53 protein-coding genes and 3 pseudogenes (1 of these 56 running past the window's edge) are annotated in these 57,671 nt (G+C 63.0%); 31 read left to right on the top strand and 25 right to left on the bottom strand.

Features of this window, described 5'->3' with window-relative positions; translation table 11 throughout:
* The 10 genes from gspF to ASE85_RS14170 form a co-directional block, all read left to right on the top strand.
* Positions 1–49, top strand: partial view of a type II secretion system inner membrane protein GspF gene (gspF, locus tag ASE85_RS14215; RefSeq protein WP_056689562.1) — the final stretch only. Its footprint begins 1,169 nt before the window's first position; the window shows 49 of its 1,218 coding nt (coding positions 1,170–1,218); its start codon lies off the left edge, out of view; its stop codon occupies positions 47–49.
* 92 nt (positions 50–141) lie between these two features.
* Positions 142–606: a type II secretion system major pseudopilin GspG gene (gene gspG / locus ASE85_RS14210; RefSeq protein ID WP_056689560.1), complete on the top strand. Its 465-nt coding sequence runs from the start codon at positions 142–144 to the stop codon at positions 604–606.
* 40 nt (positions 607–646) lie between these two features.
* Positions 647–1,138: a type II secretion system minor pseudopilin GspH gene (gene gspH, locus ASE85_RS14205; RefSeq protein WP_082462831.1), complete on the top strand. Its 492-nt coding sequence runs from the start codon at positions 647–649 to the stop codon at positions 1,136–1,138.
* 124 nt (positions 1,139–1,262) lie between these two features.
* Complete coding sequence (gene gspI, locus ASE85_RS14200) at positions 1,263–1,664, top strand: type II secretion system minor pseudopilin GspI (protein ID WP_056689558.1); 402 nt, start codon at positions 1,263–1,265, stop codon at positions 1,662–1,664.
* A gap of 119 nt (positions 1,665–1,783) precedes the next feature.
* A complete protein-coding gene (gspJ, locus tag ASE85_RS14195; RefSeq protein WP_268795135.1) occupies positions 1,784–2,410 on the top strand; it encodes a type II secretion system minor pseudopilin GspJ in 627 nt (208 codons plus the stop codon).
* On the top strand, positions 2,403–3,392 hold the full coding sequence (gene gspK, locus ASE85_RS14190; protein ID WP_056690181.1) for a type II secretion system minor pseudopilin GspK: 990 nt from the start codon (positions 2,403–2,405) through the stop codon (positions 3,390–3,392). Before gspJ ends, gspK begins: the two co-directional genes overlap by 8 nt.
* A complete protein-coding gene (gspL, locus tag ASE85_RS14185; protein ID WP_056689557.1) occupies positions 3,389–4,507 on the top strand; it encodes a type II secretion system protein GspL in 1,119 nt (372 codons plus the stop codon). The genes gspK and gspL overlap by 4 nt, the downstream gene beginning before the upstream one ends.
* Positions 4,504–4,992, top strand: coding sequence for a type II secretion system protein GspM (gene gspM / locus ASE85_RS14180; protein WP_056689555.1), 489 nt, complete (start codon positions 4,504–4,506; stop codon positions 4,990–4,992). The genes gspL and gspM overlap by 4 nt, the downstream gene beginning before the upstream one ends.
* Positions 4,989–5,711, top strand: coding sequence for a type II secretion system protein N (locus tag ASE85_RS14175; protein ID WP_056689551.1), 723 nt, complete (start codon positions 4,989–4,991; stop codon positions 5,709–5,711). The genes gspM and ASE85_RS14175 overlap by 4 nt, the downstream gene beginning before the upstream one ends.
* Positions 5,708–6,448, top strand: coding sequence for a prepilin peptidase (locus ASE85_RS14170; RefSeq protein ID WP_056689548.1), 741 nt, complete (start codon positions 5,708–5,710; stop codon positions 6,446–6,448). The genes ASE85_RS14175 and ASE85_RS14170 overlap by 4 nt, the downstream gene beginning before the upstream one ends.
* Here the strand turns inward: ASE85_RS14170 and ASE85_RS24460 are convergent.
* Positions 6,426–6,833: an aldo/keto reductase gene (locus ASE85_RS24460; RefSeq protein WP_082462830.1), complete on the bottom strand. Its 408-nt coding sequence runs from the start codon at positions 6,831–6,833 to the stop codon at positions 6,426–6,428. The genes ASE85_RS14170 and ASE85_RS24460 overlap by 23 nt on opposite strands.
* A gap of 86 nt (positions 6,834–6,919) precedes the next feature.
* On the opposite strand from ASE85_RS24460, the gene ASE85_RS14165 reads away from it, so the two are divergent.
* The 4 genes from ASE85_RS14165 to ASE85_RS14150 all read left to right on the top strand — a co-directional run bounded on the left by ASE85_RS14165 (position 6,920) and on the right by ASE85_RS14150 (position 10,592).
* On the top strand, positions 6,920–8,056 hold the full coding sequence (locus ASE85_RS14165; protein ID WP_056689543.1) for a class I SAM-dependent methyltransferase: 1,137 nt from the start codon (positions 6,920–6,922) through the stop codon (positions 8,054–8,056).
* Positions 8,053–8,388: a hypothetical protein gene (locus ASE85_RS14160; protein ID WP_156358356.1), complete on the top strand. Its 336-nt coding sequence runs from the start codon at positions 8,053–8,055 to the stop codon at positions 8,386–8,388. Before ASE85_RS14165 ends, ASE85_RS14160 begins: the two co-directional genes overlap by 4 nt.
* Before the next feature lie 234 nt (positions 8,389–8,622).
* Positions 8,623–9,336, top strand: a complete 714-nt coding sequence (locus tag ASE85_RS14155) for a hypothetical protein (RefSeq protein WP_056689536.1) — start codon at positions 8,623–8,625, stop codon at positions 9,334–9,336.
* A gap of 11 nt (positions 9,337–9,347) precedes the next feature.
* Complete coding sequence (locus tag ASE85_RS14150; RefSeq protein WP_156358355.1) at positions 9,348–10,592, top strand: MFS transporter; 1,245 nt, start codon at positions 9,348–9,350, stop codon at positions 10,590–10,592.
* Positions 10,593–10,669: 77 nt separating this feature from the next.
* On the opposite strand, the gene ASE85_RS14145 is transcribed toward ASE85_RS14150, so the two are convergent.
* From ASE85_RS14145 to ASE85_RS14130, 4 genes are read right to left on the bottom strand one after another with little or no spacing between them, the layout of a single operon-like run.
* Positions 10,670–12,541 carry a hydantoinase B/oxoprolinase family protein gene (locus ASE85_RS14145; protein ID WP_056689532.1) on the bottom strand — a complete coding sequence of 624 codons (1,872 nt, stop codon included), beginning with the start codon at positions 12,539–12,541 and terminating at the stop codon, positions 10,670–10,672.
* A 16-nt stretch (positions 12,542–12,557) separates the two neighbouring features.
* A complete protein-coding gene (locus tag ASE85_RS14140) occupies positions 12,558–14,600 on the bottom strand; it encodes a hydantoinase/oxoprolinase family protein (protein ID WP_056689530.1) in 2,043 nt (680 codons plus the stop codon).
* A gap of 33 nt (positions 14,601–14,633) precedes the next feature.
* The gene (locus ASE85_RS14135; protein WP_056689528.1) at positions 14,634–15,263 is read right to left on the bottom strand and encodes an isochorismatase family protein; all 630 of its coding nucleotides are present in this window, start codon (positions 15,261–15,263) and stop codon (positions 14,634–14,636) included.
* Positions 15,264–15,288: 25 nt separating this feature from the next.
* On the bottom strand, positions 15,289–16,482 hold the full coding sequence (locus ASE85_RS14130; RefSeq protein ID WP_327196625.1) for an FAD-dependent oxidoreductase: 1,194 nt from the start codon (positions 16,480–16,482) through the stop codon (positions 15,289–15,291).
* Positions 16,483–16,687: 205 nt separating this feature from the next.
* Here ASE85_RS14130 and ASE85_RS14125 point away from each other — a divergent pair, with 205 nt between their 5' ends.
* Positions 16,688–17,470 (top strand): helix-turn-helix domain-containing protein, encoded by a 783-nt coding sequence (locus ASE85_RS14125; RefSeq protein ID WP_162237463.1) that lies wholly within the window; start codon positions 16,688–16,690, stop codon positions 17,468–17,470.
* 6 nt (positions 17,471–17,476) lie between these two features.
* Here the strand turns inward: ASE85_RS14125 and ASE85_RS14120 are convergent, their stop codons facing one another.
* Positions 17,477–18,598, bottom strand: a complete 1,122-nt coding sequence (locus tag ASE85_RS14120) for an alcohol dehydrogenase catalytic domain-containing protein (RefSeq protein ID WP_056690178.1) — start codon at positions 18,596–18,598, stop codon at positions 17,477–17,479.
* 192 nt (positions 18,599–18,790) lie between these two features.
* Here ASE85_RS14120 and ASE85_RS14115 point away from each other — a divergent pair, with 192 nt between their 5' ends.
* The 3 genes from ASE85_RS14115 (at position 18,791) to ASE85_RS14105 (ending at position 23,123) form a co-directional block, all read left to right on the top strand.
* Positions 18,791–20,188, top strand: coding sequence for an FAD-dependent oxidoreductase (locus ASE85_RS14115; protein WP_162237462.1), 1,398 nt, complete (start codon positions 18,791–18,793; stop codon positions 20,186–20,188).
* Positions 20,185–20,988 carry an alpha/beta fold hydrolase gene (locus ASE85_RS14110; RefSeq protein WP_056689521.1) on the top strand — a complete coding sequence of 268 codons (804 nt, stop codon included), beginning with the start codon at positions 20,185–20,187 and terminating at the stop codon, positions 20,986–20,988. The genes ASE85_RS14115 and ASE85_RS14110 overlap by 4 nt, the downstream gene beginning before the upstream one ends.
* A 74-nt stretch (positions 20,989–21,062) precedes the next feature.
* Positions 21,063–23,123, top strand: a complete 2,061-nt coding sequence (locus ASE85_RS14105) for a xanthine dehydrogenase family protein molybdopterin-binding subunit (RefSeq protein WP_162237461.1) — start codon at positions 21,063–21,065, stop codon at positions 23,121–23,123.
* Positions 23,124–23,229: 106 nt separating this feature from the next.
* On the opposite strand, the gene ASE85_RS14100 is transcribed toward ASE85_RS14105, so the two are convergent.
* The 4 genes from ASE85_RS14100 to ASE85_RS14085 all read right to left on the bottom strand — a co-directional run bounded on the left by ASE85_RS14100 (position 23,230) and on the right by ASE85_RS14085 (position 28,002).
* The gene (locus ASE85_RS14100; protein ID WP_056689518.1) at positions 23,230–25,611 is read right to left on the bottom strand and encodes a TonB-dependent receptor; all 2,382 of its coding nucleotides are present in this window, start codon (positions 25,609–25,611) and stop codon (positions 23,230–23,232) included.
* 412 nt (positions 25,612–26,023) lie between these two features.
* Positions 26,024–26,638 carry a hypothetical protein gene (locus ASE85_RS14095; RefSeq protein ID WP_056689516.1) on the bottom strand — a complete coding sequence of 205 codons (615 nt, stop codon included), beginning with the start codon at positions 26,636–26,638 and terminating at the stop codon, positions 26,024–26,026.
* Positions 26,635–27,102, bottom strand: a complete 468-nt coding sequence (locus ASE85_RS14090) for a (2Fe-2S)-binding protein (protein ID WP_056689514.1) — start codon at positions 27,100–27,102, stop codon at positions 26,635–26,637. The genes ASE85_RS14095 and ASE85_RS14090 overlap by 4 nt, the downstream gene beginning before the upstream one ends.
* Before the next feature lie 87 nt (positions 27,103–27,189).
* Positions 27,190–28,002 carry an alpha/beta fold hydrolase gene (locus tag ASE85_RS14085; RefSeq protein ID WP_056689511.1) on the bottom strand — a complete coding sequence of 271 codons (813 nt, stop codon included), beginning with the start codon at positions 28,000–28,002 and terminating at the stop codon, positions 27,190–27,192.
* 164 nt (positions 28,003–28,166) lie between these two features.
* On the opposite strand from ASE85_RS14085, the gene ASE85_RS14080 reads away from it, so the two are divergent.
* On the top strand, positions 28,167–29,003 hold the full coding sequence (locus tag ASE85_RS14080; protein WP_162237460.1) for an alpha/beta hydrolase: 837 nt from the start codon (positions 28,167–28,169) through the stop codon (positions 29,001–29,003).
* On the opposite strand, the gene ASE85_RS14075 is transcribed toward ASE85_RS14080, so the two are convergent.
* From ASE85_RS14075 to ASE85_RS14065, 3 genes are all read right to left on the bottom strand, one after another.
* Positions 28,992–30,245, bottom strand: a complete 1,254-nt coding sequence (locus ASE85_RS14075; RefSeq protein ID WP_162237459.1) for an MFS transporter — start codon at positions 30,243–30,245, stop codon at positions 28,992–28,994. The two genes, ASE85_RS14080 and ASE85_RS14075, sit on opposite strands and share 12 nt — an antisense overlap.
* A 67-nt stretch (positions 30,246–30,312) precedes the next feature.
* Positions 30,313–32,457: a TonB-dependent receptor gene (locus ASE85_RS14070; protein ID WP_056689506.1), complete on the bottom strand. Its 2,145-nt coding sequence runs from the start codon at positions 32,455–32,457 to the stop codon at positions 30,313–30,315.
* A 109-nt stretch (positions 32,458–32,566) separates the two neighbouring features.
* Positions 32,567–34,033 carry an aldehyde dehydrogenase gene (locus ASE85_RS14065; RefSeq protein ID WP_056689503.1) on the bottom strand — a complete coding sequence of 489 codons (1,467 nt, stop codon included), beginning with the start codon at positions 34,031–34,033 and terminating at the stop codon, positions 32,567–32,569.
* Between the two features lie 359 nt (positions 34,034–34,392).
* Here ASE85_RS14065 and ASE85_RS14060 point away from each other — a divergent pair, with 359 nt between their 5' ends.
* Positions 34,393–35,628, top strand: a complete 1,236-nt coding sequence (locus ASE85_RS14060; protein WP_156358354.1) for a M24 family metallopeptidase — start codon at positions 34,393–34,395, stop codon at positions 35,626–35,628.
* Positions 35,629–35,630: 2 nt separating this feature from the next.
* Positions 35,631–36,518, top strand: a complete 888-nt coding sequence (locus ASE85_RS14055) for an SDR family NAD(P)-dependent oxidoreductase (protein ID WP_056689499.1) — start codon at positions 35,631–35,633, stop codon at positions 36,516–36,518.
* Between the two features lie 169 nt (positions 36,519–36,687).
* Here ASE85_RS14055 and ASE85_RS14050 read toward each other — a convergent pair whose 3' ends face one another.
* From ASE85_RS14050 to ASE85_RS14035, 4 genes are all read right to left on the bottom strand, one after another.
* Positions 36,688–37,458 (bottom strand): SDR family NAD(P)-dependent oxidoreductase, encoded by a 771-nt coding sequence (locus tag ASE85_RS14050; protein ID WP_056689497.1) that lies wholly within the window; start codon positions 37,456–37,458, stop codon positions 36,688–36,690.
* On the bottom strand, positions 37,451–38,788 hold the full coding sequence (gene hisD / locus ASE85_RS14045) for a histidinol dehydrogenase (protein WP_056689496.1): 1,338 nt from the start codon (positions 38,786–38,788) through the stop codon (positions 37,451–37,453). Before hisD ends, ASE85_RS14050 begins: the two co-directional genes overlap by 8 nt.
* 25 nt (positions 38,789–38,813) lie before the next feature.
* On the bottom strand, positions 38,814–39,683 hold the full coding sequence (locus ASE85_RS14040) for an isocitrate lyase/PEP mutase family protein (RefSeq protein ID WP_056690175.1): 870 nt from the start codon (positions 39,681–39,683) through the stop codon (positions 38,814–38,816).
* A 119-nt stretch (positions 39,684–39,802) separates the two neighbouring features.
* Positions 39,803–40,621, bottom strand: a complete 819-nt coding sequence (locus ASE85_RS14035; RefSeq protein ID WP_056689495.1) for a helix-turn-helix domain-containing protein — start codon at positions 40,619–40,621, stop codon at positions 39,803–39,805.
* A 150-nt stretch (positions 40,622–40,771) separates the two neighbouring features.
* On the opposite strand from ASE85_RS14035, the gene ASE85_RS14030 reads away from it, so the two are divergent.
* The 9 genes from ASE85_RS14030 to ASE85_RS13990 are packed head-to-tail and all read left to right on the top strand — an operon-like array spanning position 40,772 to position 50,024.
* Positions 40,772–41,965, top strand: a complete 1,194-nt coding sequence (locus ASE85_RS14030) for an FAD-dependent oxidoreductase (RefSeq protein ID WP_056689489.1) — start codon at positions 40,772–40,774, stop codon at positions 41,963–41,965.
* A complete protein-coding gene (locus ASE85_RS14025; protein WP_056689487.1) occupies positions 41,962–42,735 on the top strand; it encodes a maleate cis-trans isomerase family protein in 774 nt (257 codons plus the stop codon). The genes ASE85_RS14030 and ASE85_RS14025 overlap by 4 nt, the downstream gene beginning before the upstream one ends.
* Positions 42,736–42,751: 16 nt before the next feature.
* A complete protein-coding gene (locus ASE85_RS14020) occupies positions 42,752–43,663 on the top strand; it encodes a hydroxymethylglutaryl-CoA lyase (protein WP_056689485.1) in 912 nt (303 codons plus the stop codon).
* Between the two features lies 1 nt (position 43,664).
* A complete protein-coding gene (locus tag ASE85_RS14015; RefSeq protein ID WP_056689483.1) occupies positions 43,665–44,861 on the top strand; it encodes a CaiB/BaiF CoA transferase family protein in 1,197 nt (398 codons plus the stop codon).
* A gap of 17 nt (positions 44,862–44,878) precedes the next feature.
* Positions 44,879–46,285 carry a 3-isopropylmalate dehydratase large subunit gene (gene leuC / locus ASE85_RS14010; RefSeq protein WP_056689481.1) on the top strand — a complete coding sequence of 469 codons (1,407 nt, stop codon included), beginning with the start codon at positions 44,879–44,881 and terminating at the stop codon, positions 46,283–46,285.
* Positions 46,285–46,872 (top strand): 3-isopropylmalate dehydratase small subunit, encoded by a 588-nt coding sequence (gene leuD, locus ASE85_RS14005; RefSeq protein ID WP_056689479.1) that lies wholly within the window; start codon positions 46,285–46,287, stop codon positions 46,870–46,872. Before leuC ends, leuD begins: the two co-directional genes overlap by 1 nt.
* Before the next feature lie 12 nt (positions 46,873–46,884).
* Entirely contained in the window at positions 46,885–48,576 is a 1,692-nt protein-coding gene (locus ASE85_RS14000) for a thiamine pyrophosphate-binding protein (protein ID WP_056689477.1), read from the top strand.
* Between the two features lie 12 nt (positions 48,577–48,588).
* Positions 48,589–49,146: a cysteine hydrolase family protein gene (locus tag ASE85_RS13995; RefSeq protein ID WP_056689475.1), complete on the top strand. Its 558-nt coding sequence runs from the start codon at positions 48,589–48,591 to the stop codon at positions 49,144–49,146.
* A gap of 8 nt (positions 49,147–49,154) precedes the next feature.
* Positions 49,155–50,024, top strand: coding sequence for an alpha/beta fold hydrolase (locus ASE85_RS13990; RefSeq protein WP_056689473.1), 870 nt, complete (start codon positions 49,155–49,157; stop codon positions 50,022–50,024).
* 17 nt (positions 50,025–50,041) lie between these two features.
* Here ASE85_RS13990 and ASE85_RS23975 read toward each other — a convergent pair.
* Positions 50,042–50,436: pseudogene (locus tag ASE85_RS23975) on the bottom strand (conjugal transfer protein TraG N-terminal domain-containing protein); the annotation flags it as partial.
* A 201-nt stretch (positions 50,437–50,637) separates the two neighbouring features.
* On the opposite strand from ASE85_RS23975, the gene ASE85_RS23970 reads away from it, so the two are divergent.
* Positions 50,638–50,835 (top strand): hypothetical protein, encoded by a 198-nt coding sequence (locus ASE85_RS23970; protein ID WP_235523565.1) that lies wholly within the window; start codon positions 50,638–50,640, stop codon positions 50,833–50,835.
* Positions 50,836–50,881: 46 nt separating this feature from the next.
* On the opposite strand, the pseudogene ASE85_RS13985 reads toward ASE85_RS23970, so the two are convergent.
* The 7 genes and pseudogenes from ASE85_RS13985 to ASE85_RS24440 all read right to left on the bottom strand — a co-directional run.
* Positions 50,882–51,802: pseudogene (locus ASE85_RS13985) on the bottom strand (formylglycine-generating enzyme family protein); the annotation flags it as partial.
* A 72-nt stretch (positions 51,803–51,874) separates the two neighbouring features.
* A complete protein-coding gene (locus ASE85_RS13980) occupies positions 51,875–52,435 on the bottom strand; it encodes a hypothetical protein (RefSeq protein WP_156358352.1) in 561 nt (186 codons plus the stop codon).
* Between the two features lie 194 nt (positions 52,436–52,629).
* Positions 52,630–53,637, bottom strand: a complete 1,008-nt coding sequence (locus ASE85_RS24455) for a calcium-binding protein (protein ID WP_443018532.1) — start codon at positions 53,635–53,637, stop codon at positions 52,630–52,632.
* 157 nt (positions 53,638–53,794) lie between these two features.
* On the bottom strand, positions 53,795–54,042 hold a 248-nt coding region (locus ASE85_RS24450; protein ID WP_443018531.1), incomplete at its 3' end, for a hypothetical protein.
* A 133-nt stretch (positions 54,043–54,175) separates the two neighbouring features.
* Positions 54,176–54,763: pseudogene (locus ASE85_RS13970) on the bottom strand (calcium-binding protein); the annotation flags it as partial.
* Positions 54,729–56,375 (bottom strand): beta strand repeat-containing protein, encoded by a 1,647-nt coding sequence (locus tag ASE85_RS24445; protein ID WP_443018530.1) that lies wholly within the window; start codon positions 56,373–56,375, stop codon positions 54,729–54,731. The gene ASE85_RS24445 and the pseudogene ASE85_RS13970, both read right to left, overlap by 35 nt.
* Positions 56,376–57,267: 892 nt before the next feature.
* The coding region (locus ASE85_RS24440; RefSeq protein ID WP_443018529.1) for a calcium-binding protein at positions 57,268–57,527 on the bottom strand (260 nt) is incomplete at its 3' end.
* Between the last annotated feature and the right edge of the window lie 144 nt (positions 57,528–57,671).

The raw sequence follows: 57,671 nt of genomic DNA, 5'->3' as shown, positions 1-57,671 counted from the left end.
GTCCATCCTGCTGCCGATCTTGCAGCTGCAAAGCCTGACCGGGGCTTGAAGGAGTTGAATATGTTTAAGACCCTTACCCTTTGTCTTTCCCGCGCATGCGCGAATCCATCTCCGAGCCTCTCCCCCGTCCCAACGTCGGAGATGGATTCCCGCTTTCGCGACGATGACAAATGTAGGGAGAGGCGCTCCGCCGAACACGGCTTCACGCTGGTCGAGCTGATGGTCGTGATCGTCATCATCGGCCTGCTGGCTACGATCGTAGCGATCAACGTCATCCCCGCGACTGATACCGCGCGGATCGAGAAGGCGAAGGCGGATATCGCCACGATCGAGCAGGCGCTGGAGCAATATCGGCTCGACAACCTGACCTATCCCGCAGGATCGGACGGGTTGCAGGCGCTGCTCAATCCGCCCGCTTCGCTGGCGCAGCCGCAGCGCTATCGCCGGGGCGGCTATATCAAGAAGCTGCCCGACGATCCGTGGGGCCGCGCCTATCTCTACACCGTGCCGGGTCGCAAGGGCGCGTTCGACATCAGTTCGCTGGGTGCGGACGGCCAGCCGGGCGGCGAGAGCGAAAATGCGGATATCTATTCCAGCGAGATGTGAGGGACTGTGCCCTGGCGCAGGCCGGGGTCCTGAGAGGCATATGCAGTGCCAGATCGGCTCGGCCCCGGCCGTCTCCGGGGCGCGTTCGCCGGCGGGCGAACGCGGTTTTACCCTTTTGGAACTGATGGTCGTGTTGACGATCATCGGCTTCATTTCGGCTGCCGTCGTGCTCGCCATTCCCGATCCGCGCGGGCGCGTGATCGAGGATGCCGACCGCTTCGCCGCGCGTGTGGCCGCCGCGCGCGACGAAGCGGTCGTGACCGCGCGCCCGATGGGCCTGTGGGTGTCGGCTTCCGGCTATGGTTTCCAGCGCCGCGAGGACGGCCAGTGGACACCAGTGGAGGACAAGCCCTTCGTCACCGCCAACTGGAAGGGCGGCACGCGCGCGCTGGTGGGCAAGGATGGTCGCCAGCAGATCGCCTTCGACGGCACCGGCCTGCCGACCGATCCCCTGACCGTGACCCTGGCCCGCGAGGGCGAGCGCGTGTCCGTAACCGTCGACATGGCGGGGAAGGTCATGGTCGGTGGGTAAGATGCACGCATCCTGCTCTCACTCCGCTGGCCCTGAGCCTGTGGAAGCCTGTCCTGATCGGCACCGCAAGCGGGGTCTGAAGGCGGGCGCTCAATGCCCTTCGACAGGCCCAGGGCGAACGGATATGATAGTGGAACGAGCCGAACACGGCTTCACGCCTTTGCAGCGTTCCGCCGAACACGGCTTCACGCTGCTCGAAATGCTGGTCGCGCTGGCGGTGTTCAGCCTTGCCGCGCTGGCGCTGGTGCGCTTGCAGGGCGTGACCTTGCGCACCGCCGCCGATCTGGACAGCAAGGCGCTGGGCCAGATCGTCGCGCGCAACCTGATGGTCGAGGTGCAGAGCGATCCGGCGGCGCCTTCGATCGGCGAGGAGGACGGTGACGTCGAGAATGGCGGCCGCCGCTGGCATTGGAGCCGCAGCGTCAAGCCGACGGATGACCAGCGGCTGTTGCAGGTCGATCTGACCGTCGATGGCCAGCCCGGCGCATCCCCGGTCGCGCTCAGCTTCGTGCGGGTGGTCGAATGATGACGCCATACCAATCGCCGCAGCGTTCCGCCCAACAGGGCTTCAGGTCTTCGTTGCGTTCCGCCCAACAGGGCTTCACGTCTTCGTTGCGATCTGCCGAGCACGGCTTCACGTCTCCGTTGCGTTCCGCCCAACAGGGCTTCACGCTGATCGAATTGCTCGTCGCCCTTATGATCTTCGCCATGTTGGCCAGCGCGGGTGTGCTGTTGCTTGGCAACAGCGTGGCGGCGCAGGCGCAGGTGAAGGCGCGGCTGGACGATATGGCGGCGGTGCAGCGGGCCGGCGGCGCGCTGGCGGCCGACCTGGGGCAGGCGGTGCCACGAATCACCCGGACCGAGGCGGGCACCAATGCGCCGGCTTTTTGGGCGCATGATGATGGCGAAGCGCAGCCGGTGATGCAGTTCGTGCGAGGCGGATGGGACAATCTGGGCGATCTGCCTCGTCCCTCGCTACAAAAGGTCGAATATTGGGTCCGGCAGGGGCGGCTGGAGCGGCGCACCTATGCGCAACTGGATGGTGCGACGGGGGATGAGCCGGCGGCGTTGCTCGACAATGTCGAGACGGTCGTGCTGCGCTTTCGCGACGCGCAGGGCACATGGCAGGAGGCATGGACGCCGAGCCAGCCCGACCTGATGCCCCGCGCCGTAGAGATGATGGTGAAGCGAACCGGCGAGCCGCCGATCGTGCTGCGCTTTCTGGTTGCGCCCGGCCCGGCGGAAAAGCTGGAAGGGGCGACTGGTGCCTGACCCCCGAAAAGAGAGTGAAAGAGGCGCGGCGCTGCTGACGGTGTTGCTGCTGGTGGCGGTGATGGCCGTGGTGGCCGCGACCGCGCTGGAGCGGTTGGCGCTGGCGACCCGGATGACCGGCAATGGCGGCGCGGTCGATCAGGGGCGGGCCTATGCCGACGCCGGCATGGCGATGGCGCGGCTGCGCATCGCGGACCTGACCGCCTCCAACCCTGCCCGGATCACGCTGGCGGGCGGATGGATGGGTACGCCGCAAAGCCTGCCAGTGCCGGGCGGTGTGGCGACGGCGCGGGTCACGGATGGCGGCAATTGCTTCAACCTCAACAGCGTGGTGAGTGGCGAAACAGAGGCCAGCCTGAAGGTCCGGCCGATCGGCGTGCAGCAGTTTCAGGGCCTGCTGGAGGCATTGGGCGTGGACGCGCGGCAGGCGCAGGTCGCCGCCGCGAGCCTCGCCGACTGGATCGACACCGACAGCGTGCCGCAGCCTGGCGGCGCGGAGGATGAGATCTATGCAGCGATGGAGCGGCCCTATCGCGCGCCCAACCGCATGATGGTGGACGCCAGCGAATTGCGGGCGGTCAGCGGCATCAGTCCGGCCATTTACGATCTGGCGAAACCATGGATTTGCGCGCTGCCGGTCACGACTTTGTCGCCGATCAACATCAATACGCTGCTGCCGCAGCAGGCGCCGCTGTTCGCAATGCTGCTGCCGGGGCAATTGAGTGTCGCGCAAGCGCGGCAATTGCTGGCGCAGCGGCCTGCGGATGGTTACGGCAGCACGGTGCAATTCTGGGCGATGCCTTCGCTTGCCGGCCTTTCGCCGATGACCGAGGTGCAGGAACAGGTAAAATTGACGACTGGATTTTTCGGAGTGGACGTTTCGGTGGATGTCGGGGGAACGCAGGTGGTGGAGCGGGCGCTGATCGACGCGCGGCAAAGCCCGGCGCTGCTGGTGCGGCGCAGTTGGGGCGCGGGGTCATGAGCAGTCGCGATGCGTTGATCGTCTGTCTGCCCGAAGCGGCAGAGGCGCCCGCGCGCTGGATGCGGGTCGTGGATGGCGCGCTGACCCAGTCGGGTGAGGGCGCCAACTGGCTGGCGGCCTGTGGCCTTGCCGCGCTGCCGGATCAGGCGCGCGTGCTGCTGGTGCCGCCCGCCGCGCTGGTGACGCTGCACTGGATGGTGCACCCCGACCTGCCGGTGCGGCAGGGGCGGGCGGCGGCGCGGCTGGCGGCGCTGGCAGGCGGGCTGTTGCCGGCCGATCAGTTATTCGCGGTCGCCGATTCCAATGAAGATCCCGCCCGGCCGCACATCATCGCCGTGGCGAGCCGCGCGGATATGCAGCATTGGCTGCTTTGGGCGCAGCATCATGGGCTGGACCCCGACATCATCGTGCCGGCGCCGCTGCTGCTGCCCGAACCGGAGCAGGGCTTCACCCGTGGCCTGATCGGCGGCGTGGCAGTGCTGCGCGGCACCGACATGGCGTTGACGGACGACATGGCGCTGCCGGCGCTGGTCGCGGACGCGCCGATTGCCGACGTCGCGGCGGGCCTGATCGAGGGACGAGCGATCGCGGCGCTGGACAGCCCGCCGCTCGACCTGCGCCAGGGGGATTTTGCCAAGCGGGTGCGGCGAGCCGTGGACAGCCGGGCGCTGGGCCGGATCGCGCTGTGGAGCGGGCTTATATTGCTCCTCAGCCTGATCCTGTCGCTGGTCGGCGTCGCGAAGCAGCATATGGAAGCCGACCGGCTAGACGATGACAGTCTGGCTCGCGCGCAGCAGGTGCTGCCGGGCGCGACCGATGCCGCGCAGGCGCTGGTGGAAATGGAAGGCAGGCTGGCGGCACGGGGTGGGGGCGGCCGCGCTTTCACCGCGCCGGTCGCAAGCCTGCTGAGCGCGATGCAGGATGCGCCGGGCGTGGCGCTGACTACCCTGTCGCGCGATCCTGACGGCATGGTGCGCGCCACGCTGGCGGCGGCAAAGGCGGACGACATCAATGTCGTGCTGCTGGCGTTGCAGGCAGCCGGCTTCACGATCACGGCTACGCCCTCTCAGGAACCGGGCGGGCGGACGCTGGCAGATATCACGGTGCGGTCATGATGGAACGGATGGCGACATATTGGTCGGAACGATCGACCCGCGAACAATGGATGCTGGGCGTGATGTTCGCGCTGCTTGGCGGGGTGATATTGTGGTTCGGCGTGGCGATGCCGCTCGACCGGACCCAGCGTTCCGCGCGTGAAGCCTTGCTGGCCGCAACGGACCGCAACGCCGCCGTCCGCGCGGCGGTGAAGCAGTTGAAGGCATTGCCGCGCGATGCGGCCATCACCGGCCCGACCGCGCCGATCGACCAGTTTGTCGGCCAGAGCGCGGGCGAGGCGGGGCTGACGCTGGAACGAGCGCAGGCGCAGGGCAACGACCGGATCGACATCGCGATAGCCTCGGTTCGGCCGGTCGCGCTCTTCTCCTGGCTGGCCATGCTGGAGGCGCAGGGGGTGCGGGTCGACACGATGAGCGCGCGTCCATCCGCCACGGCGGGGAGCGTGTCGGTACAGGCTGTTCTGGTCCGGGGGAGCGCGCAATGATGGGCCTCACTCTGTCGCGGCGGATGCGGATCGTGCTGATTTTGGCGTTGCTGCTGGGTCTGTTGCTGTTCCTGCCGATGCGCGTGACCCTTGGCCTGGCCGGGCTGGAGCGGCTGGGCGTTGCCGCCCGCGACGTGCGCGGCAGTGTGTGGAACGGGCGGATCGACCAGTTGATGCTGGGTGACATGCCGCTTGGCAGCGTGCGGGCGGGCCTGTCCCCGGTGTCGCTGCTCATGGGGCGCGCCCGTTTCGATATCGCCCGCAGGAAGGGGCTAGCCGATGATGTCAGCGGCGCGCTGACGGTCGGCTTCGGCCGGATCGGCGTGGACGATGTGACCGGGTCGGTACCGCTTGGCCGGACCTTTGCGCCGTTACCGGTCGGCAGCCTGATGCTGGACGATGTCAGCGCTTATTATAGCGGCGATCGCTGCGGCCATGCCGAAGGACGGGTGCGGGCGCGAATGGCGGGCCAGATACCAGGCCTCAACCTCAGCCAGGGCCTGTCGGGCGTGGTCGCCTGCGACGGCGATGCGCTGTTGCTGCCGCTGGTCAGCCAGTCCGGCATGGAAAAGATCAGCCTTCGCATCTGGCGGTCGGGTCGCTATACGGCGGAGATGCGGGTCGAAACCGCAGACCCCGCGCTCGCGACCACGCTGGGACAGGCGGGCTTTGCCAATGTCGGCGGCGCGCAGATGCTCAAGGTCGAAGGCCGCCTGTGATCCAGCCCGTTGCGGCGCTGATTGGTGCGCTGGCCGGCGCGATCGCGGGCAGCTTCCTTGGCACCCTGATCCTGCGCTGGCCCGATGGGCGCAGCGTGATCCGGGGGCGTTCGGCCTGCGACGGATGCGGTCGCACGCTGGGCGCGCGTGATCTTGTCCCCCTGTTGAGCGCCATGATCCAGCGCGGCCATTGTCGCCGTTGCGGCGCACGAATTGCGCCGCTGCATGGCAGGATGGAGGCCGGCTGTGCCATCATCGGCGCGCTGGCGATCGGCGGGGTACCCGATGTCGGCGGTATGGCCTGGGCCTTGCTCGGCTGGCTGCTGCTGACGCTCGCGCTCCTGGACTGGCGCCATTTCTGGTTGCCTGATGCGCTGACCCTGCCGCTCGCCTTTCTGGGGTTCACGGCGGGCATGTGGGCGACGGATGTCGGCATGCCCGACCGGATCATCGGTGCTGCGGCTGGCTATGGCGCGTTGCTGGCGATCGCGCTGGGCTATAAGGTGCTGCGTGCACGCGAGGGGCTGGGGATGGGCGATGCGAAGTTGCTCGGCGCGCTCGGCGCATGGTTCGGCTGGCAGACCTTGCCTTTCCTGCTGCTGATCGCGTCGCTGCTGGGCCTTGTGGTGATGCTTGTCACCGGCGGCGCAAGGCAGCGCACCGCCCGCGTGCCACTAGGCACCTTCCTGGCGCTCGCCGTTCTCCCCGCATGGATCATCGTCCTGCGCCTGTTTTAAGGGGTGGGTTCAACGGGTGTCGGCGACACAAGCTTGAGCGGAAGTAGCGCGTCGAGCGGCGTTCGTTCGAGGAGCGTGTAGCGATTGGCGAGGAGCAGCACGTCCAGCTGGACGGCGTGGATCGCGTCGATGCACAGCTCCACTTCGTCGACACCAAGACCGAATGCTCCCCGATCACGCCCTGCTCGCGCAGCGAGACCAGCGCATCGAAGCCGCCATTGACCAGCCGATCCCAATGCCCAGCATGAGCCTCACAGTGAATGCGGCGGCCGATGTCGTGGACCAGCGCTAGGTCGATACGGTCAAGGCCGAGTCGATGGAGGCTTGCCTCGATCGAGCGGAGGATGCCGTCGCGGCTGTAGTCGTAGGCGACGCGAAATGGCATAGGCGAAAGAAATCTCGGTTGTTCGCCACGCGGAAAAAATCACATTCGCTATTGCGCAGTCCATGCCCGCTCGTGACGTTCGATATATGACAGATAGCCCATCGACCACCGACCGGTTCGCCTTTACGCCCACGCATGACGAGGCCGCGCGGCTCGGCTTCGTTGGCGCTCTGAAGAAATATGTCAATTTCGATGTCGAGACGGCATTGCAGGAGCGTTTCGACGACCGCATCGCACCGGCCTATACGCAGAGCCATGGACAGGCGCCGACCAACCGAAAGGAAGCGGTCGCGGCTGCTGCCGATGACCGGCTGTTCCAACTGTGGGCCTCGCTTACATGGCACAGCCAGAATATGATGTGGGATACGGTCCAACTGACGACGGACCGCATTATCGACGATCGCATCGCTACCTTCCGCGCGTTGCGCGACAGGGCGGAGGCAGGCGGCAGCATCAAGTTGAACGACGAAGTCGTCGTACGCGCGCCAGTCAAGACAACGGAGATCCACCGCCAACCGGGGGGTTACTGGCGTGAAACGCGAACTGACGACATCGAAGCGGGGCTGAACTATACCGGCACGGTCGAAATGTATCGGCAGGCCAAGGGCATGTCGACCGGCAAGTCGGCCACGAACGATACCTTCGGCCGCTTCGTCGCCGGCGTGGCGCAGCGCCGTGCACCGGACCTGACGCCAACGTCCGTGCTGGACATGGGCTGTGGCACCGGCGAGCAGACCCATGCCTACAAGCATCTCTATCCCGAAGCGGAAGTCCATGGCCTGGACAGCGCCCGGCCGTTCGTGCGCTATGCCCATGGCGCGGCTGAGAGCGCCGGGGTGGGCATCCATTTCCATGAACTGGACGCAGCCGAAACCGGTTTTGCCGATGAGAGTTTCGATTTCATCACGTCGATCATCATGTTCCATGAAACATCGGCGGCGCAGGTGCCGCGCATCCTCAAGGAATGCTGGCGGCTGCTGAAGCCCGGCGGGCTGGTGCTGCATCTGGATGTGCCCTATCACGCGCATCGCATTCCGTTGGTGAAGCAGGTCACTAACGACTGGCAGGTGCGTCATAATGGCGAGCCGTTCTGGACCGGCTTCGTCGATCTCGACATGAAGGCGGAGTTGGAGAAGGCAGGCTTCGATCCGGCCAGCGCCTTCGACGATTATGAAGCAGTGGGACCGGCCGCGTATTTCGTTTTTGGAGGGCGCAAAGCGTGAGCATTATGCAACGGGAAAAGCCCATCCAGTCGGACACCGCAACCTTGCCGGAGGGGCCACCCGCGGCCGACCGTCATGTGACCTTCCTGGCCGACCCGATCATGGACAATCTGTTGCGGGCGGTCGTGACATTGAGCATGGAATTGTCGGTCACGCGCGAAAGGCTCAAGTCGCTGGAACAGGTTCTGGGCGACCTGGGCCAGCCGGTGACGGAGAAGATCGAGGTGATCGCCGTGACGGCCGAGGACGACGCATCCCGGCGCGCGGAACGGGAACGATTGATCGAATCGATTCTGGCGCCGATCGTCAAGGGTCTTGGCGACAGGGGATGACAGGCGAACGCCCGCATATCACGGATGAAAAATGACGCCGGCGTTCACGCGCCGGCGTTTTCATGTCGGCCATAGGCATGTCGCTTAGGCGAACATTGTTCGCATAACGGACAAAGATCAGCGCATAATTGCGCGCGTACGTCGCCTCATGAAGCCATGGTGTCACCGGGACGCAGCGGCTGATCCGGCCGGGCAATCCATCTTCCATCTCTTTGCAATAGGGATTTTGCACCCATGCCTCTGACCCGCATTATCGGCTCCTATGTCACCTATCCCCTTGGCCAGCCCGAACAGGCCATCAGTTGGGAGGATTTCATCGTCACCCGCAATCCCGACGGCTCGCGCACCGCGATGACGATGTCGCGCTTTCCCGGCTGCGCGATCGTGCGCCATGTGACGCAAACGGTGGATGAGAATTTCGTGCCGCGGGACGGCTTTGCCCGTCTGTTTGCGGACAATCGCTATCTCGGCGCGATCGTGCGCCATGTCAGCGGGGACGAGGTGACCTCTATCATCCTGCCGGCCGATGGTGGTCCGGTCGATCAATCCTCCTTCCCGATCGACCTTGCCGCCGAGGTGTTGGGCTATCATCCTACCGCCGCCGAGGGGTGGAAGCTGATGAAGCTGGATCGTAATCAGACGGGGGTCCAGACGATTAAACTGCTCACGACGTCGTTGACCTGGAACGGCGGCACGATCAGCCATGGTCGCAAGGTGGAGATGCCAGTCGAATATCTGGGCCAGGACGAGATCGTGGTGGCCGGGCAGGCGCTGGCCTGTCATCGCTATATGTGGCGGACGGGCGACATTGACGGCGATCTGGAAATCTGGACCACCGGCGAGGATCAGATCGTGGCGCGCATGAACGGCTATCGTAAGGGTCATGCCTATGAATTGTCGCGTTACGAAGTCACCGACTTTTCCGATGAGCGCGAGTTCGGCTATTGACCGGCACCGCCATGCTTGCTGACGACAATATAGGCCGGATGCAGGAATTGCGCCGTGGCTGGCGGCCCTTGGTCGCCAGTTGCGTCGGGCTGGCGCTGGGCCTGTCGCCCCATTCGGCCTACACCATCGGCATGATCGCCGGGCCGCTGGGCCAGGATCTGGGGTGGAGCCGGTCCAGCGTATTGGGGGCGACCATGGCCGCCACGGTCGCGGTAATCCTGCTGGGTTCCAGCATCGGGCGGCTGGTCGATCGTGTCGGGGCGCGGCGCGTCGCATTGTGGGCGACGGTCGGCGTTACGATCGGCCTGCTATTGCTGGCGACGACGGCACGCGCGAACATTGCGCTATTCTACGGCCTGTGGGGCTTGCTGACGGCATTGGGCCTGGGCACCCTGCCGATGACCTACGCCAAGATCGCGACCCAGTGGTTCAATCGCAGCCGCGGGTTGGCGCTGGGCCTGATGCTGGCCAGCACCGGGATCGCGGGTGCCATATATCCCTTCTATATCGACTGGTGGATCGGCATCGCCGGGTGGCGTGGCGCATTTGTCGGGCTGGCGATTTTGCCCTTGGCGCTATCCCTGCCGATCCAATATCGCTGGCTGTTCGAAGCGAAGGCAAGCAAGTTGCCCGGCGATGGCGGCGACGCCATCGGCCTGACACTGGGGCAGGCGGTACGGCATTATCGCTTCTGGGCCGCGGCGCTGGCTGCGATGCTGCTCAATGCGGCGAGCGGTGGCCTGCTCACCAATTTCCTGCCGCTGTTGACCGAAGCGGGGCTTGCTCACGGGCAGGCGTTGCAGGCGCTGTCTGTATTGGCGCTCAGCATTACGGGCGGTCGGCTGCTCTGCGGTTTCATGCTGGATCGAATGTGGGCGCCGATCGCAGCGATCGCGCTGATCGTGCCGGCGATCGCTGGCACGATGCTTCTGACGACAGACGCCATCCAGCCCGTAACGGCAGTGGGGTGCGTCATATTGGTGGGCCTCATCACCGGCGCTGAGTTCGACCTGATGGCGTTCATTACCGGCCGCTATTTCGGACGCCGCCATTATAGCGAGATTTTCGGCCTGATCTTCGCGATCTTCGCAATCGGATCGGGCGCGGCGCCGATCCTGTTCGGCTTCGTGCGGGAAAGGACCGGCAATTATGACGCGCTGCTCATTTTGTCGTCGGTGATGCTGGCAGGGGCGGCGCTATTGTTCTTCACGCTCGGCCGCTATCCTGCCGCTTATGCGCAGAACAGTCAAAGCTGACCGCGGGTAACCGTCTATGAAAAAGGCCTCCTCCGGCGTCATGCGGGAGGAGGCCTTTTTCGTGCCCGAAGGATGCGTCAGGCGGCCTGAGCAGCGCGCACCCATTGCGGCGCGGTCGGCGCAGGCAGGCCGGTTTCGGCCAGACAGTTGGCGCGCAGCGTGTCGATGTCCGGTCCGAAGTCGAACACATCTACGTCGCCCCGCGTTGCGCGCATCTCCGCCCGCAGCGCGTCGGTGGCAGCCGCATCGACCACCCCGTCGATCAGCACCACGCCATAGCGGCGCGCGCCTTCGGCCGTGACCAGCCCCTGCGTCACTTCCTTGACCAGCAACGCCGGATCGCGGTCCAGCGGGTCGCCCCAGCCGCCACCGCCCCAGGTGATGAAGTGCAGCCTGTCGCCCGCCTCGACCGGATGGTTTTCCAGCTTGTTGCCGACGACGATTTCCGTGCCATCCGCTTTCACGAGCAGCTTGCGCGCCCGTGCGCCGGGCAGGCCGCCATTGACGCCCCAGGGCGGCACGAACCAGCGATCGTCATGGATGGCGATCACGCCCGGTTCCAGGAAGCGATAGACCATGTCGATGCCGTTGCCGCCGCGATGCAGGCCGGGGCCGCCGCTGTCCGCCACGGTCGAATAATTTTCGATCACCAGCGGGAAATAGCGCTCCAGAAACTCGTTTGGTACATTGGTGAAGCCGGGAAAGAGTGAATGTCCATCCGGCCCGTCGCCCAGCGGACGGCCGGGGATACCGCCAAAGCCGATCTGGAACAACTGGAACCACTTGCCGGCCTTGTCCGTCCCGGCGTAGAAGAGATGTGGCGAGGAAGAGAAGCCGGCGGCGTTCAGGAATTGCGGCGTCTTCTGGCCCAGCAGGCCGCCAAGGATATCGAACAGGCGACCCAGAACATGGGTGCGGCCCGACAGCGCAGCGGGGAATTTGGGCTTGAGCAATGATCCTTCGGGAATACGCACGTCGATCAGCGGATAATAGCCGTCGTTGAACAGGATCTGCGGATCGAAGATCATGATCATGTAGATGCCAAAGAACATGCGCATCATATTTTCGTTGAGCAGCATGTTGATCGACGCCTTCGACTGCGGATCGGTGCCGTCGAAGTCCAGGATGACGCGGCCATTTTCCCGCCACATCGTGCATTTGATCCGGTAGGGGCCATAGCCCATGCCGTCGTCGCAGATATAATCCTCGAAGCTGACCTTCTCTTCGCTGATCGAGCTTTCGATCAACTGCACCATCGCGCGATAATTGCGGTCCAGCAACTGGTCGGTGGCGGAAACGAACACATCGTCGCCGAACCGTTCCGCCATCTCGATCACCCGGCGGGCAGCCACGCGACAGGACGCGATAAGGGCGTTCAAATCCGCCTTGCACCAGTCGGGCGTGCGCGACTGATGCATGACCAGCTTGATCAGGTCTTCGTTATACGTCCCCTTCTTCCATATCTTGACGGGCGGAATCCGCACGCCTTCCTGAAAGATTTCCGTCGCGTCGATCGGCATGGAACCGGGCACCTTGCCGCCGATGTCGGACTGATGCCCGAACATGGAGGTATAGGCGATCAGGCGGCCGTCGCGGAACACCGGCAGCAGCACCAGCCAGTCGTTGCAATGGCTGATCGCGCCGCCGACCGAATAGGGGTCGGACAGGAAGATCATGTCGCCATCCTCGACCGTGCCGTCATAGCCGTCGAGGAAGGGACCGATATAGCTGCCGAACTGGCCCACCACCATGCGGCCCTTGTGATCGGCGATCAGCGGAAAGGCATCGCCCTGTTCGCGGATGCCGGGCGACATGGCGGTGCGCACCAGCGTGGCGTCCATTTCGACGCGGGCGTTGCGCAGGGCGTTTTCGATGACCTCCAGCGTGACAGGGTCGATCTCGACCGTGTTGAAAGGGGTCTGGTTGTCCTGGATGATCCGTGCAGGCATCTTTGCGTTCCTTCGTTCAGGCCAGGTTGATGAGGATGTTGCCGAAGGCGTCGACCGCGCCGACACAGTCCGCTTCGATCAGGGTGGTCGAGTCCATCTCGGTCACGATCGCCGGGCCGGGGATAATGTCGCCCGCGCGCAGCTTCGCCCGGTCGTAGAGGACGGCAGGCACCATCGCGCCGTTCGCCCAGAGTTGATGATCGCGCAGCTTGGCGGCGATCGGATCGCCATTGCCTTGCGGCAGGCGCTGGGCCTCCAGTTCCAGCAGCGGTCCCATCGCGACGGCGCGCAGGTTCACCAGTTCATGCGGGCTATCCATGTTGAATGTGAAGAGGCGCTCATGCTCTGCATCGAAGCGGGCGGTGACGCCGGGCAGGCCGTCTGCTTCGAGTGTGGCGGCGTCGATCGAGAGAGGCACCTCGAACGCCTGCCCCTCATAGCGCACGTCCAGTTCGAATTGAACCGTGACGTCTTCGGGCGCGATGCCTTCGGCAGTCAGTTCGGCGGTCACCTGCGCCGCCATTTCGGCCAGTTGGGTATTCACCTGCGCCTCGTACGTTTCATCGAAACGGCGGGAAAAGCTGCGCGCGGTTTCTGTGCGCATCCGCGTGGTGGCATCTCCCAGCGCGCACAGCACGCCGGGACTGACCGGGGATACGGCAGGCCAGGCACCCATCAGGCGAGAGATTGCATTGACGTGCAGCGGACCCGCGCCGCCAAATCCCATCACCGCAAAATGGCGCGGATCATAGCCCTGCTGGACGGAGATCATGCGCAGCGCGCCGAACATATTCTCGTTCACGATGTCGATGATGCCGCGCGCGGCTTCCATCAGGCCGATGCCAAGACGATCGGCGATGGTCTGTACAGCACGGGCCGCGCCCTCACGATCCAGCTTGAACGCGCCGCCCAGCAGATTTTCTGGGAGATAGCCCAGCACCACATTGGCGTCGGTCACGGTGGGCAGTTCCCCGCCCTTGCCATAAGCCACCGGCCCCGGCACCGCCCCTGCCGATTGCGGGCCGACGCGCAAAGCGCCCGTCAGTTCGGGCACATAGGCGATCGATCCGCCGCCCGCGCCCACGGTCTTGACGTCCAGCGCCGACGCGCGGACCGCCAAATGGCCCACTTCGGTCGTGCGGACCCGGCGCGCCTCCAGATTTTCGATCAGCGCGACGTCGGTGGAGGTGCCGCCGACGTCCAGCGTCAGGATGTTGCGGATGCCCGCATTCTTGCCGACCCACAGCGCGGCCGTCACGCCACCGGCGGGACCGGACATCAGCAGCGCGACGGGATGATCCTCCGCTTTTTCGGAGGACATCAGGCCGCCGTCGGACCGCAGCAGCGAAAGCGACCCGGCCATGCCGTTGCTGCGCAGGCTGCTGCGAAGATTGCGGACATATTTGCCGACCACCGGCCGCACGGCGGCATTGGCGACGGTCGTGAGCGTCCGCTCATATTCCTGCATCTCCGGCAACACGACATGGCTCAGCGAGACAGGCACGCCGGGCAGCATCTCCGCTGCGATTTCGCCCACGCGCTTTTCATGCCCGCCGTTCAGATAGCTGTTCATCAGGCTGACGGTCAGCGCCTCGAACCCTTCGAACCGGCCGAGCGCCGCGCGGATGCCATCCTCGTCGATCGGTCGCAATTCGTTGCCCTGCGCGTCCATGCGCCCCGCAATCTCGACCGTATCCTCCAGCGCGGCGAGCGGCTCCGGCTTGGGCCAGACGATCCAGCCGGCCAGACCTCCTGGCACGAAGGAGCGGGCGATCTGCATCACCTGGCCATAGCCCTGCGTCACGATCAGGCCGACGCGCGCGCCCTTGCCTTCCAGGATCGCGTTGGTCGCGACCGTGGTGCCGTGCAGGAAATAGTCGATATCGGCGGGTGTGATCCCGGCGCCGGCGCAGATCGCGGTCAGGCCGGTGAGGATGCCCTGCGAACTGTCATGCGGGGTCGAAGGCGTCTTGTGCCGCCAGAACGCGCCTGATGACTGGTTGAAAAGCAGCAGGTCGGTGAAGGTGCCGCCGACATCGACGCCGAGACGATAGGTCATGGTGTGAACCGTCTTTCGATTAAGGGCTGGGAATTACGGGCGCAGCGTCGCGAGATAGGCGATCGTATCCGCCTCGCTCACGACGTCGGCATATTTGGCGTTCATGTCGAACAGGTTGGCGCGGTGCGGATCAGGATGGCGATCGCCGCATGCTTCCTCGATCACCATCGTGCGGAAGCCGTGCTGCATCGCGTCGACGCAGGTGGCGCGCACGCAGCCGCTGGTGGTCAGGCCCGTCAGCAGCACGCTGTCACAGCCCATCGCCGTCAGCGTGGCGGCGAGCGAGGTGCCGAAAAAGGCGCTGGCATATTGTTTCGACACGACCAGTTCGTCGTCGGTCGGCACCAGCCCCGTCGCCCAGTCGCCCATCGGGTTGCCCCGGATGAAATAGCGCATGGGCTTGGATTTTTCGAAGAAACGGCCGCCGTCGATGCCGCTGGGATGCAGCACCACATTGGTCAGAATCACCGGGACGCCGGCCGCGTGGGCCGCCTCGCGCACCCGCAGAGCTGATGCAAGCGCGTCGTCCACCCCGGCATAGAGGTCGCATGTCGGATCGAAATAGCCTTGGGCGAAATCGATCAGGATAAGGGCGGGGCGCTGGCCGAAACCGACCGAACGGCCGTAGGCGCGCTTGTAATTGTCGTCCAGGTCGTCGCTCATTTCCGGTCCTTGCAGGGGTTACGGGTCATGCGATCTTTGCCGCGTCGGTAAGACTGGTGATCATCGCCTGCTTGAGCAGATACTCGCGGCGCAGCGCCGGATCAGCGGCGATCGTAGCCATGCGATCCATGCGGCCGGCATGGCTTTCGACCGGTGCATGTTCCATGAATTCCTTGTTCTGGATCGATTGCGCCTGGATGAAGGCGTTGGTGATGCCGCGCCGCTGCCGATCGAACAGGGCCAATTGTTCGATGTCGCCATCCTTCCGCAGGATGCTCCACAATTTATCGGCCAGATTCCAGACATCGTGGATGCCGCTGTTCATCCCGAAACCACCCAGAGGATTGTTGAGATGCGCGGCGTCGCCGACCAGCAGCATCCGCCCCTTGTGGAATGATCCTGCGACCCGCTGATGCACCTTGTAGATCTTGCGGAAATTGGTTTCCACTGCGACGCCCGGTACGATCCGGTCGAAGATCGCGGCGACCGATACGTCCGACAGCAGTTCGTCATTGTCGGTATCGGGACCGGCCGGGATCAGGATTCGCCATAGGCCAGGCACGCGCAGCAGCACCAGCCATTCATCTGGATCGGCGATATAGTTCACATATTCAATGTCGGTCAGGATCGTTTCGATCGGATAGGGCGTGGAGACGCTGACGAACTTCTCCTCATAAGTGATGCCATCGAACGGGACATCCATCACCTTGCGCACGGTGGAGCGCGATCCATCCGCGCCGATCAGGAATTTCGCCCGGATATCCTCCTGCTTGCCGTCCCGTTCGACCGTGGCGATGACGCCATCGCCATCCTCGCGCGCGCCGACCAGCTTCGTGCCGAAGCGCATTTCCGCGTTAGCGAGCGTAGGCAAATGGCTGGTCAGCATTTCCGCCATATGATGTTGCGGGCATTGCAGACGGAACGGAAAGCGGGTCGCGTCGGCGACCTCGCCCAGGTCGAAGTTCAGATGCTCGCCAGAACGCCTGTCGCGCCACTGATAGACGGGGGCCTTCAATCCCTTGTCGATCAGTGGCTGGGCCACGCCGACATCGTCCAGCATCTCGACCGTGACAGGGTGGAAAGTAGAGGCGCGCAGGTCGCTGGCGAAACTGTCCGTCTGTTCGCAGCATATGACGTCGATACCCATCGACGCCAGCCGCACGGCGCCGATCGCGCCCACTGGTCCCGCGCCGGCAATCAGAACTTCGGTTTCGATCACTATGCCCCGCCTTTGCGCATGACGCCCCTGTGCGTCGATGCTGCGCGTCGATGGAAAGGCTTGCGGAACGGGTCAGGCAGAGGCCAGCCATAGGGGCCAGTATGTTCGCCTAATGAACAATTGTCTTTGCGCCGTGAACGAAGTCGCGCTCTACTGGCATCGCTCCGGGCATTGCCGGAATATGTGTAGCAAGGTGGAATGCAAGGTGGCCGACGACGCATCAATCCGGGTGATCGGGCGCGCGCTCGACATATTGCGGGTCATCAATCTTCAGGGCGCGCCCAGCATGACGCACATCGCGCAGGCCGTGAACCTGCCCTATCCGACCGCTCTGCGCATCGTGCGCGCGCTGATCGAGGAGGGGGTTATCGAGCGGGAACCGAACCGCAAACGCTATCGCGCCACCGCGCTGGTGCAGGCGCTGGCCTATGGCTTTCAGAGCCATGACGCACTCGTCACGAAGGCGCGCCCGCATATCGAGGCGCTGACCCAGGCGGTGCATTGGCCGATCAGCGTGGTGACGCGCGTCGCCAACGTGATGGTGGTGCGCGATTCCACCAGCACCCAGACGCCGATGACATTCAATCATTATTATCCCGGGTGGCAGGTGCCGCTGATCCAGTCGGCGTCGGGACGCGCATTTCTGGCCCATACGAGCCGCGATATCCGCGAAAATCTGATCGCGCATATCGAGGAATCGGGGACGGAAGGCGAAATCCGCATGTTGCGCGCGTTCGAATCGACCGGGGAATCGAAAAAGATCCGGCAGCAGGGCTATGCGGCGATGGCGCGGACGGCCTATTCGGCCAATCCGGGCCGCACATCCTCCTTTGCCGTGCCGATCTTTTGCGAGGACGAGGTGCTGGGCACGTTGACGCTGGTCTTCTTTGCCGCGGCCATGACGCTGGATGCCGCTGTGACCCGCTATTTGCCGCAGGTTATGGAAACGGCTGCGCGGATCGGCACCGACATGATCGGGAATTTGTAGAGGTCGTCAGGGTATCATGATCTGACGGATCGCGCGGCCGGACTGCATGTCGTCCAGAGCCATGTTGATCGTGTCGAGCGGTCCGACCGATGTCAGCAGCCGTTCGACCGGCAGCACGCCTGCCTTCCACATCGCGATGAAACGGGGAATGTCGCGCGCCGGCACGCAGGAGCCGAGATAGCAGCCGATCAGCGTCTTGGCCTCCGCCACGAGCGTCAGCGCGGGCAGGTCGAGCATCTGGTCCGGGCGGGGCAGGCCCACGCTGACGATCCGGCTACCACGCCTTCCCGAAGCGATCGCCGCGCGCAGCACCGCTGCATGGCCGACGGTCTCCACGACCAGGTCCGCGCCGCCTTCTGCAAATAATGTCGCGCGCATCGCTTCCGCCTCGTCCGGCGCGCAGGCATGGGCGCCCAGTTCCTGTGCGATCGCGCGTTTTTCGGCGGACGGATCGATGGCCAGGATGGTCGCCGCGCCGGTTGCACGCGCGCCCAGCAATGCGGACAGGCCAACGCCGCCCAGGCCGTGGATGATGACGCTTTCGCCCGGACGCAGCGCGCCGGCATTGACCACCGCACCGACACCGGTCAGCACCGCGCAGCCGAATAGCGCGGCGATCTCCGCCGGGATGTCGCCGTCGATCTTGACCGCCGATCGGGCATCGACGACCGCGTGGCTGGCGAAGGCGGAAATGCCGAGATGATGGTGGACTGGCCCGACATTATCATGCAGGCGGCAGTCGCCCGCCAATAATGTCCCCTGTCCGTTCGCGGCGGTGCCGGGTCCGCAAAGCCATGTCTCCCCGGCGAGGCAGCGGGGACAATGGCCGCAACTCGGCAGAAATGCCAGCACGACCCGGTCACCGATCGCAAAGCCCTCGCACCCCGCACCCACGGCATCAATGATGCCCGTCGCCTCATGTCCGATCACCATCGGCATGGGTCTTTGCCGGTCGCCATTGACCACGGACAGGTCCGAATGACACAGGCCGGCCGCATCGATGCGGATCAGCAGTTCGCCGTTGCCCGGTGGATCGAGGCTGACCTGCCGCAGGTCCAGTGGCCGGGATGTGGCATAGGGCGTGGCATGGCCGCCGCTCCGGTCGAGTACGGCTGCGATGATCTTCATGGCGATATCCCCTGCGGCGGTTGTCGTGCGACGTGGCTGTCGCATGAAGGCATGCACGCCATGGCCGCCAGGCGGCAATTTGTTCATAAGGCGAACATTGATGTCTCGCCCCTCGCGACCATAAGGTGCCGCAGTCAGGATAGGCAACAGCTCATGGGTTGAGGTGAGCGACATACAAGCGGGGTGTTGCAGGTGAGTCAGCCGTTCGATGTGATCGTAGTCGGAGCAGGAACGGCGGGAGTCCCGGCCGCGGTGGCCGCCGCTGAACGCGGTTTGCACGTTGCACTGGTCGAGGCCGCCGGCGATATCGGCGGTACGCTGGTCCTGTCGGGTGGGTCGATCAGCGCAGCCGGCACGCCGATGCAAAATGCGGCGGGGGTCGAAGACAGCACTGACAAGCATTTCGCCGACGCGCTACGGATCAATCATGGCACCGGCGACCATGTGCTGCTGCGCGCCTGGATCGACCGGGCGGCGGGTATGATCGACTGGCTTCTGGACCATGGCTGGACCTGCACCCCGTTCGAGCCGGTCTTCGCCCCCGAACATGACCTCTACACCACGCCGCGCACCTATCGCAGCACCGAACAGGGCTTTTCCCTGATCGGTGCTTATCGCAACGCCTTGGCGCCGCTGGTCGATAGCGGCAAGATCGAAATCTTCCTGAATACCCGCGTGCGCGATCTGATTGTCGAGGATGGCGTGGCGAAAGGCGTGATAGCGACCTGCGGCGACGCCACGGTGGAGCTTCATGGCCGCGCCGTGATCCTGACGACCGGCGGGTTCAGCGGCAGCGCGGATCATTGGCAGAAAATCCACGGCATCAACCCGCTGCGCTATCATATCGATACGGTCGTGGGGGACGGGATGGACATGGCGACGGCGGCGGGCGGCGCGACCTGGTATGAAGATACCCTGCTGCCCTCATTCGGGGGCACGCGCAATCTGAATGCGCCAGCGTCCGCCTGGATGCATTCGGTGATCAATCCGCTCGTCCGCCCGCCATGGGAAATCTATGTGAACAGCGATGGCGATCGTTTCATGCCAGAGGACGAAGGGATCATAGATCAACGCGAACGCGCGATCATGCGCCAGCCGGGCTGGACCTTCTGGGTCATATATGACGAAAAGGCCCGTCGGGAATCTCCTGCACTGTTCAAATGGGAGCCGGAGCAACTGGAAGAGTTGTTCGCGGGACAGGACACCGATTATGTCCGTGCCGACAGCATCGCTGATATGGCGCTGCGTTGCGGCCTGCCGGTGGACAGGCTCAACGCGACCATCGACCTCTATAATCGTGGGCAGGCCGTCGGCAGCGACATGTTGCGCCGTCAGCACATGCCCAGCCCGGTGGCGGAGGGTCCATTTTACGCTGTGCGGCACTATGGCTTTTCGATCTGTTGCTACCCCGGCATTCGGGTCGATCACGACCTGCGCGTTGTCGACCGCGAAGGGCGGCCGATCGCAGGGCTTTATGCGGCAGGCGAGGCCATCGGCATCGGCTTCCTTGGTCATGGTTTCCTGAGCGGCGGTATCGTCTCCTCTGCCGTGACTTTGGGATTGCGGCTCGGCCGGGAAGTGCTGGCATGAGCCAGGTCAAGCCCCGGCGCGGTTATGTCGACGGCCCCTATGGCCAGATCCATTATCGCCGCCTGGGCAAAGGCCTGCCGCTGATCCTTCTGCATCAGGCGGGCATGGATGGGAGACAGTTCGATGCGGTCCACCCGCTGCTGGCGACCCAGGGCTTCGACGTCGTCGCCATCGATATGCCTGGCTTTGGCGGTTCGGATTGCCCGGCCTTCGCTCCGCGCGTGGAGGATTTGGCGACAGGCGTGGTCGCAGCCATGCAGGCGCTGGGGATTACGCGCGCCCGCATCCTTGGCCATCACACCGGATCGATGGTCGGTACGGAAGTGGCTCTGTCCGGTGCGGTTTCGGTCGAAAAGCTGGTGTTGAATGGCCCGATGCCGCTGACCGAAACGGAACGCACGACTTTCTTCACCGAAAAGCTGCCACGTGAAAAGGCGCTGACACCGCAACCGGGAGGACGGCATTTCACCGACTTCATGGCGATCCGCGAACGGCTGGTCGCCGGCAGCCTCCCGATCGAGCGCGTGAGCCAGTTCGTGTTGCAGGCGCTGGGCGCGCAGGCGCCCTTCTGGTATGGGCATAATGCCGGTTTCCTCTATCGGCACGAAGACAGCTTGCCCCGCATCGAGTGCCCCACCTTGATCCTGACCAACAGCGGCGACCAGATATATGAGCATGCATGCCGCGCCCACGCGCTGCGGCCCGATATGGCGTTCGTTACGCTGGAAGGTGGTGGCGTCGATATCGTCGATCAACAACCGCACCAATGGGTCGAGGCCGTGGTCGCCTTTTTGCGCTGATGACGGGGAGGCCGAACCGAGAAGAAGCGAGCATCGACCGCCGTGGTTTTGTCTCGTTGGCAGCGGCCGGCCTGATGCTGGGCGTTACGCAAAGGGCAGCGCAGGCGCAGGACGACGGCGGCCTGACGCGGCCGTTCCTGAAGATCGACGGCGACGGGATCGTCACTGTCTACGCCAAGCATCTTGACATGGGACAGGGCATATGGAGCGGCCTGGCCTCAATCATAGCGGAAGAACTGGATGCGGACTGGGCGACAGTGCGCGTCGAGGGCGCGCCTGCGCGGATGCCGGATTATGGCCATCTCTTCTTCGGGGCGCAGACCACAGGCGGATCGACATCGATCGCCAATAGCTGGGACCAGTTGCGGGAGGCGGGAGCGGTCGCGCGGGCCATGCTGCTCCAGGCAGCCGCTGCGGCATGGAAGGTGCCGTTCGATACGATCAGCATCGATAGGGGCGTTTTGACGTGCGGCATCCGCAGCGCCGGTTTCGGCGTGTTCGCCGCCGCCGCCGGTCGCCTGCCGGTACCCTCGGCCACGCCCAAGCTACGTGCCGCCTACCGCCTGCTGGGCAAGCCTCTGCTCGACCAACTGGATCGCATCGCCAAATCCACCGGCGCACAGCGCTATGGCATCGATGGGGGATGGCCGGACCTGAAGGTTGCGCTGGTCGCCCGGCCGCCGCGTCTGGGCGCGCGACTCAAAAGCGCGGACATGGCGGCGGCGCGCGCCATGGCGGGGGTGTGCGAAGTCGCGGAAATTCCCACGGGCGTCGTGGTGGTTGCCAACACCACTTGGCAGGCGATGAAAGCGCGGGCCGCGTTACATCCCGTCTGGGACGAGAGCGCGGCAAGCCAGACCGGGTCGGACAGCTTCATGCGCGAACTCTCTGCAATGATGGAGGCACGCGCGCCTGATTTCCGCGATCGGCGTGGCGATCCGGATGCTGCCTTCGCCAACGCTGCGCACGTCGTCGAGGCGACGTTCGACTTTCCCTATCTCGCCCATGCGCCGATGGAACCGCTATCGCTGATGGGGCGGATGGAGGGGCAACGCTGCCGCTTGCGCGGCGGCTTCCAGTCGCAGACCGCCAACCAGCAGGCCGTCGCCAAGGTACTGGCATTACCGACCGAAGACGTCATTCTCGAAACCATCGCTGCGGGCGGCAGCTTCGGCCGCCGCGCGGCGGCGGATTCGGATTGGGTAGTGGAGATCGCCCATCTGTTGCGCGCAACCGCCGGTCGCTGGTCGATCAAGCTGATGCGCACACGCGAGGAAGATATGGCGGCCTTCCGATACCGGCCGCAGGTCCGGCATCGTCTGCGCGGCGCGATCGATGCTGGTGGGCGACCACTGGCGGTCGCCCACCATGCGGCAGGCGAGGGCGTGTTTGCTCATTTGATCGACGTCCTGCCGGACCTCCATCGCAGCAGCGTCCTGTTGGGGAACGGGTTCGAACTCTACGGTTTCCCGGCCGGCGAGGTCGCCTGGTGGCGGCCGAAGCTGGACATACCGGTCGAGACGTTCCGCGGTATCAGCAACAATCACATGGCGCCCGCGAAGGAGATTTTCATTGATCGTCTGGCCCGCGCCGCCCATGCCGATCCGGTGGCCTTCCGCTCGTCCCTGCTGAAGGACGATCCGCGCCAGCGTGCGGTTTTGGAACGAGCGGCGGCGATGATCGGCTGGGATCACCCGCCTGCGCCCGGACGGATGAGAGGCGTCGCGGTCCACAAGGCGGATTCCAGCTATGTCGCGCAGATCGCGGAAATTTCGGGCACGCCTGCCGATTTCAGGATCGAACGGATCGTGTGCGCGGTCGATGTCGGTTTCGCCGTCAACCCCGACATCGTGCGCGCGCAGGTCGAGGGGGGGATTGGCTTTGCCCTGTCCAACGCCTTCCACAGTCAATTGACGGTAAGGCAAGGCGCGGCGGTCGAAACCAATTTCGACGCTTATCCGGTGCTGCGGATGGACGGTATGCCGCGCCTGATCGAGATTGCGATCATCGACAGCGATGCGCCGCCCACCGGCATAGGCGAACCCGGATCGGTGCTGGCCGGGGCTGCCGTCATCAACGCGCTGGAACGGATGGGTGCACCGCTCGCCACGCGCTTTCCGTACCGACCTGCCTGATTTCCCAGCAGTACGGAAAAAGGCCGCACCGGACGGACCGGCGCGGCCTTTTTCTTATTTATGATACAGTCCGCGCAACGCTATGCGCGGACTGTATCACCCCCGTTCAGAAATTATAGCCTACCCGCAAACCCCAGGTGCGCAATTGGGGCAGGCCTACATACATGGTCTTGTAAGCGCCGAAATTCTCGGCCGGGTTGCTCAGATCCCAATTGGGCTGAACGCTGGTATAGGTCTTGTTATTGAAGGCGTTGGTCACGAAACCCTCGATATTGATCGTCTCCGACCGCAGGCCGAGGCGGAAATTGACGTTCGTCGCGGCCTTCGACTTGGCGTAATTGCCTTCGCTCTCATAGACGCCCGATTTCCAGGTGAACTCGCTGCGGGCATAGCCGCGGAAGCCATCAAGCGCGGCGATATCGTGCGAATATTCGCCACTGGCATCGATCGAATATTTCGAAGTGAAGGGCAGGCGATTGCCCTTCACATCCGCATTACCCGACAGCGTTTGACAGGTGCCGCAGAAACCCCGGTCTATCTCGCTATCGTTGATTGCACCGGCAAGCGTCAGGGTCAGGTCATCGATCGGACGGGCGGTCATATCGACTTCCAGACCCTTTAGCGTCACCTTGCCCAGGTTGGTGAAGACGGAAACGAATAGCGGCGTATCGTTGGGACGCTGCAACAGCAACGTCTGTTCGATAATCTTGTCCTTCCAGATGTCATAATAGACATCGGCTGACAGGGTCAGACGGTTGTTGAACAGGCTGCCCTTCACGCCGACCTCGAAATTGTCGAGGATTTCGGGCTTCACGCCATGGGTGACGCCCTGTGCTTCAAGGTCCGGCACGAATTCGGCGGGCACCGACAGCAGCGGGTCGATGCCCAGACCCGGATTCACGCCGCGAGAATAGGTGGCGTAGATCATCATGTCGCGCGTCGGCTTATATTGCGCGGTGATGCGGGGCAGGAAGTTCTTATAGGTCTTCTCATATCCCACCGCACCGCTTTGTGTGCGGCTGATGATGTTGTCCGACTGGTAACGCCCATCGAAGTTGATCGTGAACTGGTCGGACAAGTCGTAGGACAAGCCGACGAAGCCGCCCCAGGTCTTATTCTCGTTGATCGAGGAGAAGGCAGAAGACACAGAGTTCGGGTCGAAGAAATAGAGCTGGGCGTAGCTTTCATAGCCCTTGGCCCATAGATAGCTGCCGCCGAACATCCAGCGGAACGATCCGTCCTGCGGCGAGGAAACGCGGAATTCCTGGCTGAAATCCTTCTGCTCATGCTGGATCATCAGCGGCCAGTCGGTATATTCCTGCGCCAGCGGGCCGCTTGTATAGACGTTAGGGAAGGGCGAGGCACGACCGTTCAGATTATAGAGCACGGTCCAGCTGGTGCGGTTGACGCCGGTGAGGCTGGACAAAGTCACGCCGCCGGCCGTCTCGTAATCGACGGTGGCGCTAAAGTGATTGCTATCGCGCTTCATGCCGAAATGGTCGATATTCTCGTCCTTCGAAAACATCGGCGAATATTGGTCGAACATCGCCGCAACGCCCGGCGTCACCTCCGTCCGCGCGCTCGGCTGGCCAGCGGTCAGGCCCGGCAACGTGCCGCAGAAATAAGGATTGCCGTTGATGTCGCAGTTGGATTGCGATGGCAGGATCACGCCGGTCGCGCCCGCGCCGTCATCGTCGTTGGCGACCATGCCCAGCAGTTTGACGGTCAGATTGTCGGTCGGCGTGAATTTGAGCGCCAGCGTGCCGCTGCGCGTGCTCTGGTCGCCCAGCGTGTTGCCGGGCTCCGCTGCATTTTTCCACGATCCGTCACGGCTGAAATAACGGCCGCTCGCCCGGAAGGACAGGATGCCGGGGATGATAGGCCCGCCCACCGCGCCGCGCAGGTCGACATAGCTGCGCGATCCGCCCAGGGCGCTGAACGAACCCTTCCACTCGTCGGTCGGCTCGGCCGTCACGAAATTGATTGCGCCAGCAAAGGTCTGGCGACCGAAATAGGCGCTTTGTGGACCTTTGAGGATTTCGGCACTGGCGATATCGAAAATGCCGGTGACGGTGCCGTCGGATACGGCGACGCCATTGATGAAGGTCGAGCTGGTGCGGTTGCCGCGGCTGGGCGCCATGCCGCGAATGATGAGTGCGGTCTGGCTGCGGTCGGATCGCGCCGATCCGGTGATCGAGTTGTTGAGGTTCATGCCCGGCGTGATCGCGGTCAGTTCCTCAACGGTCTGCACGTTGCGAGCAGCGAGCGTTTCAGCCGAATAGGCGCTGAGCGCGACCGGCACGTCCAGCGCGCTTTCCTGGCGCTTGCGGGCCGTGACGATGATTTCGCCAACGCCCGATTCCGCATTTGCAGTCGGTGCGCTGCTCTGGTCCGCCGGTGCGGCCTGCGCGGCTGTGGTAAACCCAGTCAGCAACGGTGCGATCGCCGCTGATGTCAGGAACAATGTCTTGCCGATATTGATCTTCATCGCTTACCCCCAATTGGCGCGACACGTTTTCGTGTGGCGACCAAAATTCTAAAAATACTGTTCCTGTAACCTGCCTGCTTTTACTTATGACGTTCCGATTATTTTATCAGTTGATGTCAAAACTATATTCCCAGAACTTTTCCAACTCGCCTTCGGCATGTTCGCGACCCGACTGATCGGCTGGCGACTGTCGTGCCGACTGGCTCTTCGTTGAACTGTCACAATTGCAGGCTGCTGAGATTGCAGGCACTGGTCGATGGAACAGGCAGAAATGTTCGCGCGGCGAATTTTTGTCGGGCTAAAGATAAAGTGGCGCTTTGTCGTCGCCGCCCGGCATGACCTGGATTCCGCCAGCTTTCATGATCCGTGGGTCGATCGAACAGAGAGTGGAAGGCGGCGTCGTGCGACTCGATCAATCGGTGGGACAGGCCGCGCCGCTGGCTACCCACTGTGCGATCAGGCGGCCAAAGCGGGCCTGCGTGCCGGGCGCGGCCGTGCGCTTGCCACCCGGACGCCAGGCCCAGCCGACAAGGTGATCCTTCGCCATATGGTGTACGATCTGCGCCAGCGACTTGCCGCCGTTACGGCCAGGATCCTTGATCTGGCGACAGATTGCGCCGAGCGAGCGGCCCTGCCAGGCCATTTCGATTGGCGCGAGATGCCAGAGCGGATCGCCCGGCAGGGCGGAGGGCGCAAAATTTTCCGTGCGATGGCAATTGGTGCAACGCATCGCCGATGTGCCCATTCCATCTGCGCCCCGCGTGACGAACGGCATGTGCGGGACCATCGCGTCTGTCTGGGTCGGTCGGTTTCCGGCGGGATGGCAGTTAAGGCACCGCGGGCTTTGGATGACCTTGCCGGCTTCAGTGAATAATGCCACGGCCCGTGCCTGGGGATCGCGGATGGACGAAAAGGCGGCGGCATCACGCAGTGCATCATGGTCGCGAGACTGTTCCTTTACGCCGCCTGTACCAGCCCCCGCAAAAGACAATGTCAGGCAAAGGATCGCGCCCGACAATAGTTTCATGGCGTTCCAGCCATATGGTCGGCGGCTGCGTGAATGGCGGCGCGTATTCGATAATAGGCGGCGCAGCGGCAGATATTACCACTCATCGCCGCGTCTATCATATCGTTATCGGGCTGAGGCACCTCACGCAGCAGGGCGATGGCGGACATCACTTGCCCCGACTGGCAATAACCGCATTGCGGCACATTATGTGCGATCCACGCATCGCGAATGGCGTCTGCTTCGCGACCCGAAACACCTTCGATCGTAGTCACGTCCGCGCCGCCGACCATGCCTACTCCGATCGAACATGACCGGACGGGTTGCCCATCGATATGGACCGTGCAGGCGCCGCATTGGGCGATGCCGCAGCCATATTTGGTGCCGGTCAGTGCCAGATCGTCGCGCAAGACCCACAGGAGCGGGCAGTCCGCGTCGGCCTCGACTTCGCGAAAAGCGTGATTGACGCGAAGCCGGATGGACATGCTACCTCCGCAGCGGAAAAGCATGGTTATGGTCCATCGGCCGTTGGGCGCAAGGCGGCTAGACCTCATTCTTCATGCCACGAACATTCATCCCTGCGACAAATGGCTCTCGATCAACGCACATATCCGTGCGGTGTCGAGATCGAACAGGCCATGCGCGGCGTCCACTTCGATCATATGCCCATGCCTGACCATCGGTGCGGCGCGATGCGTCTCGCGCCACAGATCATCCTTAGGGTTCAGGATCAGCGTAGGCTGTTCCAGTGCCGCAAGGCTCGCGAGGAAATCATGCGCCGCGACTGCCCGGTAGCCATGATAGAAACCCGCGCCGCTACGCAGATTTTCTGTCAGCGAATCCTGTTTCCAGCGTAGCGAGGCACGTGCGTCGGTAAAGCCGTCGATCATTCGCCACATCGCCACCAGATGTGACCCATCGGCGGCCAGTGGCGGCTCTTGCGGCATTTGCGCCAGCCAGGCGTCGCGTTCTTCAGGCGTGAACCCGCCCAGCGAAACCAGTACCATCCTGCGGACCCGATCCGGCGCGAGATTGCCGAGAGCCGCGACCGTCAACGATCCGGTGTGATAGCCGATCGCGTCGAACGCGCCGTAGGGTGCAAGGCCATGATCGCCCAGCCGATCCATCAGCGCCAGCATTTCCTGCGCATAATCCTCGATCGTGACGGGCGCGCCCGGCCCATCGGATGCACCATAGCCGGGCGTATCCGGCGCGATCAGCGTTCGCCCTTGCGCCAATGTCTCGAACAGTGGCTCCCATATCCAGCCGCTCTTGGGCGTCTGATGCAGCATGAGGAGGGGCGGCGCATCGGTGCGACCGGGCGCGATACGGACATGCACCTGCCCCCAGCGGCCTTCCACATAGGTACGGTAAAAACTGGACATGTCTTTTCTCCGGTGGTGGCATGGCGCGAGCCGATCATGCCACGCGTCCGGTGCGAGGCGCCTGTCGTCTCGCACTTCTTCGCCTGTCGGAAAAAGTGGGCGGCGCGATTGTTCATGAACCAAGCAGCACGATGATCCGCCAAGCGCAGCAGAAGGAACCGGCCATGGCAATAATCGAACGTGCATTCATCCGCATCGCAGAGGGGCAGGTGCATCTGCGCCAGACGGTCGGTAGCGATAGCGACGGTCGCCTGCCGCTGGTGCTGCTCCACCCCTCGCCCGGATCGTCGATCGGACTGGTTCCGTTGATGGAAGCGCTGGTCGCGTGCGGTGCCCCTCGTCTGATTGCGCTCGACACGCTGGGCAATGGCGACAGCGCCGCGCCTGTTCCCGACGCACCGGACATCGCCTATTTTGCCGATGCCGCGTTGCGGGCGCTGACGGCGATGGGCGTGGAGCGCTTTCACCTTTATGGCGCGCTCACCGGCGCGCGTATGGCGTGTGAGATGGCGGTGGTGGCACCTGAGCGTATCGACCGGCTGGTCCTGGAGGGGATGGGCGAGTTCAGTCCCGAATGGCAGGCGCTGCTGCTGGATCGCTATGCGCCGGAGATGGCCCCGCATGATTATGGCTACCAACTGCTATGGGCGTTCAACTTCGTGCGCGATCAGGCGCTGCACTTCCCCTATTTCCAACGCGACCCCGACCATCGGCTGATGACCCGGGCCGTCCCCGATGCCGATGAGCTGCATATGCGCGCGGTGGAAGTGCTCAAGGCTCTGCGCACCTATCATAAGAGCTATCGCGCGGCCTTCCCCTATGCCAGCAAGGCGCGGCTGGCGCATGTGACCGCGCCTGCCTATTTCCTTGCTGCGGCGGGCGATGGGAAGGCTATCGCAGACCAACAAATCTATGCCGATTGCGCGCAGGACGGCCGCGTGACGCAAAGCGGCATGACCCCGACGGACAAAGCCGCGACGATCGCCGCCCTAATCGGCTGAGACGCGGGCGGGGTAACGGCCCAGCGTCAGCAGCAGCGCCACCGCGCCCAGCAACAGCCCGATCGACAGGAACAGGGCCGGCACATAGCTGCCGTTCCAGTCGCGGATCGTGCCGTATAGGGCAGGCGCGCTACCCGAACCCAGGCCGAACACGGCATATTGGATGCCGTAGAGTTCGCTGAAATGCTTCTGCCCGAAATAGCGGCCGGTGATATAGGCGATAAGGTCGAACTCTGCGCCCGCAACCAGCCCGATGATGCCGACGGCGGACATAGCGACGGGCAGGCTGAGGCCCGGCATGGTCAGCACGGCCACGCCGATCGCGGCTGGTACGACCAGCAGCACGGCCACGAGCGGCGCCCATAGCCGGTCGAGCATGAAGCCGGACACCAGCCGACCAACCGTCACGCTGATCGCCAGGATCGCCAGCGCGCTGGCGGCGGCGGCGGCGGTCAGGCCGTTTTCCTTCAGCATCGGCATCAGGTTGGGCATCAGTCCGCCGGTCCCCGCGCCAAGACCCATGGCCGCGATGGCGCTGGCCCAGAAACGATAGCGGCGGACGGCGTCGCGCACGGCCATACCTTCGACCGGGGTCGCGGGCGTGCCGTCCGCACTGACCGCAGGGACCACGCGCTCGCGGAGCCAGAGCAGCAGGATGGGCAAGGCAATCAGCAACGGCAGCAGGCCGACGCCGACATAGGCCATCCGCCATCCGAAGCGCGCGATCAGGAAAGAGATGTAGAAAGGATAGAGCGCGCCGGTGATGCCGGTGCTGGCGAGCGCAAGGCCCAGGGCAAGCCCGCGGGCGCGATCGAACCAGCCGGTCACGACTTTGGCGTATGTGACGGGCAGGGTGCCCAGCGCCACGACCGCCATCACCGCCCAGACCGCATAGAAACTCAGGATATTGGAACCGATTGCACCGAAGGCGGACAGGCACAGGCCAAGGCCAACGGTCGATCCGATGGCGACGCGGCGTGCGCCCACGCGATCGACCAGGCGGCCGACCGTGGGGCCAAGCAGTACGAGTCCGATCGTCACGAGAATGATCGCGGCGAGTATCTCGCCGCGCGGCCAGCCATATTCGGCGTTGAGCGCGGTCGCGAATATGCCGGCGGTAAAGGGGGGGATCGGCGAGAGGCCAAAGCCGATGCCGACGCTGCACGCCACCAGAGGCCGCCAGCCACGCTGCAATTCCTGCCAGGCAGTCAGGCCATCACTACCGGATATTGGGGCGTGCAACGAAATCTCCCACATGTAGAAAAGTAAAAAGGGGGCGTCGCTTTTGCGCCGCCCCCTCCTTCAACGATCAATAGGCGTAATTCACGCTAACGCGGAAGGTCTGCGGATCGCCCGGCGCACGCATCGCATAAGCGCCGCCAATGACGTTGCCGTAGACATAATATTCTTCCTTCAGCAGATTCTCCGCCGACAGCTTTACCTTCAACTGCGATCCGTTGGGCTGCCACCCGACGAAGGCGTTGACGACGTGGCGCTTGTCCAGCAGCGTCATCGGCGCATTGGTGCCGCCCAGATAGCGCGGGCTGATATAGCTGACGTCGCTGCCCATTTCGAACGTGCCCATGTCGGACGGGATATTGACGTTGAAGCCGATATCATATTGCCATTTTGCGACGTTGGGGATGAACTTCGCGCCTGCCTTGGCCGGGTCGGAATTCGGGTTGATCGCGGTATATTTGCCATCGCTATAAGCACCCGAAGCGAACAATGTCAGTTCCGGGATCGGACGGATATTGGCTTCGACCTCGATACCCTGCACCCGTGCTTCGCCGGCATTCTGCGTCAGGCTGGACCCGGTGGGCACCGTCATGCTGGTCAGGATGTCGGAGAAGTCATTGCGATAGGCTGCAATGTTCAGATGGCCCTTCTTGTCGAGGAAAGACAGTTTCGCACCGACTTCATAGGCCCAGACGGTTTCGGGATCGAAGCTCGTGTTGAACGCCAGCGGCGCTGCCAGCGCCAGATAATTGAACCCGCCGCCCTGGAAGCCGCGCGATGCGCTGGCGTAGAGGAAGACGTCGTCACTGGCCCGGATGTTCACGCCGACCTTGGGGGTCCAGGCCTTCGCCTTGAGCGTGCCGCCGATCGGCACCAGCACCATGTTGGTCAGCGACGCCTGGGTCACGCCGGACACGACCTTCTTTTCCTTGGTGTAGCGCAGGCCGCCAACGATATCGATCGCGTCGGTGATCTTGAAGGTCGCCTGGCCGTAGGCGGCGTAGCTGTTGGTCGTGGGATAGACCATCTGGGGCAACGTATCATAGGTGTAAAGGACATAGTCCTGTCGCATCTGATAGCCGGATTCGCGGAAATAATAGAGGCCGCCAATATAGCTGAGGCGTCCGTCCATCGCGTCGCCCAGAACCTGGAATTCCTGGCTGAAGGTGCGATATTTGGAGTCCGACGTCAGTTCGTTGAAGCCGATCAGATAGCCATTTTCCGGCGAGTTGCCGGGACGCCCGCCGGTCAGGTCGTTCACGAACTCCTGATGACCGCGCAGATAGGCGGTGATCGACTTCAGCTCGACATTCTCGCCCTTCCAGTTGAGCGTCAGGTCGCCGCCATAGGTGAAATTCTTGCCGAAGCCGCGGGTCGGGCTGAGATAGGAGTAGATGTTCTCGCGCGCATTTTGCAGCGTCACCGGATCGACCGCGACGCCGATCGTGCCGGCATTTTCTGAATGGGAGAAGAAGCCGGTCAGATAGACGCCGAAGGGGCCGTCACCGATATATTTGATCGCCGCGCGGCCGCCATATTCGTCGCGGTCGCCATATTTCTTGTCGTTCAGCGCTTCGGCATTGAAGAAGCCGTCGCGATGGAAATAATTGCCGGTGATCAGCGCCGCCCAATTGTCGGACAGCGGTTGCGACACGGTGCCCTTAACGCGCACCAGATTATCGCTGCCATATTCGGCAAGGAAATCGCCGAAGGCTTTGTCGCTGGGCTTCTTGGTCACATATTTGATCGCGCCGACCAGCGTATTGCGGCCATAGAGCGTGCCCTGCGGTCCGCGGAGCACTTCGACGCGCTCCAGATCGGCAAGGTCGAGATTGGCGCCGGTCAGGCGCGAAAAATAGGTGTCATCGACATAAAGGCCGACCGCGGATTCAAAACCCAGCCAGGTGCCGCCATTCTGCCCCGCGCCGCGCATGAAGATGGTGAGCGTGGTTGGATCTACTGTGCCCGACGCGACGACCAGACTGGGGACCACGCGCATAAGGTCGGCGGTGCGATTGATCTGGAGTTGTTGCAGTGCGTCTTCGCCAAGAGCGCTGACGGAAATCGGCGTGGTCTGGAGTGAGCCTTCACGGCGTTCGGCGGTGACGACGATGTCGCTGCCGATGCCGCTGTCCTGTGGGGTCGCATCCTGCGCGTGAACGACGGCGGGAAGAAAGCAGCTGGTAAGAAGAAGATGCTTGATAATTTTACGCATAACTACCCCTTTCTTGGGTAATATATTACCCTTCCAAGAAAACTTAGATTTTAGATGCTTCCTGCGAACAGCTATTATGTCGTGGAATTCGGGTCTTTTGACCCTGAATTCATATGCCGAGCCGGTTCAAATTCAATGGCTCTATCGGAATGCTTGTAGTTTTCATTTCGGTGAAGAAATCTGCGCTGGATCGTGCGCCGTCGCGGCCAATGCCCGATTCACGGAAGCCGCCGAAGGGGGCCCGCAATTCGCGCATCATGGGCGTGTTGATCCAGATCGTGCCGGCGCGGATACCCCGGCTGCACCGCATCGCATTGGCGACGCTGCCGGTCCAGACGTAGGCGACCAGGCCAAAGGCGCTGTCATTGGCTATGCGGATGGCGTCTTCGATCTCGTCGAATATGACGAAGGTGGCGAAGGGACCGAACACTTCCTCCTGACAGATGCGCGCGGCATTCGTCGGCGCCAGCACGGCGATGGGATCGATATAATAGCCCTTGTCCAGTCCGTCGGGCCGACCGCCGCCGGTGAGCAGTTCCGCCCCGTCGCTTTCGGCGACGTCCAGGAAGGACAGCACCCGGTCGCGGTGTGCGGCAAAGGCGAGCGGACCGATTTCCGTCCGGGTCGACATCGGATCGCCGATGCGGATCGTCTTGGCCCGCGCCACGAAATCGGCGATGAACTTGTCCGCGACGGATCGCTGCACCAATATGCGCGAACCGGCCAGGCACTGCTGGCCGTTGTTGGAATAGATGCCAAGCAACGCACCATCGAGCGCTTGGTCGAGGTCCGCGTCGGCGCAGACGATGGCCGCCGATTTTCCGCCCAGTTCCAGGATTGCGGGTTTCAGGTTCGCGCCGGCTGTCGCCATGATGCGGCGCCCCGTTTCCGACCCGCCGGTGAACCCGATCATGTCAATGCCGTCATGGCGGATCATAGCCTCGCCGGTCACATGGCCGCGGCCATTGACCAGGTTGACCACGCCCTTGGGCAGGCCGGCCTCATGCATCAGTTCGACCATGCGAAAGATGGACAGCGGCGTATGTTCCGACGGCTTCAACAGACAGGTGTTGCCGAAGGCGATGCAGGTGGCGACCCGCATCGATGCGAGTGCGAGCGGGGCGTTCCACGGCGCGATCATCGCACCGACGCCTTTTGGCTCACGTGTGACGTAGGTGACGTAATTTTCGGCCTGCGAATAGCTTTCGCCCGACAGGGTGCTGGAAACCTCCGCGAAGGCGCGGAAATTGCTGGCGGCGCGGCGGGCCAGAAACTTGACGCCGTTGATCGGAAGTCCGGTCGTGGCGACTTCGAGGTCGGCCAGTTCGTCGGCGTGCGCTGTCAGCGTGTCGCAGATGGCATAGAGAATATCGTTGCGCTTGTCGGTGCTCATGCCGGCCCAGGCCGGGAATGCGGCGCGGGCGGATTTAATGGCGGTCGAAACTTCCTGTGCATCGGCTTCTCGCAGATGACACACCAGTTCTTCAGTCGCAGGATTGATCACCGGTATCAGATGACCACCATCATTCGCCACGGGCGAACCATCGATCAGACTTGTGACGATATTATCGACCATTATGCGATCCCGCTTTCCATTTAACAGTATCTATGGATATGAAATATTTTCTTATATTTGAATTATTCAGAAGGTTACCGCTGTGTCCGTATATCTGCGTATGGTTCCATGGATTGTTGTAATTAATACTGATTTGAACGCTTGAATGATTTGCACCGTCTTTGAAAGGTCATGAACCCTGTTCAAAGCCGATGTCATATGGGTGCCGATTCGGCATGGACCTAGACAGTGGATCCTACATTTTTTCCGCCAGGCGACGAAAATCTGGGCGTCATATTTGCCGCGGCGGGCGCTGCGCCTAGCCCCGACCGCATATCCACAATAGCGCGCCGCATTTTCAGCGGTCTAAGGAGGCCGCCTTGAGTCTGCCCACGCCCCTCATGAATCGCAACCGCGCCGAGCAGGTGATGGATGCGGCTGGCGTTGCCGCCCTGGTATTGACCGACCCCACTAACATCTATCATGCTACAGGCTTCTGGCCGCAGACTGTCGCCATGGGTCAGCTGGGCACCGCGCTTGCGGTCGTGCCGGCGGATCGTGGACGCCCGGCGATCCTGATTACGTCGCAATTCGTGCATTATTTCTTCGACATGGATAATGTCGATCCTGACGGACCGCTGCGCATTTTCCTCTATACCGCGCCGGGCAGCGAGCCCGAAGGCGCAGCGGCGCCGCCCACTTTCTTTCGCTCTGCGCCGGGCGGAGCGGCAGACCCGTTCGAGCGGGCGACCCGCGCTTCGACGCTGGACCTGCTGGACGCAACGCCGGCCTATGCAGGGCAGCGTGCGGCGCTGGGGGACGCGCTGGCGGGACTGGCGGCCGGATGCCTGATCGCGAGCGACGGCGCCTTGCCGCACATGCTGCTCGGCGATGATTATGCGTGGCGCCCGGCCGAACCCTTGTTGCGCCGGGTGCGGATGATCAAGTCGCCCCAGGAAATCATGCTGATGCGTCACGCCGCGCATGAAAATGCGCAGGCCGCGCGGACCAGCATCCTTTCCATGCGGGAAGGGGGCAGCTATGAGGAATTGCGTCTGGCCTTCTACGCCGAAACCGGGCGGCGCGGCGGCATCCCGCTATTCCTGTCGGTCGACAATATCGCCTATCGCCAGCGCGACGGCCTGATCCGCGAAGGTCGCGCTTTCCAGGTCGACGCCGTCAGCCATTATGCCGGCTATCATGGCGACTATGGCCGAACCGTTTGCGTGGGGGAGCCGGGGCCAGCCCTCAAGGACGCACTGGCCGCCGCCCAACTGGCCAATGATGCGGTGCGTGCCATCCTGCGTCCGGGCATCCGCTATTCGGACGTCATGGCGGCCGGGCGCGGGGCGATCGCCGCTGCCGGTTTCGACATGGCCACGCCGTCGTCCCCGCACAGCGTCGGCCTGTTCCACACGGACGAGGCTTATGAGGGCGACGCCATGCACTTCGTCAAGGCCGATCATCTGATCGAAAAGGACATGGTCCTGAGCGTCGACTGCCCGATCATGCAGACCGACATGGGCGGCACAGTGCATCTGGAGGATCTCTGGTTGATTACCGAAAATGGCTGCGAACCGCTGAACGACACCGCTTCCCCCCTGATCCAGCTGTGACCATGACTCGATATCCCTCGCTCACCGATCGCCGCATCCTCATCACGGGTGGCGGCCGTGGCTTTGGTCGTGAACTTGCACTGGCCTTCGCGCGACAGGGGGCACGGCTGATGCTGACCGCCGCTCGCAATGGGGAGGAATTGCGCCGCACGATTGCCGACGCCAATGCGATTGCGCCAGATTGCTGTATCGGCGAACTGGCCGATGTAACGTTGGAGGCGGATTGCAAACGTATCGCCAGCGTGGCGCGGGGCAAGATGGGCGGTGTGGACGTCCTGTTCAATAATGCGGCGCGCAGCCCGGCCGAGGCAATGACGCGGTTCGACCGGGAAGCGCCGTCGCGCTTCTGGGAAGCGGACGCAGGCGGTTACGAGCGGCTGATCGTCACCAACATCGTCGGCCCGTTCCTGATGACCCAGGCGTTGGTGCAGGACATGGTGGGGCAGGGCTTGGGTCGGATCATCAATATGTTGACGTCTGGCCCGACCATGACGGTCAGCGGCCGTGGCCCCTATGGCGCGAGCAAGGCGGCGCTGGAAGCGAGCACGGCGATCTGGGCGCGTGATCTGGCTGGCAGCGGCGTTACGGTAAACGGCCTGCTGCCCGGCGGCGCGAGCGACACCGCATTGATACCTGGCGACAATGTTGGCGCGCGCGCCATCCCCGGATTTCGCGCGGGGAAGAATAGCGGTGGCGGGAGCGAAGGGACGTTGGCGGGCCTGCTGCCTGCCGACGTGATCGTCCCGCCTTCGCTATGGCTGGCGGCCGACGAATCGGCGTCGTGGAACGGTCGCCGTTTCGTGGCAAAGGACTGGGACGATGATGCCGGGTGGGAAATGGCCGCCGCACAAAGCGTGACCGAACCTGTGGTGGTGCCGCGGATATTGTGACTGTCCAACAACGGGCCAATCATGCGACAATCGCCTTTGTGGCGCTTATCGCATGGTCAATCCGAACAATCCGCCGACTTTGCGATAGGATCATGGTAGCGAACTAAAATTACAACATTTGCGGGAAATATGCGAAGTTAAGCGTCACGAAGCCGTCAATCGTGCCGGCCTAATCCGCCGTCCATCCGCCATCGACGACAATGCTGGTTCCCGTCACCAGTGCAGAGGCGTCGGACGCCAGAAACAAAACAGCCCCCATCAGATCCTCGACCCGGCCGATCCGGCCGAGTTTGATCTTTTTCAACACATCGGTGCGAAACGCTGCATCTTCGAAAAAGGGCTTCGTCATCGGCGTCTCGATAAAGGTTGGCGCGATCGTGTTGGACCGAATGCCATAGAGCGCGAGATCGAGCGCAAAGCTCTTGGACATGCCCTCTACAGCCCATTTGGACGCGCAGTAGAGCGAGCGGTTGACGCCGCCGACATGGCCCATCTGCGACCCCATATGGATGATCGAACCGGGCCGCTTCGCTGTGATCAACCCGCGCACCACCGCCTGCGCAACAAAGAAGGCGGCCTTGACGTTGAGGTCCAGCACGGCGTCGTAATCGGATGGCGTAACATCGTGCATGGGCATAGGCCGGTTAATACCGGCATTGTTGACCAATATATCGAAAGGCCCCGCCGCTCCGATCGCGGCTTCCGCCGCGCCGAGATCGCCGACGTCAAGCGGCAACGCAACTGCCTGACCGCCCGCGTCCCTGATCGCCGCCGCGCCCGCCTCTACATCGGCGAGCGTGCGCGCCACCAGCGTCACCTCCGCGCCAGCCTCCGCCAGAGCGGCGGCGCAGGCAAGGCCGATGCCCTTGCCTGCGCCCGTCACCAGCGCCCGCCGGCCGTCGAGGCGGAAGGACGGTGTGCACGGCAATATGTCAGCCATCGACGGCGGTCAGTGCGGAAGGGGCCGCCGTGCCGGCATAGGGGACATCGACCCCGCCATAGCGGCGCACACGGACATTGGCCTGCTCGCCATGACCGGCAAAGCCCTCCAGCCCGCACAGTCGCGAACAATATTCACCGATCAGCGCACTTGCCTCATCAGTCAGCACCTTCTGATAGGTGCAGGTCTTGAGGAATTTGCCGACCCATAGCCCGCCAGTATAGCGCGCGGCCTTGCCGGTGGGCAGCGTATGGTTAGTGCCGATCACCTTGTCACCATAGCTGACATTGGTGCGCGGACCCAGAAACAGTGCACCATAATTGGTCATGGCATTCAGGAAATAATCCGGGTCGGCCGTCATCACCTGCACATGTTCCGACGCAATCTCGTCGGCGATGCGGACCATCTCGGCGTCGTCTTGGGCGATGATGACCTCACCATAGTCGGCCCATGCCCTCCCGGCATGCGCCGCAGTCGGCAGGATCTTGAGCAGTCGCTCAATCTCCCGCATCGTGTCATGCGCCAGCTTTTCCGATGTGGTCAGCAGGATCGCCGGGCTGTCGGGTCCATGTTCTGCCTGTCCCAGCAGGTCGGTCGCCGCCAGTTCGCCGTCGCATCCGATCTCGTCTGCGATCACCAGCGTTTCGGTCGGCCCGGCAAACAGGTCGATCCCGACCTTGCCGAACAACTGCCTCTTGGCTTCGGCGACGAAGGCGTTGCCCGGACCGACAAGGATGTCGACCGGCTTGATCGAGGCCGTACCCAGCGCCAGTGCGCCGACCGCCTGGATACCGCCCAGCACATAGATTTCGTCGGCCCCCGCCATGACCTGCGCCGCGACGATCGCTGGCGCGGGCTTGCCCTGAAACGGCGGAGCGCAGGTGGCAACACGCGGCACGCCCGCTACCTTGGCGGTGATGACCGACATATGGGCGGAGGCGAGCAGCGGATATTTGCCGCCCGGCACATAGCATCCAGCGGCGTTCACCGGCACGTTGCGATGGCCCAGGATCACGCCGGGCAGGGTTTCGACCTCCACATCCTTCATGCTGTCGCGCTGGATGCGGGCGAAATTGCGAACCTGTGTCTGGGCGAATTCGATGTCCTTCAGGTGCTGCGCCGACAACTGGTCCAGGCAATCCTGCTTTTCCCGTTCCGACAGCAGGAAGTTTTCCGGTACCCAGCCGTCGAATTTCTGCGACATCTCGCGCACCGCATCGTCGCCGCGTGCGGCGATGTCGGCAAGTGCGCGCTCCACCGTCTCGCGCACCTGGCCAAGAACGGCGGGTTTGTCATTGGTCTTGTCGCCGCGCTTCAACCAGCGTGCCATGGCCTTGCTCTCCCTGAAAAATGGATCAATTCTGTTCCGCGTCGGCCCATTTGCGTTCAAAGGCCCAAACGTCCTCGAAGCCGATGAGCGAGCAGAAGCGTTTGAAATCATATAGCGGCTGGTCGCCACCCGATCCGTCGCCCTGCTTCAAGGCCAGGAGCGACGATCGCACCGCTGCCGCCGACACCAGGCTGGTGAGCGCCGGGAAGATCGCCATCGAAAAGCCGATCTGCTTCAACGTCTCTACCGGCAGGATGGGCGTCACGCCGCCCGACGCCATATTGGCGATGAAGGGCCGGTCGATCGCGGCGCACTGGATGCGCATTTCTTCTTCGCTGGCTAGCGCTTCGGGGAACAGGATGTCGGCCCCCGCGTCGGCATAGGCTTCCATACGGCGCAGCACGCCCGCCAGTCCTTCACTCTGGCGCGCGTCGGTGCGTGCGATGATCAGGAAATTCTCGTCCTCCCGCGCGTCGCGGGCGACCTTGATCTTGGCGACCATCTCCTCCACGGGCACAATCCGCTTGAACGGGGTATGGCCGCATTTCTTGGGGAATTGCTGATCTTCGATTTGAATAGCGGTGACGCCCGCCGCTTCATAGCCGCGCACGGTATGATGGACGTTCAGCAGGCCGCCATAGCCTGTATCGGCGTCGGCGATGACCGGCGCGGTGGATGACCGGACCAGTGTTGCCATGCGATCGGTCATCTGCGTGACGGACGCGATACCAGCGTCGGGCAGGCCATAGGCCGATGCCGTCAGCCAGTATCCGGAGCCATATACGGCGTCGAAACCGATTTCGTTGGCGATCACTGCGGTGATCATGTCCTGGATGCCGGGCGCGGTGATGAATTCGCCCGCGCGTAATTTTTGCGATAGAATAGGATTGGCCATGTCTGCTCCGCCGGCACGCGCAACCGAGCGCCACAGCCGGTGATGCATGGCCTACTCATGCAGGGCGGGCGTTCAATATATGGCCATATTTCGTTCGTCTGGTGAACAAATGCTCTTGGCTATTCGGCGGTTTCCAGCAGGTTCCCGCCGATCGTCTCCGCCGTCATACGCAGCGGCGGCAACAGCCGCTCGATCGCATCGGTCATCGACATCGCATTGGCGAAGAAAATCATGGCGAGCGAGCCGACAAGCTTGTCGCCCTCAAACAGCGGCACCGCAATCGAGGATGTCTTGCCCGGATTGGCCGAATAATGATTGCGCGCCACCGCTGCATAGCCCTGTTCCCGGATCCTGCGCTGCGCCTCTCCGCTTTCGAATGTGCGCAGCGTCAGCGGATCGATGCCTTGCCCCGTCGCGCGATATTGTTGGAGCAGTTCGGCCTGTTCGGATTGGGGCGCGAAGGAGAAATAGGCGCGACCTGATGCCGACGGCAATAACGGCACCTGCCAGCCGGGATAATAGTTGTTGAAGGTCAGCGATGTGATCGTGCTGGTGGAATCGCGTACTACCATCGCCTGGCCGACCCTGGTCGCCAGGCTCACGGGCCAATTAAATTGTTGCGTCAGCCGCATGATATGGGGGCGGGCCACCACCACCAGTCTATCGTGATTCTGGAATCCGCACGACAGCGTCTGCACGAGTGCGGTCGGGCGGTAGCGCTTGCGCGCCGGCTCCTGCTCGATCAGTCCCTCGTCGATCAGCGTCTTGATGATGCGCGTCGCGGTGGGGTGGGGGATAGCCGCGCTGCGCGCAATCTCCGTCAGGGTCAGGCCGCTGCCGCGATTGATCGCCTGCAACACGGCGATGCAGCGCGCGATCGACCGGATCGAACGATCCTTGTCTCTGGTGTCGTCTGTGTCGATCGGGGTGTCCATCATGGGAAAAGATTTCGCCGAAGTGCCGCTACTGTCAAGCGATGGTCGAACAAGCATGTTCGCCTGGCGAAGATATTCCGGCTGTCGGGTTCGCCGTACCGTGCGACGATGCAATGGCTATGGGCGACAAATTCTTCGGACAGTGGGGAAACAATGCGCAAAGTCGAAGCCCTTGTGGTGGGCGCCGGTCCTGTGGGTACGATTGCCGCATCGCGCTTAGCGGCGATGAATATCGACGTTATGCTGTGCGAGGCACAGGCGTCCTGCGCCCATGATCTGCGGGCATCCACATTCCATGCTGCGACGCTGGAAATGCTGGACGAAATCGGCGCAGCCGATCCGCTGATCGCGCAAGGCCTCAAGGCGCCGGTCTATCATATGCGCGACCGCAAAAGCGGCGAGGTTATCGATTTCGACCTGACCGAGATTGCTGACCATGCGCGTTTCCCGTTCCGGTTGCAGTGCGAACAGTTCCATATGGCAAACCTGCTGGCCCAGCGGATGATCGACGATCCCAAGATCGACATGCGCTTCAACGCGCAGTTGATCGATGCGCGTGAAGTCGCGGATGGCGTGATCGCGACGGTTGTGATCGACGGCGTTTCGACCGAAATCCACACCAAATTTCTGATCGGTGCGGATGGTTCACGTTCCGTGGTACGGCAGAAGATGGACGTGGAGTTCGAAGGCTTCACCTATGAAGAGAAGTTCGTCAGCCTGTCGACCGCGTTGCCGATCGAGGATCATGTCCCGAACCTTTCCTATGTGAATTATATTTCCGACCCCGATGAATGGCTGGTGCTGCTGCGTGTGCCGACGCTGTGGCGGGTATTGGTGCCGGCGGACGGCGCGCTGAGCAACGAGGAACTGATTTCCAACGAGAACGCAGCCAAGGTGTTCAGCCGGATCGTCGGCGACATCCCCGTCGAAACCGAGCATCGCACCATCTATCGCGTGCACCAGCGTGTCGCGAAAAGCTTCGTCAAAGGGCGGATGCTGCTGATCGGCGACGCTGCGCATCTCAACAACCCGCTGGGTGGTTTCGGCATGAACAGCGGCATCCACGATGCCTGGAACCTGACCGAGAAACTCTATTCGATCCTGCGCCACGATGGCGACCGGGCACAGTTGGAGCGTTTCGACAGGCAGCGGCGGACCGTCACATTGAATTTCATCCAGGCGCAGACGATCGAAAATATGGCCTTCATGGAGCAGGGCGCGGGCGAAGCCAGCAGGCTCCGCCGTAGCCGTATGGCGGAAATCCGCGCTGATGACGGGCTGCGTCGTGAGTATCTGTTGAAGCAGGCGATGTTCAAGAGTCTCGAAGAAGCGGAGAGCATCGCATGACCATCGATACAGCCATTCGCCGCAGCGCGGATTCGCTTGGCCCCCGGATGAAATTCGGCGTACTCGGCCCATCGACAAATACTATCGTGCAGCCCGATTTCGACGATTTGCGCCCGCACGGCGTCACCAACCATTATAGCCGCATCGTGGTGGATAATGCGCAGGCGGTGTCGAACGAGACGTTCATGGCCGGCGCCTGGCAGATCAGCGAAAACACGATCGATGCCGTGCATGGCGTACTGACTTGCCAGCCCGACTATCTGGTCATGGGCATGTCGGCGGTCACCTTCTTCGGCGGGGCCGAGGGTGGGCGCAAATGGCGCGAGAATGTCGAAGAGGTGTCGGGCCTGAAGGTTTCGACCGGCTCCGAAGCTACGGCGGCGGCTCTGGCTGCTTATGGCGGGGTGAAGAAGATCGCTTTCCTGTCGCCCTATTTCCCGACGGCCAACGCCGAAGTGCGCAATTTCCTGTCCGACTATGGCTATGAAACAGTGCGCGACGTACCGCTGCAATGCCCGTCCTGGATCGCCATTGCGGAGGTCACGCCGGAGCGCATCCGTGATACGATGAAGCAGTTGGACGGCGACGATGTCGACGCGATCATCCAGGTGGGCACCAACCTGTCTGCCATCCGTCTCGCCGCCGCTGCCGAGATGTGGCTGGGCAAGCCGGTGATCGCGATCAACACCGCGACTTACTGGCACGCCCTGCGCGAGAACGGTATTCACGATAAAGTTCATGGCTATGGCCGTTTGATGGCCGAGTTCTGACGGGAAAGGCGAGGGCGTGCGCAGGATCGAACTGGTCGAGGTGGGGCCGCGCGACGGGCTTCAGAATGAAAGCCTGATCGTATCGACCGCTGACAAGGTCGCGCTGGTCGGCCGCGCTCTGGCGGCTGGCGTTCGCCGTATCGAGGTGGCGAGTTTCGTCAATCCCCGTCGCGTTCCGCAGATGGCCGACGCGGAGACGGTGATCGCGGCGTTGCCCGACCGGGACGATGCGATCTATGTGGGGCTTGTCCTCAACGTGCGGGGCGCGAAGCGGGCGCTGCTGACCAAGGTGGATGAATTGGGCGCGGTCTGCGTGGCGAGCGACAGTTTCGCCATGCGCAATCAGGGGCAGACCAGCGCGGAATCCGTGCAGTCGGCCCGCGACATCATCGCGCTGGCCAAAGCCGCGGGGCGCAGCGCGCAGGTGACGATCGGCGCCGCATTCGGTTGCCCGTTCGAGGGGTTCGTGTCGCCCGATCATGTCGTCGCCATGGCGGTGGAACTGGCGAAGTCCGGCCCACGAGAGATCGCGCTGGCCGATACGATCGGCGTCGCCGTTCCCGCCGAGGTGACGGCGCTGGTGACGCGCGTGCGCGCTGCCGTGCCGGACATGCCCATCCGCTGTCATTTCCACGATACGCGGAACACCGGCCTGGCCAATGTTTGGGCAGCGGTGGAGGCGGGGGCGACCACGATCGACGCATCGCTGGGTGGCCTTGGCGGCTGTCCGTTTGCGCCGGGCGCCGCAGGCAATGTGTCGACCGAAGATGTGCAATATCTGCTGGAGCGGTCCGGCATCGCGACCGGCGTGGATCTTGACATGCTGATCGACGCCAATCGCTGGTTCACCACCGTCATGGGCAAGCCATTGCCCTCCATGGTCGCACGCGCCGGTGCTTTTCCCTCCGCCAATCAATCGGAGCAGTAATATGAACACGACCAATCCCGGCGCCCTGTCTGACATCCGCGTCATCGAACTGGGCCAGCTGATCGCCGGTCCCTTCTGCGGCCAGTTGCTCGGCGATATGGGCGCGGACGTCATCAAGGTGGAGCCACCGGAACAAGGCGACCCGATGCGCAATTGGGGCCATGGCGACGCGAAACTGTGGTGGGAAGTGGTCGCCCGCAACAAGCGCTCCGTCTCCGCCAATCTGCGCGTGACCGAAGGTCAGGATATCGTGCGCAAGCTTGTCGCCCATGCCGACATACTGATCGAGAATTTCAAGCCCGGTACGATGGAGAAATGGGGACTTGGCCCTGACATCCTCCACGCCATCAATCCGCGCCTCATCATCGTGCGAGTGTCGGGCTATGGCCAGACCGGCCCCTATTCTTCGCGCGCCGGTTTTGGCGGCATTGGCGAGGCGATGGGGGGATGGCGCTATATCGTGGGTGATGCAGACCGCGCGCCCAGCCGCATGGGCGTGTCGATCGGCGACAGCCTGGCCGCAACCTATGGCTGCATGGGCGCGCTCGCGGCGCTTCACGCACGGGAAAAGACCGGCAAGGGTCAGGTGGTGGACAGCGCGCTCTACGAAGCGGTGTTGCAGGTCATGGAAAGCCTGGTGCCCGAATATATGGTGTCGGGCCATGTGCGCAAACGCACCGGATCGATCCTGGAGGGCGTGTCGCCGTCCAACGTCTATCCCACGAGCGACGGCGAATATCTGATCGGCGCCAATCAGGACGCGATTTTCGGTCGCCTGTGCAAGGCGATGGGCCAGCCCGAACTGGCGAACGACGAACGCTATGCCACCCATGTCGCGCGCGGCAGGCATCTGGGCGAACTGGACGATATCATCGCCGACTGGACCCGCACGTTGACCGTGGATCAACTTGAAGCGCTGATGATCGAGCATAGCATCCCGGCGGGCAAGATCTACCGGGCGCAGGAGATGCTGGAAGACCCGCATTTCGAGGCGCGCGAAGCGTTGGTGGAGGTCGAGTCCGACCGCTGGGGCAAGTTCAAGATGCAGAACAGCTTCCCCAAATTGTCCGACACGCCCGGTTCCATCCGCCGCCTCGCGCCTGGCGAAGTCGGCCAGCATAATGCCGAAGTCTATGTCGAACTGCTGGGGCTGGACGAGGCGGAACTCGCGCGCCTCGCCGCCGCCGGCGCCATCTGACGATTGGAAGACCCGCAATGACCGCACGCACCCTTTACGACCGGATCTGGGACGATCATGTCATCGCCCGCCAGGATGACGGCACTTGCCTGATCGGCATCGACCGCCACCTGATCCACGAAGTCTCCACGCCCCAGGCGTTCGAGGGGCTGCGCGCCGCCGGTCGCCGGCTGCGCCGGCCGGAACTGACGCTGGCGATGCCGGACCATAATGTGCCCACAATCAATCGCGACAAGCCGATCGAAGACCCGCAATCGGCGCTCCAACTCAAGGTGCTGGAAGAGAATTGCCGCGACTTCGGCATAGAATATTATGAAATGACCGCGCCTGAGCAGGGCATCGTCCATGTCGTCGGGCCGGAACAGGGCTTCACCCTGCCTGGCGTCACGTTGGTCTGCGGCGACAGCCATACCTCCACCCATGGCGCACTTGGCGCATTGGCCTTTGGCATCGGCACGTCGGAGATCGAGACGGTCTTCGCAACGCAGGCGCTGCTGCTGGGCAAGTCGCGCAACATGGCGGTGCGGGTTGATGGCGTGCTGGGCCGCGGCATCACGTCGAAGGATGTGGCGCTGCACCTGATCGCGAAGATCGGCACGGCGGGCGGCACCGGCCATGTGATCGAATTTATGGGATCGGCGATCGACGCAATGTCGATCGAGGCACGCATGACCTTGTGCAACATGGCGATCGAGGCGGGCGCGCGTGCGGGCCTCGTTGCGCCCGACGAAAAGACGTTCGCTTACGTGAAGGGCCGCCCGCGCGCGCCCCAGGGTGCGGATTGGGATATTGCGCTTGCTTGGTGGAAGACGCTGAAAAGCGATCCCGACGCGCTGTTCGATGCGGTGATCGAGATTGACGCGGCCACCATCGCGCCCACCGTCACATGGGGCACCAGCCCCGAAGACAGCGCGCCGATCGATGGCGCGGTCCCGGCAATCGACGCCGATCCCGTACGGGCGGCGGCCATGGGCAAGGCGCTTGACTATATGGGACTGACGCCGGGCACGCCGATGGCGGAGATCACCATCGACCAGATTTTCATCGGCAGTTGCACCAACAGCCGGATCGAGGATCTTCGCGATGCCGCCGCGATCGTGCGCGGGCGCAAGGTTGCCGCCAGCGTCAAGCGGGCGATGGTCGTGCCGGGATCGGGTCTTGTGAAGTTGCAGGCGGAAGCCGAGGGGCTGGACCGTATCTTCATCGACGCAGGCTTCGAATGGCGCGATCCGGGTTGTTCCATGTGTTTGGGCATGAACCCCGACAAGGTGCCCGCCGGGCAGCGCTGCGCCTCTACCAGCAACCGGAATTTCGTCGGCCGACAGGGGCCGGGCGCCCGTACCCATCTGGTTTCCCCCCCCATGGCCGCCGCTGCGGCCATCACGGGCAAACTGACCGACGTCCGCACGCTGGAGGCCATCTGATGCGTCCTTTCCGTTCCGTTACCGGCATCGCCGTTCCCTTCGGCGCCAAGAATGTCGATACCGACATCATCATCCCCTCCCGTTGGTTGAAGGTCATCACCCGCACAGGGCTGGGTCAGGGCGCATTCGAGCAACTGCGCGCCGACCAAGCCAATATATTCGATCAGCCACGCTATGCCGGCGCGCCGATCCTGATCGCGGGCGAGAATTTCGGTTGTGGGTCGAGCCGCGAACATGCGCCATGGGCGCTGCTCGACATGGGCTTCCGCGCAGTCATCGCACCCAGTTTCGCTGACATTTTTTCCAGCAATAGCGCCAAGAACGGCCTGGCCCTGATCGCCCTCCCGCAGGAGGCGATCGACCGTCTGCTGGCGGCGGCACAGGATGGGACGGTGACCGTCGATTTGGAAGCGAACCAAGTCACAACCGATGCAGGTGACCGCTTTCCCTTCGTCATGGACGCTTTTCGCCGCCACTGCCTGCTGGAAGGGCTGGATGAGATCGGTCTGATCGCACAACGCGAAGCGGAGATCGTCGCGCACGAAACGCGCCTGCGTAGCGAACGCCGGTGGGTTGGCGTGCAATAAGGGGATAGAGCGATGACGAACGAAATCAGCGGCGCCGCCCTGCTTGCGCAGGGCATATTTGATAGCGGCGCACGCACGCTGTTCGCGCTGGCTGGGGCGACCCACGCGCCATTGCTGATGGCGTTTGAGGATCTGGGCGGGCGCATCATCGGCGGGCGGCATGAAAGCGGCACCGTGGGCGCGGCTGACGGCTATGCCCGGCGGACGGGACGTATCGGTTTCGCCTGCATCATCACCGAACAGGGGCTTCAAAACGCACTGACCGCGATCATGACGGCAGCCCAGTCCGAAAGCCCGATCGTGGTGCTGGCGACCCGTTTTCCCGACAGCTGGATCGAACCGGCCGTCGCTTATGCCGTGGACCGCCATGAACTGACGGCGCCCTTCATCAAGTTCAGTCGCACAGTGCCCAGCGCCGACCGGCTGGGCGAATATTTCGCCGCCGCGTGCAAGGCCGCGTGTGAGGGTGTGCCTGGCCCCGCGCTGTTGGTCCTGCCAATGGACATGATGACGCAGATGGTCGCCGCCGACCTGCCTGGGGCGTATGCGCCCGTCGCATTGCCGCCCGCCCGCGATGCGCAGGTCGCCGCTGCCGCCGCGCTGATCGCTCAGGCGCAGCGGCCCATCATCGTCACGGATGTCGGGGCGGCGCGTGGCGACTGTCAAGATGCGCTCAATCGCCTCGCGGCGCTGGGCATCCCGGTGCTGGGCAATAGCCTGGGCCGGGGCATCGTGCCCGAACACGCACCTACCGGCTATCCCTGGCCCTATGCGCAGCGAGCAGCGCCTCTTGCCGATCTGGTGATCGCGATAGGCGCCAAAATGACGATGTGGTTCGGCTATGGCAAGGCGCCACGCTTCGGCGAGGGCGCCCGCTTCATTCATGTGGATGACAATGCAGCGGCGATCGGTCGTAACCTGCCGGTGGATTTGCCGATCATCGGGCACATGGGCGATAGTCTTGCAATGATCGCTGACAATTTGGAGGCGCAGGGCTTCGCGCGCGATCCGCAATGGATCGTGGATGCGCTGGCTGAACGCAAGGGCAGGGTGGACGGGCTGCGCAACGACCCGGACGCCCCGCTGCACCAGTTGGAGATTGGCGCGGCGTTGAACGACCTGCTGCCCGAAGATCGCATTCTGATCGGCGACGGGGCCGATATTTTGAATTTCACATTTGGCCATATGAGGGTGAACCGGGCACGCAGCTATGCCGACCACCTGCCGCTGGGCGCGATGGGTTCGGGCTTCCCGATCGCGGTCGGCATGGCGGCGGGCGAAGCGGAACTGGCGGCCGCGCGTGGGACGGAGCCTGTCCCGGCGGTGCTGGTCACCGGTGACGGATCGGTCGGTTTCTTCCTTGCCGAACTCGACACCATGCGCCGGGCTGGGCTGCGCCTCACCGTGCTGGTCAGCAATGACGGCAAATGGGGAACCGAATATCACGGGCAGGACATCACTTATGGCCGCACCGTCAACACCGACCTTGGCGTGTCCGACTATGCCGCCATCGCCCGCGCCTTTGGCTGTTCGGGCACGGTTGCAGACAGCCGAGAGAGCCTGCGCGCCGCGATCGCCGCCGCGCAGGCGGCAGACGGCCCCGCGTTGATCGACGTGCGGATCGATCCGATGGGTGGACAGGTGCGCAAGCGCGATCCGCTGGTCGGGATGATCCTGTTCGAGGATATCGCCAAGAAGCATTGAAGGACCGGACCCATGCCCAGCCTCTATCTCGTCATCGACCTTATCAACGATCTGCTTGCCCATGATCCCATGAAGGGCGAAGTCGCCCGTCGGGCCGTCCTGGAAAATACCGTGATGGCTCTTGCCCGCGCAAGGGCGGCAGGCGCAAACATCGCCTATGTGCGCGTCGGCTTTACCGGCGATTTCGATGAAGCACCTGCCGCATCGCCGCTGTTTGCCGGGTTCAAGGGCAGCGGGATGCTGCAACTGGGTACTGCGGGAACGGCGGTGCATCCGGCCGTGGCCCCGGCGGCGGGCGACATCGACATCGTCAAACATGGGGTCAGCCCCTTCATCGGGACCAGCTTGGACAGTGAAATCGCGCGGCTGGGCATCGACAGCATCTTCATATCGGGCGTCTCCACTGCACTAGCCGTCAGCAGCGCGGTGCGCGAGGCGCATGACCGCGGTTTGGCCGTCACCCTGATCGAGGATGGTTGCGCCGCCTATGACGAAGCGGAACATGTCGCCGAAGTAGCCATGCTGGCCCGGTTGTGCAGAGTAGTGTCTGCCGTCGAAGCGGCATTTTAGTACGCGCCATGGCTGAAACCGCCATAGCTGTCTGCCGTCGTTTCTCCGACTTGCCGTTCGGCCAGATACATTATCGTGAGGCAGGTATTCCGGGCGGGCGCCCGCTCGTCCTGCTGCATGGATCGCCCGGCAGCGCGGCGCAACTCGTGCCCTTGATCGCTACGCTGGCGGAACATCGCCATGTCATCGCACCCGACACGCCGGGGTTCGGTGACAGCGCCCCGCATCCGCTCAATGCGCCGTCGATCGCCGATTTCGCCGATACGCTGGTGCAATGGCTGGACGAGATGGGGCTGGCGGATGTCGATCTTTACGGTTTCCACACCGGCGCCTGCATCGCGGCTGAAACAGCGATCGCCCGGCCTGACCTGGTCCATCGCATCGTGCTGGACGGGGTCGGGCTATATGCCAATGGCGAGCGCGATCGGCTGCTCGCCCACTATGCCCATCCGTTCGAGTCGGACCAGCATGGCGCCTATCTGATCCGGGCTTTTCATTTCCTGCGTGACCAATCCCTGTTCTGGCCGTGGTTCGACCGGACCAGGTCGGCGCGCCGCGACGGCGGCCTGATGCCGGCGGATCGCCTGCATGGCTGGTTGATCGAACTGCTCAAGGCCGCGGGCACCTATCATCTGGGCTACAGGGCGGCATTCCGATGGGACGCCATGGCGCGGTTGCCGCTGTTGCGCCATGCCATGATGATCGTTGCCGCCGCCGATGATCCGCTGGCTGACGACAGTATGACCATAGGAGATCGGCTTGCGGTCGCGGCATGGCTGCGCCTGCCGCGATCGGATGATCCTGCGTACCAAAATGACCGCGCGGAGCACATATTGAAGTTTCTGAACATTAGCGCATCGGGATACAAAAATTTGTAATGACATAGACCCAAGCCCCCGGTTTCCGCCTGTACCGCCGACCCAAATCCGGCTTGGTCTTGGGCCGCTCGTGATATCAAACGCTCCCAGCCAGTCTGGACCATGATCGCCTGGACATGGCGTTGAAGCGTGTCCGCTACTTGGGGCTTGAAGCGCCAGTTTCCCTTCCGATCCATCTCGAACCCGCCGCGTAGCCAGTTGGCCTTCGCAACTGCGCCCTTGGTACCGCCGCCCGTAAAATGCTCGATCGTGTCGGACCAGGCCTGTTTGCCGGTGGAGACGAGAAGATCTTATGGGCAAGGCTGAACCGTGCATGGCCACCATTCGCGACGGCGCCGAGTTGGCTCTCATTGAGAAGCCAGGCCTTCGACATCCGGGCTGCCGTCGCCGGTGTCAGGTTGAGGCTGAAATCGGATATAAGTTGCCCATCGACAATGAGCGTCGGGGTGTCCGATATGCCCATCGTTTTGATGGCTTGGGGCACGGCGCACTGGGGAGGGCACTGAGATGCCGAAATCGGCATTTCAGTGCCGCTTTTATGCGCAGCGACAGCTTTAAACGGGAATTTGGTCGTCAGGAAAGATGCGGTTTTTGCGAATCAGGGAGGCTATTCATGGCTACGGCCAAGTCCCGGACCTACCGGCTGCATCTATCGGAGGAGGGCACCGACGCGTTTCTCGAATTCCATTCTCGTCTGGCGCGCAACGTCAGGCGGTTCATTCCTTATGGCGCTACGCTGACCGTCGCCATGCTGCTGATCGAGGCGTGGACGTTCCGGAGCTATCCGATGAACTTTTCGCCCCGGCTGTGAACAGGCTGACGGGACGGATCGAGCATTTGTCGGTGCCTCGCCCAAACCGCAGTACGCATCTAAACCCTATGTGCGACGTAGCGGTGTCGATCATCTCGGGCTGGCGCGCGGCGGGTCGGTAGCGCTGGCAGTAGTTCGCCGCGCACAAGTGCGAACCGCCCTTGAGCACCTTGCGGCCGATCCGCACGTGAGGCTGCGACGGATCGAGGTTATCTTTCAGCCTGCCACCGCGGTGGCTATTGTGCGTGCAGCACGATTGACCAGGCTTCTTGCGAGTTACAGAGAGCGTGTCATTCAACCAGTCGTTGGTCTATTCCCAAGTGTTGCCGATCATGTCGAACAGGCTGTAGCTATTAGCCGGATACGTTCCCGTTGGCGAGGTCCGCTTCCAGCCGTCCAACTTCTTGTTGGCAAAAGGAAACAGGCCTTGCCAGTAGTTGGCCAGCATTACCCCATCCGGCGCCAGTTCATCACCCCAGGCATAGTCTGCGCCGTCAAGACCTCCACGCGCCGCAAACTCGAACTCGGCTTCGGTCGGTAGCGACTTTCCTGCCGACTTCGCATCGGCTTGCGCGTCGGCATAGGCAACTTGGACGACGGGATGGTCCCACAGGTCGAGTGCCTCGATATCCCGGTCCGGCCCCAGCGGATGGCGCCAGTCGGCGCCGAAGTCGAATCGCCACCAATTTGCCGGATTGGCGAGGTCGGCCGGCCCGGCGGTCTTATGGAAGACCAAAGAACCGGGCTGCACCATCTGGGGCGGTATGCCTGGATACGGCGCAGGATCTGGCGCTACTTCGGCGACAGTTCAGCAGCCGGTTGTGGCGACGAACTGAGCATATTGACGATGGATGACGGGCGTGGCGTCAATCCAGAACCCGTCAACCGAAACACGGCGAACGGGCATCTCTTCAACATAGAAGTTTTCCGAACCCATTGAGAACGTATCGCCGGGGATCCAAATCATCCCAGCCTGCGCCTCGATCTGTGTACCGGTCACTGCGAAGCCGCCCTGCAAGCTAACCGCCTCTCGTTGTCCTTATTCATTCTCATTGGGCACTTGGGGCGTCGGCTTCAAGTCGATGACGATCTTCCGGATGTCGCCCGGATAGGTGAAAGGACTGGCATATTCCGCTGAAAGCGTGGTGCCATAATCCCTCGCGATGGAGGCGCCGCCCTCACTTGCCATCAGTGCGCCAATGGTGCGGGAAATGCGTCCCGTCGCCGCCTGCGCTCCATCGACCAGCAACTGGACGGTGGCGCCGGCGCCTCGCTTGCCGCCGTCATAGGCGAAGTCGACGGTGATCTGGTGCGCGCTTGGATTGAGCGCTTCGCTACCTGCAATGCGGGTCCGGTAACGATCCAGAATGGAAGCATTGTTCATGAATGTGGGTTTGTCGTTCAGCATCACCAGCCCCCATCCGTTCAGGCGGCTGCCCTGCGCCACGATCGCGCCGTCGCCGCTCTTTTGCGGCACGACGATGTCGGCGGTCATCCGCCATGACCGGTTCGTGATGCTGGCAAAGCTATAGCGGGAAAAACGTTCGTCACTGCGCGCCTGTCCCTCGCCCATCGCGATGGGCGATACCGCTATTGGCAAGCGCTGTTATGCCAGCGTCATCGGGGCGGGCGACCACGGACCCGGCGGATATTCCCTATGTTCCGGTCGCCAACAAGGACTGGACGCCGGCCCCCGCCATGCGGCGTGAGGCGGAATCCGTCGGGTGATCCGGCCGATATTGCGCGATAGCGACCCTGCCCCGGCGAGTAAGCGCCGGGGCAGGGCTCGTCCCGTCAGACGATCACGAAGTCCGCTGCAGTCAGTCCGAGCCCGGTGGAGATGGTCGCGAACTGCACGGCGGCTCCTGCGCCACTGCCATCGGAATCGAAGAACAGGGCGCCGGTCGCATCATTGTAGATGATCCGATCATCGACATCCAAAGCGCTCGTACCGATGACGAATGCGTTGGCACCAAGTGCGCCCACCGACAGGCCGGCAAATGCCGCATCATTGAGCTGGATCGTATCGTCCGCCACCGAAAAGTCGGTGATCGTGTCGATATTGCTGGCGCCGGGCGTATTCATGAACGCGAAGATATCCACGCCCGCTCCACCGGTGAGGGTGTCGGATGCAGTCCCGCCGTCCAATATGTCATTACCGTCACCGCCGTTCAGCGTGTCGGTATTGCTACCCCCGTTCAAATTGTCGTTGCCGGCAAATCCGTTGAGGATATCGATACCGCCAAGGCCGGAGAGGCTGTTGTTGCCGCTATTGCCGTTGATGGTCTGGCCATAGTCATTGCCCGTGCCGGAAAGGTTGGCAGTGCTGGTCAGCGTCAGCGTTTCGATATAGCCCGTCAGGCTGTAGGATACCGACGTGAAGATCGTATCCGACCCGGCGGTCGAGATAGTTTCGATCACCACATCGCCAGCATTGTCGACATAATAAATATCGTTGCCGCGACCGCCCGACATCGTGTCGGCACCGGCACCGCCATTGATGATGTCGTTGCCGGCGCCGCCTGTAATGCTGTTGGCGAGGCTATTGCCGTTCAGCGTCTGACCGGTGGACAGGGTGCCGACCAGATTTTCTACATTGGTGTTCAGCGTGTAGCTGGCAAGGCTGCTGCGAACCTCGTCGGTGCCGCCGGAAGTCGCTTCGGTAACGACGTCGCTGGCATGATCGACATAATAGACGTCGTTGCCCAGGCCACCGGTCATGCTGTCAGCGCCGGTGCCACCGTCAATGATGTCGTTGCCGGCGCCGCCGGTGATGCTGTTGGCAAGGCTGTTGCCGGTCAGCGTCTGACCGGTGGACAGGGTGCCGACCAGATTTTCGACATTGGCCGTCAGCGTATAGCTGGCGATCGCAACGCGGACCTCATCGGTGCCGGCGGACGCGGCCTCGGTGACGATATCGCCGCTATTGTCGACATAATAGAGATCGTTGCCCAGGCCNAGGCTGTTGCCGGTCAGCGTCTGACCGGTGGACAGGGTGCCGACCAGATTTTCGACATTGGCCGTCAGCGTATAGCTGGCGATCGCAACGCGGACCTCATCGGTGCCGGCGGACGCGGCTTCGGTGACGATATCGCCGCTATTGTCGACATAATAGAGATCGTTGCCCAGGCCGCCGGCCATGGTGTCGGCCCCGCCACCAGCATTGATGACGTCATTGCCGGCGCCGCCAGTGATGCTGTTGGCGATGCTGTTGCCCTTGAGCGTCTGGCCGGTGGAAGAGGTGCCGACCAGATTTTCGACGTTGCTGGTCAGCGTATAGGTGGAAATGGCGGTGCGAACCGTGTCGGTGCCGGCGGACGCGGCTTCGGTGACGATATCNGGTGCCGACCAGATTTTCGACGTTGCTGGTCAGCGTATAGGTGGAAATGGCGGTGCGAACCGTGTCGGTGCCGGCGGACGCGGCTTCGGTGACGATATCGCCGCTGCTGTCGACAACATAGGTGTCGTTGCCCAGGCCACCCGCCATGGTATCGGCCCCGCCGCCACCGTTGATGGCGTCGTTGCCGGCGCCGCCGGTGATGCTGTTGGCGAGGCTGTTGCCGTTCAGCGTCTGACCGGTGGCAAGGGTACCGAGCAGATTTTCTGCATTGGTGTTCAGCGTATAGCTGGCAAGGCTGGTACGGACCTCGTCGGTGCCGCCGGAAGCCGTTTCGGTAACGACGTCGCTGGCATGATCGACATAATAGACGTCGTTGCCCAGGCCACCGGTCATGCTGTCAGCGCCGGTTCCACCGTCGATGATGTCGTTGCCGGCGCCACCAGCGATGCTGTTGGCCAGGCTGTTGCCGGTCAGCGTCTGACCGGTGGACAGGGTGCCGACCAGATTTTCGACATTGGCCGTCAGCGTATAGCTGGCGATCGCAACGCGGACCTCACTCGGTGACGATATCGCCGCTATTGTCGACATAATAGAGATCGTTGCCCAGGCCACCCGCCATGGTGTCGGCCCCGCCACCAGCATTGATGACGTCATTGCCGGCGGCGCCAGTGATGCTGTTGGCGATGCTGTTGCCCTTGAGCGTCTGGCCGGTGGAAGAGGTGCCGACCAGATTTTCGACGTTGCTGGTCAGCGTATAGGTGGAAATGGCGGTGCGAACCGTGTCGGTGCCGGCGGACGCGGCTTCGGTGACGATATCACCGCTGCTGTCGACAACATAGGTGTCGTTGCCCAGGCCACCCGCCATGGTATCGGCCCCGCCGCCACCGTTGATGGCGTCGTTGCCAGCGCCGCCGGTGATGCTGTTGGCGATGCTGTTGCCGTTCAGCGTCTGACCGGTGGACAGGGTGCCGACCAGATTTTCTACATTGGTGTTCAGCGTATAGCTGGCGATGCTGCTGCGAACCTCGTCGGTGCCGCCGGAAGTCGCTTCGGTGACGACGTCGCTGGCATGATCGACATAATAGAGGTCGTTGCCGCCGCCGCCGGCCATGCTGTCAGCGCCGGTGCCACCGTCGATGATGTCGTTGCCGGCGCCACCAGCGATGCTGTTGGCCAGGCTGTTGCCGGTCAGCGTCTGGCCAGTGGACAGGGTGCCGACTAGATTTTCGACATTACTGCCCAGCGTGTAGCTGGCAAGACTGGTGCGGACCGTGTCGGTGCCGGCCGAGGCGGTTTCTGTCACCACGTCGCCGCTATTGTCGACAATATAGGTGTCGTTCCCGGTGCCGCCAGTCATGCTGTCGTTCCCGGTGCCGCCATCGAGCACGTCATTGCCGTCCCCGCCGTTCAGCGTATCATTACCCGCGCCGCCGGTGATGCTGTTGGCCAGGCCGTTGCCGGTCAGGGTCTGTGCCGACGAACTGGTGCCAGTGAGATTTTCGAGGTTGGTGCCCAATGTATAGCTGGCGAGGGCGGTACGGATTTCGTCGGTGCCGGCGGAAGCGGCTTCGGTGACGACGTCGCTCGCATTATCGACATAGTAGATATCGTTGCCCAGGCCGCCGCTCATGCTGTCGGCGCCGCTGCCGCCATTGATGATGTCATTGCCATCGCCGCCGGTAATGGTGTTGGCCAACGTGTTGCCGTTCAGCGTCTGTCCAGTGGACACCGTTCCGCGCAACCGTTCCACGTTGCTGGTCAGGGTATAGCTGGATAGGCTGGTGCGCACTTCATCGGTGCCGCTGCCCGATGCTTCCGTCACGACATCCCCGACATTGTCGACGATATAGATGTCGTTGCCGCCGCCGCCGGCCATGCTGTCTGCGCCCGCGCCGCCATCGATGACATTTGCGGCGCTGGTGCCCGTCAGCGTATCGTTCAACGCCGACCCCGTCAGGTTTTCGAACCCTTCGACATAGTCGGTGCCGTTGCCGGCATCATAATAGCCGGCTTGGTTGGTTGCCAGGGAGAAGGTGATGGCATTGGCGGACGACGCGAAGCTCAACGTATCGGTGCCATCACCGCCATAGAGAAGATCGTCGCCTGCGCCGCCATCGATGGTGTCGTTGCCGGTATTGCCGTTCAGCGTGTCGGCCAGCGCGCCGCCGGTGAGGCTGTCATTGCCCGACCCGGTGGTCACCTGGATGCGTTCGACATTGGTGACGGACGACCCCTGRCCGGTGAAGGTCGAAGTGCTGCCGGCGGTGCCGTTGAGGGTGAAGCTGATATTGGCGGTGCTGGTCGAGAAATCGCCGTAGAAAAGGTCATTGCCCCCCCCGCCGTTCACGACCCCGACGCCATTGGTATAGGCGTAGAAAGTGTCGTCCGCGCTGCCGAACTTGACGACCAGGGTTTCGACGGCGTTGCCGCTGATCGAATAAGCGGTGCCATAATCATAGGCATAGACGGAATAGCTGCCGGAAGAGCCATAGGCCTGGGCATATTGCTGGNGTCGAAGTGCTGCCGGCGGTGCCGTTGAGAGTGAAGCTGATATTGGCGGTGCTGGTCGAGAAATCGCCGTAGAAAAGGTCATTGCCCCCCCCGCCGTTCACGACCCCGACGCCATTGGCATAGGCGTAGAAAGTGTCGTCCGCGCTGCCGAACTTGACGACCAGTGTTTCGACGGCGTTGCCGCTGATCGAATAAGCGGTGCCATAATCATAGGCATAGACGGAATAGCTGCCGGAAGAGCCATAGGCCTGGGCATATTGCTGNTGTTTCGACGGCGTTGCCGCTGATCGAATAAGCGGTGCCATAATCATAGGCATAGACGGAATAGCTGCCGGAAGAGCCATAGGCCTGGGCATATTGCTGGGTGGTGCTGGTTGACCAGTCGATAGTCAGGTTGTCATTGCCGTCACCCGCATAGAATTGGCCGCCGGTCTTGACCAGCAATGTGTCGTTGCCGCTGCCGCTATAGAYGGTGAGATAYTCGACATTGGTGACGCTGGTGCCGTTGGAGAAGCCGTAGCTCAGCCCCGACCCCTCGGTCATGGTCAGCGCGCTGGTCATGGCGCCATAATTGCCGGTCNTCGACATTGGTGACGCTGGTGCCGTTGGAGAAGCCGTAGCTCAGCCCCGACCCCTCGGTCATGGTCAGCGCGCTGGTCATGGCGCCATAATTGCCGGTCCAGYTGTCATTGCCGTCGCCGCCATTGATGGTGTCGATGCCCGACGAGGTGATGCTGTCGTCGCCAGCGCCGCCATTGACGCTATTGGTGCCGTCGCCCGCGTTCAGCGTGTCGGCCAGCGCACCGCCGGTGAGGCTGTCATTGCCCGACCCGGTGGTCACCTGGATGCGTTCGACATTGGTGACGGACGACCCCTGGCCGGTGAAGGTCGAAGTGCTGCCGGCGGTGCCGTTGAGAGTGAAGCTGATATTGGCGGTGCTGGTCGAGAAATCGCCGTAGAAAAGGTCATTGCCCCCCCCGCCGTT

Source organism: Sphingobium sp. Leaf26, assembly GCF_001421665.1.
Taxonomy (GTDB): Bacteria; Pseudomonadota; Alphaproteobacteria; order Sphingomonadales; family Sphingomonadaceae; genus Sphingobium.
Note: the sequence above shows the minus strand (reverse complement) of the source record. Positions and strands in the feature narration are given on the sequence as shown.

What these genes read in the sequence shown, in the direction of transcription:
- gspG (WP_056689560.1), top strand. Translation starts at nt 142, where the DNA reads ATGGATTCCCGCTTTCGCGACGATGACAAATGTAGGGAGAGGCGCTCC.
- gspH (WP_082462831.1), top strand. Translation starts at nt 647, where the DNA reads ATGCAGTGCCAGATCGGCTCGGCCCCGGCCGTCTCCGGGGCGCGTTCG.
- gspI (WP_056689558.1), top strand. Translation starts at nt 1,263, where the DNA reads ATGATAGTGGAACGAGCCGAACACGGCTTCACGCCTTTGCAGCGTTCC.
- gspL (WP_056689557.1), top strand. Translation starts at nt 3,389, where the DNA reads ATGAGCAGTCGCGATGCGTTGATCGTCTGTCTGCCCGAAGCGGCAGAG.
- gspM (WP_056689555.1), top strand. Translation starts at nt 4,504, where the DNA reads ATGATGGAACGGATGGCGACATATTGGTCGGAACGATCGACCCGCGAA.
- ASE85_RS14175 (WP_056689551.1), top strand. Translation starts at nt 4,989, where the DNA reads ATGATGGGCCTCACTCTGTCGCGGCGGATGCGGATCGTGCTGATTTTG.
- ASE85_RS24460 (WP_082462830.1), bottom strand. Translation starts at nt 6,833, where the DNA reads ATGCCATTTCGCGTCGCCTACGACTACAGCCGCGACGGCATCCTCCGC.
- ASE85_RS14165 (WP_056689543.1), top strand. Translation starts at nt 6,920, where the DNA reads ATGACAGATAGCCCATCGACCACCGACCGGTTCGCCTTTACGCCCACG.
- ASE85_RS14155 (WP_056689536.1), top strand. Translation starts at nt 8,623, where the DNA reads ATGCCTCTGACCCGCATTATCGGCTCCTATGTCACCTATCCCCTTGGC.
- ASE85_RS14150 (WP_156358355.1), top strand. Translation starts at nt 9,348, where the DNA reads ATGCTTGCTGACGACAATATAGGCCGGATGCAGGAATTGCGCCGTGGC.
- ASE85_RS14145 (WP_056689532.1), bottom strand. Translation starts at nt 12,541, where the DNA reads ATGCCTGCACGGATCATCCAGGACAACCAGACCCCTTTCAACACGGTC.
- ASE85_RS14140 (WP_056689530.1), bottom strand. Translation starts at nt 14,600, where the DNA reads ATGACCTATCGTCTCGGCGTCGATGTCGGCGGCACCTTCACCGACCTG.
- ASE85_RS14135 (WP_056689528.1), bottom strand. Translation starts at nt 15,263, where the DNA reads ATGAGCGACGACCTGGACGACAATTACAAGCGCGCCTACGGCCGTTCG.
- ASE85_RS14120 (WP_056690178.1), bottom strand. Translation starts at nt 18,598, where the DNA reads ATGAAGATCATCGCAGCCGTACTCGACCGGAGCGGCGGCCATGCCACG.
- ASE85_RS14110 (WP_056689521.1), top strand. Translation starts at nt 20,185, where the DNA reads ATGAGCCAGGTCAAGCCCCGGCGCGGTTATGTCGACGGCCCCTATGGC.
- ASE85_RS14105 (WP_162237461.1), top strand. Translation starts at nt 21,063, where the DNA reads ATGCTGGGCGTTACGCAAAGGGCAGCGCAGGCGCAGGACGACGGCGGC.
- ASE85_RS14100 (WP_056689518.1), bottom strand. Translation starts at nt 25,611, where the DNA reads ATGAAGATCAATATCGGCAAGACATTGTTCCTGACATCAGCGGCGATC.
- ASE85_RS14095 (WP_056689516.1), bottom strand. Translation starts at nt 26,638, where the DNA reads ATGAAACTATTGTCGGGCGCGATCCTTTGCCTGACATTGTCTTTTGCG.
- ASE85_RS14090 (WP_056689514.1), bottom strand. Translation starts at nt 27,102, where the DNA reads ATGTCCATCCGGCTTCGCGTCAATCACGCTTTTCGCGAAGTCGAGGCC.
- ASE85_RS14085 (WP_056689511.1), bottom strand. Translation starts at nt 28,002, where the DNA reads ATGTCCAGTTTTTACCGTACCTATGTGGAAGGCCGCTGGGGGCAGGTG.
- ASE85_RS14080 (WP_162237460.1), top strand. Translation starts at nt 28,167, where the DNA reads ATGGCAATAATCGAACGTGCATTCATCCGCATCGCAGAGGGGCAGGTG.
- ASE85_RS14070 (WP_056689506.1), bottom strand. Translation starts at nt 32,457, where the DNA reads ATGCGTAAAATTATCAAGCATCTTCTTCTTACCAGCTGCTTTCTTCCC.
- ASE85_RS14065 (WP_056689503.1), bottom strand. Translation starts at nt 34,033, where the DNA reads ATGGTCGATAATATCGTCACAAGTCTGATCGATGGTTCGCCCGTGGCG.
- ASE85_RS14055 (WP_056689499.1), top strand. Translation starts at nt 35,631, where the DNA reads ATGACTCGATATCCCTCGCTCACCGATCGCCGCATCCTCATCACGGGT.
- ASE85_RS14050 (WP_056689497.1), bottom strand. Translation starts at nt 37,458, where the DNA reads ATGGCTGACATATTGCCGTGCACACCGTCCTTCCGCCTCGACGGCCGG.
- hisD (WP_056689496.1), bottom strand. Translation starts at nt 38,788, where the DNA reads ATGGCACGCTGGTTGAAGCGCGGCGACAAGACCAATGACAAACCCGCC.
- ASE85_RS14040 (WP_056690175.1), bottom strand. Translation starts at nt 39,683, where the DNA reads ATGGCCAATCCTATTCTATCGCAAAAATTACGCGCGGGCGAATTCATC.
- ASE85_RS14035 (WP_056689495.1), bottom strand. Translation starts at nt 40,621, where the DNA reads ATGATGGACACCCCGATCGACACAGACGACACCAGAGACAAGGATCGT.
- ASE85_RS14030 (WP_056689489.1), top strand. Translation starts at nt 40,772, where the DNA reads ATGCGCAAAGTCGAAGCCCTTGTGGTGGGCGCCGGTCCTGTGGGTACG.
- ASE85_RS14025 (WP_056689487.1), top strand. Translation starts at nt 41,962, where the DNA reads ATGACCATCGATACAGCCATTCGCCGCAGCGCGGATTCGCTTGGCCCC.
- ASE85_RS14015 (WP_056689483.1), top strand. Translation starts at nt 43,665, where the DNA reads ATGAACACGACCAATCCCGGCGCCCTGTCTGACATCCGCGTCATCGAA.
- leuC (WP_056689481.1), top strand. Translation starts at nt 44,879, where the DNA reads ATGACCGCACGCACCCTTTACGACCGGATCTGGGACGATCATGTCATC.
- leuD (WP_056689479.1), top strand. Translation starts at nt 46,285, where the DNA reads ATGCGTCCTTTCCGTTCCGTTACCGGCATCGCCGTTCCCTTCGGCGCC.
- ASE85_RS14000 (WP_056689477.1), top strand. Translation starts at nt 46,885, where the DNA reads ATGACGAACGAAATCAGCGGCGCCGCCCTGCTTGCGCAGGGCATATTT.
- ASE85_RS13995 (WP_056689475.1), top strand. Translation starts at nt 48,589, where the DNA reads ATGCCCAGCCTCTATCTCGTCATCGACCTTATCAACGATCTGCTTGCC.
- ASE85_RS13990 (WP_056689473.1), top strand. Translation starts at nt 49,155, where the DNA reads ATGGCTGAAACCGCCATAGCTGTCTGCCGTCGTTTCTCCGACTTGCCG.
- ASE85_RS23970 (WP_235523565.1), top strand. Translation starts at nt 50,638, where the DNA reads ATGGCTACGGCCAAGTCCCGGACCTACCGGCTGCATCTATCGGAGGAG.